This window comes from Streptomyces similanensis, assembly GCF_039543625.1.
Taxonomy (GTDB): domain Bacteria; phylum Actinomycetota; class Actinomycetes; order Streptomycetales; family Streptomycetaceae; genus Streptomyces; species Streptomyces similanensis.
In genome coordinates this window covers 1-50,283 of sequence record NZ_BAABKC010000054.1, presented here as the reverse complement: position 1 = coordinate 50,283, position 50,283 = coordinate 1, and the positions used below count along the sequence as shown (strand labels likewise).

General features: G+C 74.2%; 47 protein-coding genes and 1 pseudogene. 27 read left to right on the top strand and 21 right to left on the bottom strand.

Translation table 11 applies throughout. The features are described 5' to 3' along the window. A partial coding sequence (locus ABEB07_RS19490; RefSeq protein ID WP_345669496.1) for an FUSC family protein occupies nt 1–1,025 on the top strand: 1,025 nt, incomplete at its 5' end. After that, nucleotides 1,022–1,660, top strand: coding sequence for a MarR family winged helix-turn-helix transcriptional regulator (locus tag ABEB07_RS19485; RefSeq protein WP_176148029.1), 639 nt, complete (start codon nt 1,022–1,024; stop codon nt 1,658–1,660). The genes ABEB07_RS19490 and ABEB07_RS19485, both read left to right, overlap by 4 nt. 41 nt (nt 1,661–1,701) lie before the next feature. Here the strand turns inward: ABEB07_RS19485 and ABEB07_RS19480 are convergent, their stop codons facing one another. Together ABEB07_RS19480 and ABEB07_RS19475 are read right to left on the bottom strand one after the other, a co-directional pair. Then, nucleotides 1,702–2,538 carry a VOC family protein gene (locus ABEB07_RS19480; protein ID WP_345669495.1) on the bottom strand — a complete coding sequence of 279 codons (837 nt, stop codon included), beginning with the start codon at nt 2,536–2,538 and terminating at the stop codon, nt 1,702–1,704. A gap of 121 nt (nt 2,539–2,659) precedes the next feature. Then, complete coding sequence (locus ABEB07_RS19475) at nt 2,660–3,052, bottom strand: VOC family protein (RefSeq protein WP_176148027.1); 393 nt, start codon at nt 3,050–3,052, stop codon at nt 2,660–2,662. Between the two features lie 231 nt (nt 3,053–3,283). Between ABEB07_RS19475 and ABEB07_RS19470 the strand changes: the two genes are divergently transcribed. Then, entirely contained in the window at nt 3,284–3,823 is a 540-nt protein-coding gene (locus tag ABEB07_RS19470; protein ID WP_164587891.1) for a GNAT family N-acetyltransferase, read from the top strand. 16 nt (nt 3,824–3,839) lie between these two features. On the opposite strand, the gene ABEB07_RS19465 is transcribed toward ABEB07_RS19470, so the two are convergent. Beyond that, nucleotides 3,840–4,523 (bottom strand): glycerophosphodiester phosphodiesterase, encoded by a 684-nt coding sequence (locus tag ABEB07_RS19465; protein ID WP_345669494.1) that lies wholly within the window; start codon nt 4,521–4,523, stop codon nt 3,840–3,842. A 442-nt stretch (nt 4,524–4,965) separates the two neighbouring features. On the opposite strand from ABEB07_RS19465, the gene ABEB07_RS19460 reads away from it, so the two are divergent. The 5 genes and pseudogenes from ABEB07_RS19460 (at nt 4,966) to ABEB07_RS19440 (ending at nt 9,684) form a co-directional block, all read left to right on the top strand. After that, the gene (locus ABEB07_RS19460) at nt 4,966–6,363 is read left to right on the top strand and encodes a DUF6421 family protein (protein ID WP_176148025.1); all 1,398 of its coding nucleotides are present in this window, start codon (nt 4,966–4,968) and stop codon (nt 6,361–6,363) included. Between the two features lie 41 nt (nt 6,364–6,404). Then, nucleotides 6,405–7,160: an SDR family oxidoreductase gene (locus ABEB07_RS19455; RefSeq protein ID WP_345669493.1), complete on the top strand. Its 756-nt coding sequence runs from the start codon at nt 6,405–6,407 to the stop codon at nt 7,158–7,160. Then, the gene (locus tag ABEB07_RS19450) at nt 7,157–8,227 is read left to right on the top strand and encodes a threonine aldolase family protein (RefSeq protein WP_176151859.1); all 1,071 of its coding nucleotides are present in this window, start codon (nt 7,157–7,159) and stop codon (nt 8,225–8,227) included. Before ABEB07_RS19455 ends, ABEB07_RS19450 begins: the two co-directional genes overlap by 4 nt. Before the next feature lie 129 nt (nt 8,228–8,356). After that, nucleotides 8,357–8,953, top strand: coding sequence for a transglutaminase family protein (locus ABEB07_RS19445; protein WP_345669492.1), 597 nt, complete (start codon nt 8,357–8,359; stop codon nt 8,951–8,953). Nucleotides 8,954–8,982: 29 nt separating this feature from the next. Then, a pseudogene (locus ABEB07_RS19440) lies at nt 8,983–9,684 on the top strand (B3/B4 domain-containing protein). 108 nt (nt 9,685–9,792) lie between these two features. On the opposite strand, the gene ABEB07_RS19435 reads toward ABEB07_RS19440, so the two are convergent. Further along, nucleotides 9,793–10,521 carry a lysophospholipid acyltransferase family protein gene (locus ABEB07_RS19435; protein ID WP_345669491.1) on the bottom strand — a complete coding sequence of 243 codons (729 nt, stop codon included), beginning with the start codon at nt 10,519–10,521 and terminating at the stop codon, nt 9,793–9,795. Nucleotides 10,522–10,868: 347 nt separating this feature from the next. Here ABEB07_RS19435 and ABEB07_RS19430 point away from each other — a divergent pair, with 347 nt between their 5' ends. The 5 genes from ABEB07_RS19430 (at nt 10,869) to ABEB07_RS19410 (ending at nt 15,522) form a co-directional block, all read left to right on the top strand. Continuing rightward, nucleotides 10,869–11,195 carry a TlpA family protein disulfide reductase gene (locus ABEB07_RS19430; RefSeq protein WP_343235900.1) on the top strand — a complete coding sequence of 109 codons (327 nt, stop codon included), beginning with the start codon at nt 10,869–10,871 and terminating at the stop codon, nt 11,193–11,195. A gap of 207 nt (nt 11,196–11,402) precedes the next feature. Next, nucleotides 11,403–11,921, top strand: a complete 519-nt coding sequence (locus tag ABEB07_RS19425; RefSeq protein WP_164587884.1) for a flavin reductase family protein — start codon at nt 11,403–11,405, stop codon at nt 11,919–11,921. Nucleotides 11,922–12,220: 299 nt separating this feature from the next. After that, entirely contained in the window at nt 12,221–13,006 is a 786-nt protein-coding gene (locus ABEB07_RS19420) for an electron transfer flavoprotein subunit beta/FixA family protein (protein WP_164587883.1), read from the top strand. Between the two features lie 54 nt (nt 13,007–13,060). Then, the gene (locus ABEB07_RS19415) at nt 13,061–14,023 is read left to right on the top strand and encodes an electron transfer flavoprotein subunit alpha/FixB family protein (protein WP_176148020.1); all 963 of its coding nucleotides are present in this window, start codon (nt 13,061–13,063) and stop codon (nt 14,021–14,023) included. A 194-nt stretch (nt 14,024–14,217) separates the two neighbouring features. Next, nucleotides 14,218–15,522: a DUF6986 family protein gene (locus ABEB07_RS19410; RefSeq protein WP_345669489.1), complete on the top strand. Its 1,305-nt coding sequence runs from the start codon at nt 14,218–14,220 to the stop codon at nt 15,520–15,522. 67 nt (nt 15,523–15,589) lie between these two features. Here ABEB07_RS19410 and ABEB07_RS19405 read toward each other — a convergent pair whose 3' ends face one another. Next, complete coding sequence (locus ABEB07_RS19405; protein WP_164587880.1) at nt 15,590–16,651, bottom strand: LacI family DNA-binding transcriptional regulator; 1,062 nt, start codon at nt 16,649–16,651, stop codon at nt 15,590–15,592. 206 nt (nt 16,652–16,857) lie between these two features. On the opposite strand from ABEB07_RS19405, the gene ABEB07_RS19400 reads away from it, so the two are divergent. The 3 genes from ABEB07_RS19400 (at nt 16,858) to ABEB07_RS19390 (ending at nt 19,352) form a co-directional block, all read left to right on the top strand. Then, nucleotides 16,858–17,811 (top strand): ROK family protein, encoded by a 954-nt coding sequence (locus ABEB07_RS19400; protein WP_176148018.1) that lies wholly within the window; start codon nt 16,858–16,860, stop codon nt 17,809–17,811. A gap of 155 nt (nt 17,812–17,966) precedes the next feature. Then, entirely contained in the window at nt 17,967–18,161 is a 195-nt protein-coding gene (locus ABEB07_RS19395; protein WP_345669488.1) for a hypothetical protein, read from the top strand. Between the two features lie 147 nt (nt 18,162–18,308). Continuing rightward, nucleotides 18,309–19,352, top strand: coding sequence for an NUDIX hydrolase (locus tag ABEB07_RS19390; RefSeq protein WP_345669487.1), 1,044 nt, complete (start codon nt 18,309–18,311; stop codon nt 19,350–19,352). Nucleotides 19,353–20,013: 661 nt separating this feature from the next. On the opposite strand, the gene ABEB07_RS19385 is transcribed toward ABEB07_RS19390, so the two are convergent. Further along, on the bottom strand, nt 20,014–21,369 hold the full coding sequence (locus ABEB07_RS19385) for a dipeptidase (protein WP_345669486.1): 1,356 nt from the start codon (nt 21,367–21,369) through the stop codon (nt 20,014–20,016). A 215-nt stretch (nt 21,370–21,584) separates the two neighbouring features. Between ABEB07_RS19385 and ABEB07_RS19380 the strand changes: the two genes are divergently transcribed. Continuing rightward, nucleotides 21,585–22,853 carry a geranylgeranyl reductase family protein gene (locus ABEB07_RS19380; protein ID WP_345669485.1) on the top strand — a complete coding sequence of 423 codons (1,269 nt, stop codon included), beginning with the start codon at nt 21,585–21,587 and terminating at the stop codon, nt 22,851–22,853. Nucleotides 22,854–22,908: 55 nt separating this feature from the next. On the opposite strand, the gene ABEB07_RS19375 is transcribed toward ABEB07_RS19380, so the two are convergent. Then, on the bottom strand, nt 22,909–23,361 hold the full coding sequence (locus ABEB07_RS19375; protein WP_176148014.1) for a nitroreductase family deazaflavin-dependent oxidoreductase: 453 nt from the start codon (nt 23,359–23,361) through the stop codon (nt 22,909–22,911). A 168-nt stretch (nt 23,362–23,529) separates the two neighbouring features. Here ABEB07_RS19375 and ABEB07_RS19370 point away from each other — a divergent pair, with 168 nt between their 5' ends. Continuing rightward, the gene (locus tag ABEB07_RS19370; RefSeq protein ID WP_345669483.1) at nt 23,530–24,219 is read left to right on the top strand and encodes a TetR/AcrR family transcriptional regulator; all 690 of its coding nucleotides are present in this window, start codon (nt 23,530–23,532) and stop codon (nt 24,217–24,219) included. A 58-nt stretch (nt 24,220–24,277) separates the two neighbouring features. Here ABEB07_RS19370 and ABEB07_RS19365 read toward each other — a convergent pair whose 3' ends face one another. Beyond that, on the bottom strand, nt 24,278–25,033 hold the full coding sequence (locus ABEB07_RS19365) for a maleylpyruvate isomerase family mycothiol-dependent enzyme (RefSeq protein WP_345669482.1): 756 nt from the start codon (nt 25,031–25,033) through the stop codon (nt 24,278–24,280). A 394-nt stretch (nt 25,034–25,427) separates the two neighbouring features. Between ABEB07_RS19365 and ABEB07_RS19360 the strand changes: the two genes are divergently transcribed. After that, nucleotides 25,428–27,974: an ATP-dependent Clp protease ATP-binding subunit gene (locus ABEB07_RS19360; protein WP_176148011.1), complete on the top strand. Its 2,547-nt coding sequence runs from the start codon at nt 25,428–25,430 to the stop codon at nt 27,972–27,974. 51 nt (nt 27,975–28,025) lie between these two features. On the opposite strand, the gene ABEB07_RS19355 is transcribed toward ABEB07_RS19360, so the two are convergent. Both ABEB07_RS19355 and ABEB07_RS19350 read right to left on the bottom strand, forming a co-directional pair. Beyond that, nucleotides 28,026–29,222 carry an MFS transporter gene (locus tag ABEB07_RS19355; protein ID WP_345669481.1) on the bottom strand — a complete coding sequence of 399 codons (1,197 nt, stop codon included), beginning with the start codon at nt 29,220–29,222 and terminating at the stop codon, nt 28,026–28,028. Nucleotides 29,223–29,727: 505 nt separating this feature from the next. Next, nucleotides 29,728–30,300: an Rv1733c family protein gene (locus ABEB07_RS19350; RefSeq protein ID WP_345669479.1), complete on the bottom strand. Its 573-nt coding sequence runs from the start codon at nt 30,298–30,300 to the stop codon at nt 29,728–29,730. 170 nt (nt 30,301–30,470) lie between these two features. On the opposite strand from ABEB07_RS19350, the gene ABEB07_RS19345 reads away from it, so the two are divergent. After that, nucleotides 30,471–30,854, top strand: coding sequence for a luciferase domain-containing protein (locus tag ABEB07_RS19345; protein WP_176148009.1), 384 nt, complete (start codon nt 30,471–30,473; stop codon nt 30,852–30,854). Between the two features lie 110 nt (nt 30,855–30,964). Here ABEB07_RS19345 and ABEB07_RS19340 read toward each other — a convergent pair whose 3' ends face one another. Further along, nucleotides 30,965–31,744: a DeoR/GlpR family DNA-binding transcription regulator gene (locus ABEB07_RS19340; RefSeq protein ID WP_164583708.1), complete on the bottom strand. Its 780-nt coding sequence runs from the start codon at nt 31,742–31,744 to the stop codon at nt 30,965–30,967. 123 nt (nt 31,745–31,867) lie between these two features. On the opposite strand from ABEB07_RS19340, the gene ABEB07_RS19335 reads away from it, so the two are divergent. Next, nucleotides 31,868–32,749, top strand: coding sequence for an SIS domain-containing protein (locus ABEB07_RS19335; RefSeq protein WP_164583707.1), 882 nt, complete (start codon nt 31,868–31,870; stop codon nt 32,747–32,749). 32 nt (nt 32,750–32,781) lie between these two features. Beyond that, nucleotides 32,782–33,654, top strand: a complete 873-nt coding sequence (locus ABEB07_RS19330; RefSeq protein WP_345669478.1) for a ketose-bisphosphate aldolase — start codon at nt 32,782–32,784, stop codon at nt 33,652–33,654. On the opposite strand, the gene ABEB07_RS19325 is transcribed toward ABEB07_RS19330, so the two are convergent. Then, on the bottom strand, nt 33,644–34,777 hold the full coding sequence (locus ABEB07_RS19325; RefSeq protein ID WP_176151857.1) for a methyltransferase: 1,134 nt from the start codon (nt 34,775–34,777) through the stop codon (nt 33,644–33,646). The genes ABEB07_RS19330 and ABEB07_RS19325 overlap by 11 nt on opposite strands. Nucleotides 34,778–34,875: 98 nt before the next feature. Between ABEB07_RS19325 and ABEB07_RS19320 the strand changes: the two genes are divergently transcribed. Both ABEB07_RS19320 and ABEB07_RS19315 read left to right on the top strand, forming a co-directional pair. Continuing rightward, nucleotides 34,876–35,568, top strand: coding sequence for an alpha-ketoglutarate-dependent dioxygenase AlkB family protein (locus ABEB07_RS19320; RefSeq protein WP_345669477.1), 693 nt, complete (start codon nt 34,876–34,878; stop codon nt 35,566–35,568). 55 nt (nt 35,569–35,623) lie between these two features. After that, nucleotides 35,624–36,862: an ROK family protein gene (locus tag ABEB07_RS19315; RefSeq protein ID WP_345669476.1), complete on the top strand. Its 1,239-nt coding sequence runs from the start codon at nt 35,624–35,626 to the stop codon at nt 36,860–36,862. Between the two features lie 93 nt (nt 36,863–36,955). On the opposite strand, the gene ABEB07_RS19310 is transcribed toward ABEB07_RS19315, so the two are convergent. The 5 genes from ABEB07_RS19310 to ABEB07_RS19290 all read right to left on the bottom strand — a co-directional run bounded on the left by ABEB07_RS19310 (nt 36,956) and on the right by ABEB07_RS19290 (nt 40,274). After that, nucleotides 36,956–37,864, bottom strand: a complete 909-nt coding sequence (locus ABEB07_RS19310) for a phosphotriesterase family protein (RefSeq protein ID WP_345669475.1) — start codon at nt 37,862–37,864, stop codon at nt 36,956–36,958. Further along, complete coding sequence (locus ABEB07_RS19305) at nt 37,861–38,445, bottom strand: DUF4865 family protein (protein ID WP_345669473.1); 585 nt, start codon at nt 38,443–38,445, stop codon at nt 37,861–37,863. Before ABEB07_RS19305 ends, ABEB07_RS19310 begins: the two co-directional genes overlap by 4 nt. Nucleotides 38,446–38,467: 22 nt before the next feature. Continuing rightward, nucleotides 38,468–39,040 (bottom strand): TetR/AcrR family transcriptional regulator, encoded by a 573-nt coding sequence (locus ABEB07_RS19300; RefSeq protein WP_345669472.1) that lies wholly within the window; start codon nt 39,038–39,040, stop codon nt 38,468–38,470. Nucleotides 39,041–39,199: 159 nt separating this feature from the next. Further along, entirely contained in the window at nt 39,200–39,751 is a 552-nt protein-coding gene (locus ABEB07_RS19295; protein ID WP_164587248.1) for an ATP-binding protein, read from the bottom strand. 199 nt (nt 39,752–39,950) lie between these two features. After that, complete coding sequence (locus ABEB07_RS19290) at nt 39,951–40,274, bottom strand: hypothetical protein (RefSeq protein WP_345669471.1); 324 nt, start codon at nt 40,272–40,274, stop codon at nt 39,951–39,953. 369 nt (nt 40,275–40,643) lie between these two features. Here ABEB07_RS19290 and cds1 point away from each other — a divergent pair, with 369 nt between their 5' ends. Continuing rightward, nucleotides 40,644–41,768 carry an L-cysteine desulfhydrase Cds1 gene (gene cds1 / locus ABEB07_RS19285; RefSeq protein ID WP_345669470.1) on the top strand — a complete coding sequence of 375 codons (1,125 nt, stop codon included), beginning with the start codon at nt 40,644–40,646 and terminating at the stop codon, nt 41,766–41,768. Between the two features lie 71 nt (nt 41,769–41,839). Here the strand turns inward: cds1 and ABEB07_RS19280 are convergent, their stop codons facing one another. After that, on the bottom strand, nt 41,840–42,667 hold the full coding sequence (locus tag ABEB07_RS19280) for a DeoR/GlpR family DNA-binding transcription regulator (protein ID WP_164587251.1): 828 nt from the start codon (nt 42,665–42,667) through the stop codon (nt 41,840–41,842). A 303-nt stretch (nt 42,668–42,970) separates the two neighbouring features. Here ABEB07_RS19280 and ABEB07_RS19275 point away from each other — a divergent pair, with 303 nt between their 5' ends. Next, entirely contained in the window at nt 42,971–45,439 is a 2,469-nt protein-coding gene (locus ABEB07_RS19275; RefSeq protein WP_425589040.1) for a hypothetical protein, read from the top strand. Here ABEB07_RS19275 and ABEB07_RS19270 read toward each other — a convergent pair. From ABEB07_RS19270 to ABEB07_RS19260, 3 genes are all read right to left on the bottom strand, one after another. Beyond that, complete coding sequence (locus tag ABEB07_RS19270) at nt 45,409–47,850, bottom strand: right-handed parallel beta-helix repeat-containing protein (RefSeq protein WP_345669469.1); 2,442 nt, start codon at nt 47,848–47,850, stop codon at nt 45,409–45,411. The two genes, ABEB07_RS19275 and ABEB07_RS19270, sit on opposite strands and share 31 nt — an antisense overlap. A gap of 150 nt (nt 47,851–48,000) precedes the next feature. After that, nucleotides 48,001–48,606, bottom strand: coding sequence for an Rv1733c family protein (locus tag ABEB07_RS19265; protein ID WP_345669468.1), 606 nt, complete (start codon nt 48,604–48,606; stop codon nt 48,001–48,003). 297 nt (nt 48,607–48,903) lie between these two features. Next, complete coding sequence (locus ABEB07_RS19260) at nt 48,904–49,341, bottom strand: DUF6643 family protein (protein ID WP_164584905.1); 438 nt, start codon at nt 49,339–49,341, stop codon at nt 48,904–48,906. Nucleotides 49,342–49,660: 319 nt separating this feature from the next. Between ABEB07_RS19260 and ABEB07_RS19255 the strand changes: the two genes are divergently transcribed. Then, on the top strand, nt 49,661–50,283 hold a 623-nt coding region (locus tag ABEB07_RS19255; protein WP_345669497.1), incomplete at its 3' end, for a TerD family protein.

Below are 50,283 nucleotides of genomic sequence, written 5' to 3'. Positions count from 1 at the left end.
TGCAGGCCGCCTGGCAGGCGCTGCTGGCCACCGTCGCCCGCACCGGGCCCCGGCGCGCCCTGGAACGCCTCGTCGTGCGCGCCGAGGTCGCGCTCGCCGCCCCGGCCGACGCCGACCCGCACCTGCTGCGGACCTGGGCGCGCGGGCTGTGCGGCAGCGGACCGGTCCCGAGCGTGGGCGAGACGGCCGCGGCCACCGACGAACTGCTCGGCGTGGCGGCGGAGAGCGCCGCCCCGCACCGCCCCTGGTGGAGCCGGCTCGGCCCGCTCACCCCGATCGCGCTGCGCACCGCCCTCGGCTGCGCGCTCGCCGGATACGCCTCCCTCGCGCTCGGCATCGGCCGCCCCTACTGGGCCCTGGTCACCGCCGCCGCCCTCTACCAGGCCAACCTGACCCTCACCTGGAGCCGGAGCGTCCAGCGGGTCGTCGGCAACCTCGCCGGCGTCCTCGTCTTCGCGGCCATCGCCCCGCTCGCGCACACCAGCGGCGTGGCCCTCGTCCTGTGCTGCCTGGTCCTCAACTTCGGCGCCGAGGCGCTGATGGGCCGCAACTACTGGCTCGGCTCTCTCTGCGTGACCCCGATGGCCCTGCTCATCACCGAGTTCGCCCGGCGGCAGGCGATGGGCGAGCTGATCACCGAGCGCGCGGTGGACACCGTGGTCGGCGCACTGGTCGGCTTCGCGGCCGCCGTGGCCGTCACCAACCGGCGGGCCGGCGACCGCATCGAGGACGTCCTGAGCGCCGTCGACCGGGCACGCGAGCGAGCCGCGCGGCTGCTCGCCGAGGAGCGGGCCGAGCCCGCCGCGCTGGAGTCCGCCCGCCGGGGCCTGGCCGCCGCGCTGGTCGAGCTGCGCGCCACCGCCGACGCCGCCTCCGGCGAGTGGTGGCAGCGCGCCCTGCCCCAGGAGCGGGTCGTGCTCACCGAGCGGTCCGCACACCGTACGCTCGCCGCGACGATACGTCGCCTGGGCCTGCACACCCCGGCGACCAGCACGGACGGCACGACGGAGGACCCACGGCCATGACGGCGGACAACGGACGGCCGGCACCCGGCGACGCGACCGGCGAGGGTGACGCCACCGACGGCGGCGCCACCGGCCGGGCGACCACCGGTGACGCCGACGGCGCCACGGCGGCCCGGGAGGCCGCCGGCGGCCGCGAGGACACCGTCGCCGCGGTCGTACGCCAGTGGCGGTCCGTCCATCCCGAGCTGGACACGGCGCCGATGGAGATCATCGGCCGCATCAACCGCTGCGCCGCCCTCCTCCAGCAGGCCGAGGACGCGCCGCTGCGCCGGGCCGGGCTCAGCCGGCCCGAGTTCGACCTGCTCGGCGCGCTGCGGCGCACCGGGCACGAACTCACCCCCAGCGAGCTGGCCCGCGAGACGTTCTCCTCGGGCGCCGCCGTCACCAAGCGCCTCAAGCAGCTGACCGAGCGCGCTCTGGTCGAGCGGCGCGGCGACACCCGGGACCGCAGGGTCGCCCACGTCCGCCTCACCGACGCCGGACGGGACCTGGTCGACGGCATCCTGCCCGAACAGCTCGCCTACGAGCGAAGCGTCCTCGCCGGTCTCGACGGCGACGGTCGCGGCGAGCTGGCCGTACTCCTGTGCGAGCTGCTGGGCAGGCTGGAGGGCCGCCCCGGACTGCCCCGGACCTGACGCCGTCCTCTCGGGAGCCCGCCCGTTCCTGTCCGGTGTCCTCAGCCCGCCGCCGGCCCCGTCCCGCCGTCCCGTCCCGTGTCCTGTCCGGTGTCGGACGCGCCGGACTGCCCGGCGTCCTCGTCACCGGCCTGGTAGACGCCGTAGGCCGCGCCCTGCGGGTCGCGGAGCACCGCGATGCGGGGGCCGTCCGGGACGGAGGTGGGCTCCTGGAGGGCCTTGCCGCCCGCCCGCAGCGCGACCTCGGTGGTGCCGTCCACGTCCTCGACCGCGAAGTACGGCAGCCAGTGCGGCGGCACGTCGACCGGGAAGCGGCCGTGCAGCGCCGTCACGCCGCCGAAGTCCATGCCGTGCGTGCCCCACTGCGTGTACCACTCGGAGGCGTTGACGCTCCAGCCGAACACGGTCGTGTAGAAGTCCCTGGCCCGCTTGACGTCGCGGGTCGCGAGTTCCACCCAGCCGAGGGCGCCGGGCCGGTTGAAGACGCCGGCGCCGGGGAAGTCGCGCGCCTGCCACATCTGGAAGGCCGCGCCGGACGGGTCGAGCGCCACCGTGCGGCGGCCCTCGTCGAAGATGTCCATCGGGCCCCGGATCACCGTTCCGCCGGCCGCCACCACCTTGTGCGTGGCCGCGTCGACGTCGGCGACGGCGAACGAGACGTTCCAGGCGATCGGCTGCGTGGGCCGGTACAGGGGGCCGAGTCCGGCGACCGCCGCGCCGCCCAGCCGGGCGACGGTGTACCCGCGCAGCTCCGGGCGGGAGTCGGTGTCGCACCGCCAGGCGAAGACCTCACCGTAGAACTGCTTGGCCGCCGCCAGATCGCTGGTGCCCAGCTCCGCCCAGCAGGGGCCGCCGATCACCGGCTTGTCGAACTCCATGGCACTCCTCCGGGAAGGCTCGCCCCCACCAGCAGCACGCTATCCCCGGTCACCGACGGTGGCCAGCCGGAGCGGTACGCACGGGAACGCCCCTGCGGCGCCCTATCCGCGCGGGAAGACGCTAGATCCCGGCCCGGTGGCGCAGCGGGTGGTCCGCGGGCACCTCGACGAGGACGACGGGGGTGCCGTCGGGGTCGGCGATCCACATCTCGATCAGCCCCCACGGTTCGCGGACCGGCGCCCGCGCGATCTCGACGCCCGCCGCCCGCAGTTCCGCGTGGGCGGCAGCCACGTCCGCCACCTGGAGCCAGAGCCGCACGGCGGGGGAGCGCGGGGCGTCGGAGCGGCCCGACAGCTCCAGGAAGCCGCCGCCCAGGAAGTAGACGGTGCCCCGCTCCGGCCCCGTGCCGAACTCGCGGTAGACGGGCAGGCCCAGCTGTTCGCCGTAGAAGCGGCGGGAGCGCTCGGGGTCGGTGGGCTGGAGCAGTGTCCTGCTGCTGAGTACGTGCACCATGCGCCGGAGCTTAGGCCCTGGAGCCGGATCCGCGCCCGCCCCGCCCCGCGACGCGAGCCGCACCCGGGGCCGAGGCGCCCGCCCCGCGTTCCCGCGCAGCCGGGTCACCGCGCCCAGTCGCAGGCCCTTCGCCGAGGTCCGCGGCCGGACGCGGCAGACGCGACGGCGGGATCTGGTGGCAGGATGGCGTCCTGCCCCACCTGCCGCACGCGTACGAAAGGCACCGCCCCCATGGAGACCGCCGCCACCCCACTGACCTTCCGGGACGCCACCGAGGCCGACGCCGACACGCTGGTGGCGCTGATCGAGTCGGCGTACCGCGGCGACGCCAGCCGGGGCGGCTGGACCACCGAGGCGGACATCCTCGACGGGCGGCGGACGGACGCCGAAGGCGTGCTGGCCGTGATCACCTCGCCCGACAGCAGGCTGCTGGCGGTCGAGCGGGACGGCCGCGTGGTGGCCTGCTGCCAGCTGGAGCACCGCGGCACGCACGCCTACTTCGGGATGTTCGCCGTCAGCCCGGCCCTCCAGGGCGCCGGCCTCGGCAAGGCGATCATCGCGGAGGCGGAGCGCCGGGTCCGGGAGAGCTGGGGCGCGACGGAGATGCACATGACCGTGATCTCCGTGCGCGAGGAGCTGATCGCCTGGTACGAGCGCCGCGGCTACCGCCGTACGGGGCGCACGAGCCCCTTCCCGTACGGCGACGAGCGCTTCGGCGTCCCGCTCCGCGACGACCTGGTCTTCGAGCTGCTGGTCAAGGAGCTGGGCTGATCCGGGCCGCGCGCCCTCACGCGGTGAAGCGGCCGGTGCGCTTGATCTCCGGGTAGTCGGTGGTGGCCCCGTCCAGTTCCAGGGCGCGGACGAGCCGCAGCTGGTCGAGGGTGTTCACCACCCAGCCGATGATCCTCAGGTTCGCGGCGCGGGCGTGTTCGACGGTCTCCAGGGTGAGCCGGCGGATGTTCAGCACGAGGGTGGCGGCGCCGGCGGCGGTGGCGCGCCCGACGACCTCCGGGCCGTAGTGGTCGGCGACGAGCGCCGTGCGGACGCCGGGCACCAGGCGGGCGACCTCGGTGAGCGCCTCGTCGTGGAACGAGAGCACCTCCACCCGGGAGAGCAGGTCGCGCCGGTGCATGACCTCGGCCAGCGTCCGCGCCGCGGCCGCGTCCTTGATCTCCGCCTGCAACGGTGCGTCGACGGCGTCCAGGACCTCCTCGAACAGCGGGATCCGCTCGCCGTGCCCGGCGTCGAGCGTCCGCAGCTCGGCGAGGGTCTTGTCGGCGATGGCGCCGCTGCCGTCGGTCGTGCGGTCCACCTCCGCGTCGTGCATGACGACGAGCGCGCCGTCCTTGCTGAGGTGCAGATCGAGTTCGATGACGTCGAGGCCGGCCTGCTGGGCGGCCACGAAGGAACGGAGGGTGTTCTCGGGCTCGACACCCATGACTCCGCGGTGACCGATGGTAAGGAAGTTCAAGGTTCAACTCGCTTCCGTCGACGGCGGCTCGGCGCGCACGCGGACCTACGGGGACCTCGTCGTCCACGCGGCAGGCCCGCAGCCTAACGGCCCGCACCCCCGTTGAACCCCCGCGTACACGGCGCACTGGGGTGACGGCCGGGCGCCGCCCGGGTTCGGCGCGCGGGGACGATCACTCGGGCGTGGGCGCGTCGCGCGGGGGTTGACCGGCGGCCGCGAGCGGTCGTCCGGCGGGCGCCGCAGGCCGGAAATCGCCTGGGTGGCACGGCGGTTCACATCACCCGAACGGGTGAGCACATGTAGCCGCCATCCGGGTATTCGGCAGGAAAATGACCGGTGGACGTGGCCGTGCGCAGAATAATTTCCTGAGGGTGCCCTTGATGGGAGAAACGCTGTATGTATACGGTCTCCTTACGCGAGCTTCTCCCGTGGAGGATGGGTCATGACGGAAATTCTTGTGCAGGTGGGTGCCGAGGGGGAGGTTCCTCCGGCGACCAGGGTGGTTGAGCACCCGGCGTGGCCCGTGCTCAAGGATGCCGTGGAGCAGATCCGGCCATGGCAGTCGAAGGACGGCTCGATCGACTTCCAGGCCGAGGGCGCGCCGTCCCGGACCGACGCAGAGGACGCCGTACGCCGGGTGACGGACGCCGTGGAGCGCCTGTCCCCGCTGCTGCCGCACGACGCCGCCTACCACCGCGCGCTCGTCGCGGACCTGCGCCGCTGGGCCGACGACGGCTTCCAGGTGCCGGACTTCCTCGACTCGCTGCTGGCCTTCCAGCCCGCCGCCGAGCGCGCGGACGGCCTCCAGCACCTGGTCGTCTTCCCGATGTACACGCAGAACGGCAACCCGGACCGCAACCTGGAGGCGGTCGTGCTGCGCATGGTCTGGCCCGACTGGCTGGCCGAGCTGGAGCGCACCCGCTACGACAACCCGCTGTTCTGCGGCATCACCTTCGAGGACTTCACGGCCGGCTACGACACCAACTCCGCCGTCCTCTTCCCCGAGACCATCGCCGTGCGCGAGGCGCCGGAGCGCTTCTCCTGGGGCGGCATCTTCTGCGACCGCGAGGCCGCCCGCTTCCGCCGGGTCACCGCCGCCGCCGTCGACCTGCTGGGCCTGGAGCTGCCCGAGGACATCGCCGCCCTGGTCCACGACCAGAAGCGCTGCGAGGAGGCCTTCGTCCTGTGGGACATGGTCCACGACCGCACCCACAGCCACGGCGACCTGCCGTTCGACCCGTTCATGATCAAGCAGCGCCAGCCGTTCTGGATGTACGGCCTGGAGGAGCTGCGCTGCGACCTCACGGCGTTCAAGGAGGCCGTCAAGCTCCAGGCGGACGGCGTCCCGCAGGCCCGCGACGTGCAGTACGCGGTCCTCTTCGACCGCATGTTCCGCTTCCCGGTCACCGGCGAGCGGGTGCGCAACTACGACGGCCTCGGCGGCCAGCTGCTCTTCGCCTACCTGCACAAGCACGACGTGGTGCGCTGGACCGACAACCGGCTCTCCATAGACTGGGAGCGCGCCCCGCAGGTCACCAACGAGCTGTGCGCCGAGATCGAGAACCTCTACCGCGACGGCATCGACCGCCCCAAGCTGGTGCACTGGTTCGCCGGCTACGAGCTGGTCTCCGCCTACCTCGCCCCGCACCCCGGCTCCAAGTGGGCCAAGGGCCCCGACGCGCTGGACCTGAGCCTGCCGCCGCGCAAGCTCGTCGACGACGTGCTCGCGGACGAGTTTCCGCTCAGCATGTTCTACGAGGCACTGTCCAAGAAGCTGAAGAACGTGATCGCCTCCACCAAGGGCATCACGGCGAACGGCGCCGAGCGGGTCGCCGCGTGAGCGACCACGGCGAGAACACTGCTGCTACGGAGGCGAAGAACATGGGGAACGGGGCTCTCAGCGGTGCGGTGATCGCGGTGGCCGGCGCGGGCGGCCCCGCCGGCCGGGCGGCGCTGCTCAGGCTCGCCGAGGCGGGCGCGACCGTCGTCGGCGCGGACAACGACCCCGAGCGGCTCTCCGAAGCCGTGGACGCGGCCCGCTACGCCTCCGGCGGCGCCACCGTCACCGGCGACACGGTCGACCTGCTGGACCTGAAGTCCACCCGCGAGTGGGCCGCCCACGTCGAGAAGGACTTCGGCCGCGTCGACGGCCTGGTCCACCTCGTCGGCGGCTGGCGCGGCAGCGAGACCTTCACCAAGACCAGCCTGGACGACTGGGACTTCCTGGAGCTGCTGCTCGTCAAGACCGTGCAGCACACCTCGCTGGCCTTCCACGAGGCGCTGCAGCGCAGCGAGCGCGGCCGGTACCTGCTGATCAGCGCCGCCGGCGCGACCAGGCCCACCGCGGGCAACGCCGCCTACTCCGCGGCCAAGGCCGCCGCCGAGGCGTGGACGCTCGCCATGGCCGACTACTTCCGCAAGGCCGGGAAGGCCGAGGGCGCCGACGGACCGACATCGGCGGCTGCGATCCTGGTGGTGAAGGCGTTGGTGCACGACGCGATGCGCGCCGAGCGACCCAACGCGAAGTTCGCGGGCTTCACGGACGTCAAGGACCTGGCCGAGGCCATCGTCGACGTCTGGGCCGAGCCCGCCGCGGAAGTGAACGGAAAACGTCTGTGGCTGACCGAGCAGCCGTGAACCCCGCCAAGACCGACGCGCGTCGCCACCACGACCCGGAGGTCCGCGGTTTCGCCAGCGACAACTACGCCGGGGTCCACCCGGAGGTGCTCGCCGCCCTGGCCCTGGCCAACGGCGGCCACCAGGTCGCGTACGGCGAGGACGACTACACCGAGGGCCTCCAGCGCGTCGTGCGCAGCCACTTCGGCGCCGGCGCCGAGGCGTTCCCGGTCTTCAACGGCACCGGCGCCAACGTCGTCGCGCTCCAGGCGGTCACCGACCGCTGGGGCGCGGTGATCTGCGCCGAGAGCGCGCACATCAACGTGGACGAGGGCGGCGCCCCCGAGCGCATGGGCGGCCTCAAGCTGCTCACCGTGCCCACCCCGGACGGCAAGCTCACTCCCGAGCTGATCGACCGGCAGGCGTACGGCTGGGAGGACGAGCACCGGGCCATGCCGCAGGTGGTGTCGATCACCCAGAGCACCGAGCTGGGCACGCTCTACACGCCCGAGGAGATCCGCGCGATCTGCGAGCACGCCCACGCGCACGGCATGCGGGTGCACCTGGACGGCTCCCGGATAGCCAACGCGGCGGCCTCGCTGGACGTGCCGATGCGCACGTTCACCAACGCGGTGGGCGTCGACATCCTCTCCCTGGGCGGGACGAAGAACGGCGCGATGTTCGGCGAGGCGGTCGTCGTCCTCGACCAGGACGCCGTCCGCAAGATGAAGCACATCCGCAAGATGAGCATGCAGCTCGCCTCCAAGATGCGCTTCGTCTCGGTCCAGTTGGAGGCCCTGCTCGCCAAGGACCTGTGGCTGCGCAACGCCCGGCACGCCAACGCGATGGCCCAGCGGCTCGCGGAGGGCGTGCGCGCCGTGCACGGGGCGGAGATCCTCTACCCGGTGCAGGCCAACGGCGTCTTCGCCAAGCTGCCGCACGACGTGAGTGAGCGGCTGCAGAAGCGGTTCCGGTTCTACTTCTGGGACGAGACCGAGGGCGTCGTGCGCTGGATGTGCTCCTTCGACACCACCGAGGACGACGTGGACGCGTTCCTGGCGGCGCTGAAGGAGGAGATGGCGCGCTGAGGCGCGCCGTGTCCGCCCCGTGGACACCGGCCGGGGCGAGCGCCGGACCGGTGGGACGATCTGCATAGTTATGCGATCACATGGAAAGTCATTGACTGACGGGTGATCGCATTCCTATGCTCTGCGGACATGGAGCTGATCCAGCACACCCCCGACCTGTCCCGCTATCTGGCCGCTGACGAGGCGATCGATCATGAACACCCGGTGGTCCGTGAAACGGCGGCCCGCCTTGCCGAGGGGGTCGCCGACTCGTATGCCTATGCGCGAGCCGCCTACGAGTTCGTGCGCGACACCATCCCGCACTCCCAGGACTCGGGCGATCCGCGCGTCACCTGGCGGGCCTCCGACGTCCTGCGGCTGCGCACCGGCGTCTGCCACGCCAAGGCGCACGCCCTGGCCGCGCTGCTGCGGGCCGAGGACATCCCGGCCGCCCTGTGCTACCAGCGCCTCACGCACGACGAGGAGATCGGCGGACATGTCGTGCACGGACTGGTCGCGGTGCGCTTCAACGGTGCCTGGCACCGGCAGGACGCGCGCGGCGGCGTACCGGGCTCCGGTGCGCGGTTCTCCCTCGCCGGTGAGCGGCTGGCCTTCCCGGTCGATCCGGAGGCGAATGAAATGGACTACCCGGTACTGTACGCTGAACCACATCCGGTCGTGCTGAACGCGCTCAAAGCTGCCCCCGACCGGCCGCGGCTGTGGAAGACGCTGCCCACCGCACTCTGATCCCGAGGCGACAGAACGGCGACAGAACGATGACACTCCAGCTCAGCGTGTCCGACGAGGTGCGCGCACTCGCGCCCGGCTTCACCCATGTGGCGGTGGAGGCGTACGAACTGACCAACGGGCCCAGCACCGAGGCCAGTTCGGCGCTGCTCGACGACGCGGCCGGCCGGCTGGCCGCACGGCTGGAGGGCCGCGCGCCGCACGAGGACGCCCACATGGCCGCCTGGCGCGAGGTCTACACGGCGTTCGGCTCCAAGCCCTCCCGCACCCGCAACTCGGCCGAGGCGCTGGCGAAGCGGGCGCTCTCGGACGCCGGACTGCCGCGGATCAACGTCCTGGTCGACGTCTACAACGCCGTCAGCGTCGCCCGGCTCATCCCGGTCGGCGGCGAGGACCTCGCTCTCATCCAGGGCGGCATGCGCCTGGTGCGCGCCAACGGCCAGGAGGACTTCGCGACCGTCGCGGGCGGTGAGGAGACCGTCGAGCACCCCGACGCGGGCGAAGTGGTGTGGTGCGACGAGGCCGGCGTCACCTGCCGCCGCTGGAACTGGCGCTAGGGACCGCGCACCCGGCTGACCGAGCGGACCGTCTCCGGCCTGTTCCTGCTGGAGAGCATGGCCCCGATGCCGGTCGCCGAGGCCGAGGCGGCGGCCGCCGAACTGGCGGAACTGCTGGAGAAGTTCAGCCCGGGAGCGCGCATCACCGTGCACACACCGCGGTCCGCCGCCTGACCGGGCCCGCCGCCTGACCGGGCCGGAGCGCCCGATGTCTCCGGGGCGCCCGGAGGCGACGGGAGAAGCGGGTCGTGCCGTCGTGCGACCGGACCCGCCCGGCCGCGGTCAGTGGGCCTCGGCCAGCCGGAGCTGCTCCGGGGTCGGGGCGGTGCCGCCGAGGTGGGCGGGCATCCACCAGGTGTCCTCCGCGCCCCTGGGGCGCACCGGGTAGGCGCGCTGCGCGGCCTCCAGCAGCTCCTGGACGCGCTCGCGCAGCCGGCGGGTGATGGCGCCGGCGTACTGGTCGCGGGGCGCCTCGACCGCTTCGCCCACCCGGATGGTGACGGGCGTGTGGCTGCGCCGGAAGTTGCGCGGGTGCCCCTTGGTCCACAGCCGCTGGGTGCCCCAGACCGCCATCGGGATCAGCGGGACGCCCGCCTCCTGGGCCAGCCGGGCCGCGCCCGACTTGAAGCTCTTGAGCGTGAACGACTCGGAGATGGTCGCCTCGGGGAAGACCCCGATCACCTCGCCCGAGCGCAGCGAGTCCAGCGCGTGCTCGTAGGCCGCCTCGCCCCGCGCGCGGTCCACCGGGATGTGCTTCATGCCGCGCATCAGCGGACCGGAGACGCGGTGCCGGAAGACCGACTCCTTCGCCATGAAGCGCACCAGGCGGTTCTGGGGGAGGGCCGCCAGGCCGTTGAAGATGAAGTCCAGGTAGCTGATGTGATTGCTCACCAGCACGGCACCGCCCGAGCGCGGAATGTTCTCCGACCCCCGGCAATCGATCTTGAGGTCCCACACCTTGAACATGGTGCGGGCGAAACCGATGACGGGACGGTAGACAAGCTCGGCCATGGGCGGGGTGGACCCTTCTGTCTGCCAGGGAAGGGGGGACTCCCTGCAAGAAGTTACGCTGCCGTAGGTTTACGGCATGTCGCAGATCGTGCCCGAAGAACGGCCGGGTAGCCAGTCCGCGTGCCCGTACACGGCGAGATCCTCGTCACGTCGGCCCAACGGCACGGCGCGCCCGTCGCCGCGGCGGCCGGGAATCAACCGCGGCCGCCAAGACGCTGAGGACTGAAGAGGAAAACCGAGGGCCGAAAGGCCGTGCGCCGCCGGCGCCCGGTCCGGTGCCCGCGGCGGCCACGGGCCGGATGAAGCCGGACGAAGCCGGATGAAGCCTGATGGAGAGGGAGAGTGCGGTGCGCGCAGGCGAGGACGAAGGGCGGCTCGACGCCGCCCGGTTGGGCGCGGAGCTGGGCGAGCGCGCCACGCTGGTGCAGTTCTCCTCCGCCTTCTGCGCCCCCTGCCGGGCCACCCGCCGGATCCTCGGCGAGGTCGCCGCGATGGTGCCCGGCGTCGCCCACGTCGAGATCGACGCCGAGGACCGCCTCGGTCTCGTGCGCGAACTCGGCGTCCTCAAGACCCCCACCGTGCTGGTCCTCGACGCGGCCGGCCGGGTCGTACGGCGCGCTGCCGGGCAGCCGCGCAGGGCGGACGTCATCGCGGCGCTGGGGGAGGCGGTCTGACGCCGTGTCCGCCACCGTGAGGCACGTCCCATGTGTCCGACGCCACTTGACTGTGCCCGCCATCCATCGTCAGCCTGGCTGCATGGACCGGGAACTCCTTCTCTTCGGGCGGGCGCACGTCGACCTCGTCCGTACCGCGAGCGCGCGCTGTCCGGGCTGTTGAGCAGCCACGGTTCCCGCTCGTCCCACCACCAGAAGGACAACTCCATGACGGCCACCCCCGCCCTCGGCACTCCCGGTGACCTCCAGCCCGCCTCGCCCGACCTGCTGCGCTCCGTCTTCCGGCGGCACGCCGCCGGTGTGGCCGTGATCACCGCCCGCGGCCCGGCGGGCCCGGTCGGCTTCACCGCGACCTCGCTCACCTCCGTCTCCGCCGAGCCGCCGCTGATCTCCTTCGGCATCGGCGCCGGCGCCTCCAGCTGGCCGGCGGTGTCCGCCACCGACCACATCGGCGTGCACATACTCGGCGAGCACCAGGAGGAACTGGCGGCCACCTTCGCGCGCAGCGGCGCCGACCGCTTCGGCGCGCCCACCGCCTGGCGCGAGGGCCCCGAGAGCGTCCCGGTGCTGGACGGCGTGCTGGCCTGGCTGGTCTGCCGGATCGTCGCCCGGGTCCCGGCCGGGGACCACCGCATCGTCATCGCCGAGGTGCTCCTCGGCGACCCGGCCGGCGCCGGCCGGCCCCTGCTGTACCACCAGGGCCGCTTCAGCGGCCTGCGCGACTGAGTCCGCCTCCCCGGCCCCGCGTCCGCCTCCCCGGCCCCGCGTCCGTCTCCCCGCCCGAGGCCGCCGTCGCCCGAGCCCGCCGCCGGGCCCCGGACCTGCGGTCCGGTCGAGTTCCGGTTACGCTGCGTTGCGAAGGTCACAGTTCAAAGCGCTTGCTTAGCGGGAATGAACTGGGTGTACTGACGAGTAATATTCCGCTCGGAGCGCGGGGTCGCCCCGACCGGGATCGGCCGCTTCAGGCACCTATGCTGCCTGCAAGAAGGCAGCCCTGGAAATGACGATGCAGTAGGAGAGCCGGCGTGAGCTTGAGGATCGTTGTCACTGTGAAGTACGTGCCCGACGCCACTGGCGACCGGCACTTCGCCGATGACCTGACCGTCGACCGGGACGACGTGGACGGTCTGCTCTCCGAGCTCGACGAATACGCCGTCGAGCAGGCGCTGCAGATCGCCGACGACGCCGACGACGCCGAGGTCACCGTGCTGACGGTGGGCCCGGACGACGCCAAGGACGCGCTGCGCAAGGCGCTGTCGATGGGCGCCGACAAGGCGATCCACGTCGAGGACGAGGACCTGCACGGCACGGACGCCATCGGCACCTCGCTGGTGCTGGCCAAGGCGATCGAGAAGGCCGGCTACGACCTGGTGATCTCCGGCATGGCCTCCACCGACGGCACCATGGGCGTCGTGCCGGCCCTGCTGGCCGAGCGCCTGGGCGTCCCGCAGGTCACCCTGCTCTCCGAGGTGTCGGTCGAGGACGGCACGGTCAAGGGCCGCCGCGACGGCGACGCCGCCTCCGAGCAGCTCGAGGCCTCCCTGCCGGCCGTCGTGTCGGTGACCGACCAGTCCGGCGAGGCCCGCTACCCGTCCTTCAAGGGCATCATGGCGGCCAAGAAGAAGCCGGTGGAGTCCTGGGACCTGTCCGACCTGGACATCGACGCGGACGAGGTCGGCCTGGAGAACGCGTACACCGCGGTCGAGTCGGCCACCGAGCGCCCGGCCCGCACCGCGGGCACGATCGTCAAGGACGAGGGCGAGGGCGGCAAGCAGCTCGCCGAGTTCCTCGCGGGCCAGAAGTTCATCTAGAGCCCGCTCGCCGACCGCCCCCGCACACCTCGCAAGCAGGAGAGAAGAAGTCCCATGGCTGAAGTTCTCGTCTACGTCGACCACGTGGACGGCGCCGTCCGCAAGCCCACCCTGGAGCTGCTGACCCTGGCCCGCCGCGTCGGCGAGCCGGTCGCCGTCGCGCTGGGCAACGGCGCCGGCGACACCGCCGCCGCGCTCGCCGAGCACGGCGCGGTGAAGGTCCTCACCCACGAGGCCGCCGAGTACGCCGACTACCTGGTGGTGCCGAAGGTGGACGCGCTCCAGGCCGCCGTCGAGGCCGTCTCCCCGGCCGCCGTCCTGGTGCCGTCCTCCGCCGAGGGCAAGGAGATCGCCGCCCGGCTCGCGCTGCGCCTCGGCTCGGGCGTCATCACCGACGCCGTCGACCTGGAGGCCGGCGACGAGGGCCCGGTGGCCACCCAGTCGGTGTTCGCCGCCTCCTTCACCACCAAGTCCCGTGTCTCCAAGGGCACCCCGGTCATCACGGTCAAGCCGAACAGCGCCGCCGTGGAGGCCGCCCCGGCCGCCGGCGCGGTCGAGGCCCTGAGCGTGTCCTTCTCCGCCCAGGCCACCGGCACGAAGATCACCGGCCGTACGCCGCGTGAGTCGACCGGCCGCCCGGAGCTGACCGAGGCCGCGATCGTGGTCTCCGGCGGCCGCGGTGTCAACGGCGCGGAGAACTTCGCGATCATCGAGGCGCTGGCCGACTCGCTCGGCGCCGCCGTGGGCGCCTCGCGCGCCGCGGTGGACGCGGGCTGGTACCCGCACACCAACCAGGTCGGCCAGACCGGCAAGTCCGTCTCGCCGCAGCTCTACGTCGCCAACGGCATCTCCGGCGCGATCCAGCACCGCGCCGGCATGCAGACGTCGAAGACGATCGTGGCCGTGAACAAGGACCCCGAGGCCCCGATCTTCGACCTGGTCGACTACGGCGTCGTCGGCGACCTGTTCGAGGTCGTCCCGCAGCTCACCGAGGAGATCAAGACCCGCAAGGGCTGACCTCCCCGGCCGGCGACTCCGGTCTCCCCAGGCCCCCGTGACCCGCGTGGTCACGGGGGCCTGAGTATTCCCAGGTTGTCCCGGGCCGGTCGATGGCTCAGGCTGCGGACAGGTGTTGACCGGCGGGAAGATCCACGGATAACTTCATTCTACGGATTGTTGATTCCGTAGAGCGGAAAATTGGAGGGTGTGGGATGGGTCAGGGCCAGCAGGAGAAGGTGTCGACGAGCCTCGCGGGCGCCGTCAGCGAGGAGATCAGCGCCTCCCTCGCGCCGGTCGACGCCGAGCTGGAGCGGCGCTACCCGGGCGACCCGGGAACCCGCCAGCCCGTCCACACCGTCTACGTCCCCGGTGACGTCTTCGCCGCCGACACCCTCCGCTCCTGGGGCGACCGGGCGCTCGCCACGCTGGACGAGCACGCCCCCGACGCCGCCGCCTTCGCGGCCGTCCTCGGCCTGAGCGACGAACTCGCCGAACCGGTCCACTCCCGCGTCCGCGCCAAGCTGGAGCGCGAGCCGATCGAGGACCTGCGCATCGACTTCGAGGACGGCTACGGCCCCCGCCCGGACGCCGAGGAGGACGAGGCGGCCGCCCGCGCCGCCCGCCTGGTCGCCGAGGCGTACGCGAACGGCACGGCCGCCCCCTACATGGGCATCCGCATGAAGTGCATGGAGGCGCCGGTACGCGACCGGGGCATCCGCACCCTCGACATCTTCCTCAGCGGCCTGATCGCGGCCGGCGGCCTGCCCGAGGGACTGGTGCTGACCCTGCCCAAGGTGACCTACCCCGAGCAGGTCACCGCGATGGTCCGGCTCCTGGAGGCGTTCGAGAAGGCGCACGCCCTGGAGCCCGGCCGGCTCGGCTTCGAGATCCAGATCGAGACCAGCCAGTCCATCCTCGCCGCCGACGGCACCGCCGCCGTCGCCCGGATGATCCAGGCCGCCGAGGGCCGGGCCACCGGACTGCACTACGGCACCTTCGACTACAGCGCCTGCCTCGGCGTCTCCGCCGCCTACCAGGCCAGCGACCACCCGGCCGCCGACCATGCCAAGGCCGTCATGCAGGTCGCCGCGGCCGGCACCGGCGTCCGCGTGTCGGACGGCTCCACCAACGTCCTGCCCGTCGGCCCGACCGAGAAGGTGCACGACGCCTGGCGGCTGCACTACGGCCTCACCCGCCGCGCCCTGGCCCGCGCCTACTACCAGGGCTGGGACATGCACCCCGGCCACATCCCCACCCGGTACGCGGCCGTGTTCGCCTTCTACCGCGAGGGCTTCGAGCAGGCCGCCGCCCGCCTGTCCCGCTACGCCAACCGCACCGAGGGCGACGTGATGGACGAGCCCGCCACCGCCAAGGCGCTCAGCGGCTACCTGCTGCGCGGCCTGGACTGCGGCGCCCTCGACATAGCCGAGGTGGCCCGCCTGACCGGTCTCACCCGGGCCGACCTGGAGGGCTTCGCCGCCCCGCGCCGCGGCGACCTGACGGCGTCCGCGCAGTAGCCACACCCGCCGGGACGGGCGTGACCGCGCGCGGTCACGCCCGGCACGCTTCGGGCCGTGGGGCCGCTCAGCCCGACGGCGGGATCTCGCCCGAGCCGCGCTCCACCAGCCGGGTCGGCAGCTCGATGCGCTCGGGAGCGAGCAGGGTGCCGTCCAACTGGCGGAAGAGACGCTCGGCGGCGGTGCGGCCGAGTGCCGCCGCGTCCTGGGCGACGACGGTCACGCCCGGCTGGAGCAGATCGGCGAGTTCCAGGTCGTCGAAGCCGACGAGGGCCACCGGCCGGGACAGCGCGGCCAGCACACGGATCACGGTGACGGTCACCCGGTTGTTGCCCGTGAAGACGGCGGTCACCGCGTCCGGTCCGGACAGCATCTCCTCCGCCGCCCGGCGCACCCGCTCCGGATCGGTGCCGCCCAGCGACATCCACCCGTCCGCGACGGCTGTCCCGGCGTCCTCCATCGCCGCCCGGTAGCCGCGCAGCCGCTCGGCGGCCGTGTGGATGCGCGGCATGTCGCCGATGAAGCCGATCCGGCGGTGGCCGTGCGCGATCAGGTGCGCGACGCCGTCCCGGGCACCGCCGAAGTTGTCCGACAGCACCACGTCCGCGTCGATCCGCCCCGCCGGACGGTCCACGAACACGGTCGCGACGCCCGCCCTGATCTCCGGCTCCAGATACCGGTGGTCGTCGCCGGCCGGAATGATCACCAGGCCGTCCACCCGGCGCGCGCACAGCGCCAGCGCCAGTTCCTGCTCGCGGTCGGGGTCCTCGGCGCTGGAGCCGTTGATGAGCAGCGCGCCGTGCGCGCGGGCCACCTCCTCGACCGCGCGGCTCAGCGGCCCGTAGAACGGGTCGGCAAGATCCTCCAGCACCAGTCCGATGCTCGCCGTGCGGCCCTTGCGCAGCACCCGGGCGCTGTCGTTGCGGCGGAAGCCCAGCGCCTCGATGGCCTCCTGGACCCGCCGCTCGGTGTCGGGGGTGACGCCGGGCTCGCCGTTGACCACCCGGGAGACGGTCTTGAGGCCCACGCCGGCCCGGGCCGCCACGTCCTTCATGGTCGGACGGTTGCCGTAGCGGTTCCCTGGGCGGTGGTCGCCGGGGCGGTCGGCACGGCGGGCGGTCTCTGGCACGATGGGGCGTCCTGTCCTGTCGTTCCCGCGGGGAGGGCGGGTCCCCGGAAGCGTTTCACGGATGTGGCGTCGAGCATAGAGCCTGGACAACGTTGTCAAAGGCGCGAGAGACTGTCCCCCGCACACTCGGCCCGCCGCCCCACCGCGCGACCGGGACTGCGCCCACCTCTTGGTTTTTTCATGGTTGACGGGGAGATCCGACTCTGATGCACACCGACCTCGTGGCCGCGCTCGACATCGGCGGCACCAAGATCGCCGCAGCCCTGGTGGACGGCCGCGGCGGCATCCTGGTGCGCGCCCAGCGCGCGACGCCCGCGCAGGAGGACGGCGACACCGTGATGCGGGCGGTGACCGACGTCCTCGGTGATCTGACGGCGTCCCCGCTGTGGGGGCGGGTCGCGGCCCTGGGGATCGGCAGCGCCGGGCCCGTGGACGCCTCCGCCGGCACGGTCAGCCCGGTCAACGTGCCCGGCTGGCGCGGCTACCCGCTGGTGGAGCGGGTCCGCTCCGCGGTGGGCGGGCTGCCCGTGGAGCTGATCGGCGACGGGGTGGCCATCACGGCGGCCGAGCACTGGCAGGGCGCCGCACGCGGCCACGACAACGCGCTGTGCATGGTGGTCTCCACCGGCGTCGGCGGCGGCCTGGTGCTGGGCGGCCGGCTGCACCCGGGCCCGACGGGCAACGCCGGGCACATCGGGCACATCAGCGTCGACCTGGACGGCGACCCGTGCCCGTGCGGCTCGCGCGGCTGCGTGGAGCGGATCGCCAGCGGCCCGAACATCGCCCGCCGGGCGCTGGCCAACGGCTGGCGGCCCGGCCCCGACGGCGACGCCTCGGCCGCCGCGGTGGCCGCCGCGGCGCGTGCCGGGGACCCGGTCGCGGTGGCCTCCTTCGAACGCGCCGCGCGGGCCCTGGCGGCGGGTATCGCCGCGACCGCCACCCTGGTCGAGATCGACATCGCGGTCGTCGGCGGCGGCGTGGGCAAGGCGGGGGAGGTCCTGTTCGGCCCGCTGCGCAAGGCCCTGACCGACTACGCCACTCTCTCCTTCGTGCGACGCCTGGAGGTCGTCCCGGCCGAGATGGGCACGGACGCGGGCCTGGTGGGCGCGGCGGCCGCGGCGCTGACCGGACCGGTGAAGGCGGCTGCCGCCGGGGTCTGAGCGGGTCGGTCGGCGCCACGGCCGCCCGGGTCCGGGCCGGGTCGGTGCGGGCGGCGGGCGGCGGGCGTCCGGGGTCGGGCCCGCCCGGCCGGTCACCGCCGGGTCTCCTCCTCGCGACGCCGTGACCGATCGCCGGCCGTGGCGTTGAGCAGGGTATGAAGAAGCGCAGCATGCTCGCCCTCGCCTCCCTCGCCACCGGGTTCGTGGTCGCCGCCGTCTCCCCGTCGCACGCCACCGGGCACCCGGCGGGCGGCGACGCGCAGGCCAAGGACACCGCGAGCGCCCCGGACCACTCCGTGGCCGACGAAGGCCCCGCCGCGGACGGCGCGGGGTCGGCGCGGGAGAGCTGAGCCCCCGGCCGGTCCTTCGCCGACACGGCGCCGGCGCCCTTCCACGGGGGTGCCGGCGCCGTGTCGTGCGCGTCCTCAACTGGGGCTGGTTTCCGTGGCAGGGTGGAGCGGGCAAGCCACAGGGGGCCAAACAGAAGAGGGGGACCAGTGACCGTCGTCTGGATCAACGGCACGTTCGGTGCGGGAAAGACCACCACCGCACGGGAACTGATCGAGCTGATCCCGAACAGCACGCTCTTCGACCCCGAGGTCATCGGCGGCGCACTCGCACACCTGCTGCCGCCCAAGCACCTCGCCGAGGTCGGTGACTTCCAGGACCTGCCGATCTGGCGGCGGCTGGTGATCGACACCGCGGCGGCCATGCTGGCCGAGCTGGGCGGCACCCTCGTGGTGCCCATGACCCTGCTGCGCCAGGAGTACCGTGACGAGATATTCGGCGGCCTCGCCGCCCGCCGCATCGCTGTCCGGCACATTCTCCTCGCCCCGGCCGAAACGATCCTGCGGGAGCGAATAGCCGGCCGTGAGGTCCCGCCCGACCTGCCCGACGGCGAACTGCGCGTACGCCAGTGGTCCTACGACCACATCGAGCCCTACCGCAGCGCCCTCGCCGCCTGGCTCACCGCCGACGCCCACGTCGTCGACACCAGCGCCCTGACCCCGTACGAGACGGCCGTCCGCATCGCCGAGGCGGTCGGCGGCGGGACCGTGCCCGCCTGCGACATCGTGCAGACGCCGGAGCCCACCGCGGAGACCGTCGCCTCCGGCGTGCTGCTCTTCGACGAGCGGGACCGGGTGCTGCTCGTCGACCCCACCTACAAGCCCGGCTGGGAGTTCCCCGGCGGGGTCGTGGAGCCGGGCGAGGCGCCCGCCCGCGCCGGGATCCGCGAGGTCGCCGAGGAGACCGGGATACGCCTCGCCGAGGCGCCGCGACTGCTCGTCGTGGACTGGGAGGCCCCGAGACCTCCCGGCTACGGCGGGCTGCGGCTGCTGTTCGACGGCGGCCGGCTCGACTCCGAGGCGGCAGGCCGGCTGCTGCTGCCCGGCCCCGAGCTGCGCGGCTGCCGCTTCGTCACCGAGCGGGAGGCCGCGACCCTGCTGCCGCCCGTCCGCTACGAGCGCCTGCGCTGGGCGCTGCGGGCCCGGGAACGCGGCGCGGTGATGTACCTGGAGGCGGGGGTGCCGGTCGGCTGACGGGCGTCCTGAGCCCGTGCGGGGGCGGCCTGCGGGCGTTCCGCCCAGTCCCGCACGGGACGCACGCCTCTCCACCGCCTCGCGGGAGAAGGCCCCGGCCCGCCCTGGCCGGACGACCTCGACTCGACGCCGGGCGCGGCAAACCGAGACGGTGCCCGCCCGGCATGACTGGGCCGTGCCCCGGCTGGGCCGGCGTTGTGCCCCTGGCGGGACTGGGGCCGTGCCCGTCTGGCAGGAGTGGGCCGTGCCCGCCCTGTGGGACTGGGGCGTGCCCTGATGGGGCCAGCGTTGTGCCCTGGCGGGACTGGGCCGTGCCCCCGGCGGGACCAGGCCGTGCTCGCCTGGCAAGAGTGGGCTGTGCCCGCCCTGTGGGACTGGGCTGGGCCCCGGCGGGGCCAGCGCTGTGTCCTGGCGGGACTGGGGCTGTGCCGCATGGCGGCACTAGGCCGTACCCCCGGCGGACTGGACCGTGCCCCGGCAGGGCCAGCGTTGTGCCCCTGGCGGGATCGGGCCGTGCCCCCGGCGGGACCGGGCCGTGCTCGTCTGGCAGGAGTGGGCCGTGTCCGCTCGGCAGGGCCGCGTCATCCGCCCCGAGGACCCTCACCCCGGGCGGGGCGGTCCTCAGGGCGGGCGTGGGACCGCGGCGGAGCGGGCGGCGGGCTCAGCTCGCGGCGTAGTTGCGCAGGAACAGCGCCTCCGCGACCGACAGGCGCTCCAGTTCCTCGGGGGAGACGCTCTCGTTCACGGCGTGGATCTGCGCCTCGGGCTCGCTCAGGCCGATGAGCAGGATCTCGGCCCGCGGGTAGAGCGAGGCGAGGGTGTTGCACAGCGGGATGGAGCCGCCCTGGCCGGCGTACTGCATCTCCTTGCCGGGGTAGGCGACTCCCATCGCGTCGGCCATCGCCTGGTAGGCCGGGCTGGTGGTGTCCGCGCGGAAGGGCTGGCCCTGGCCGACCACCTCGGTGCGCACCCGGGCGCCCCACGGCGTGTGCGCCTCCAGATGGGCCTGGAGCAGCTTGGCGGCCTCGCCGGCGTCGATGCCCGGCGGCACCCGCAGGCTCACCAGGGCGCGCGCGCCGGCCTGCACGGACGGGGTGGCGCCGACGACCGGCGGGCAGTCGATGCCGAGGACGGTGACGGCCGGGCGGGCCCAGATGCGGTCGGCGACCGTGCCGGAGCCGATCAGCTCGGCCCCGTCGAGCACCTTGGCGTCCGCGCGGAACTGCTCCTCGTCGTACTGGAGTCCGTCCCAGGCGAAGTCGCCGGCCAGACCGTCCACGGTCGTGGAGCCGTCCTCGGCGCGCAGTGAGTCCAGGGCGCGGATCAGCGCGGCGAGCGCGTCGGGGGCGGCGCCGCCGAACTGCCCGGAGTGCAGGTTGCCCGCCAGGGTGTCGACCTGGACCCGGACCATGGCCATGCCGCGCAGGGTGGAGGTGACGGTGGGCAGGCCGACGCGGAAGTTGCCGGCGTCGCCGATCACGATGGTGTCGGCCGTGAGCAGCTCGGGGTGCTCCTCGGCGTAGCGCTCCAGACCGCCGGTGCCCTGCTCCTCCGAGCCCTCCGCGATGATCTTGACGGAGACCGGTATGCCGCCGTCGGCCTTCAGCGCGCGCAGCGCGAGCAGGTGCATGATGACCCCGCCCTTGCAGTCGGCGGCGCCGCGCCCGTACCAGCGGCCGTCGCGCTCGGTCAGCTCGAACGGCGGGCTGATCCAGGCGGCCTCGTCCAGCGGCGGCTGCACGTCGTAGTGGGCGTACAGGAGCACCGTCTTCGCGCCCTCGGGCCCGGGCAGGTAGCCGTACACCGACTGGGTGCCGTCCGGGGTGTCGAGCAGGGCGACGTCGGTGAATCCCTCGGCGCGCAGCGCGTCGGCGATCCAGTTCGCCGCGCCCTCGCTCTCGCCGCGCGGATACTGCTCGAAGTCCGCGACCGACTTGAAGGCCACCAGTTCGGCGAGTTCCGCCCGGGCCCTGGGCAGCAGGGCGGCGACGGTCTCGGCGACCGGATTCGACGACATGGGCACGCTCCTTGTGGGTGCGACGTTGCACTCGTGAGTACCTTCGTCGGTACTTCGGGTACGTCCGTTTTCCGGGTGATCGGATGGGTGTGGGCGCCGTGCGGCGGGCGGGTCGCCCACACCGCTGATCCTCCCACAGAGGACCTGGCCGCAGACCGCCGTAGGATGCGGGAGACAGCAGCGGCAGTCGGCTTGATCTGGAGCGGTAGACCATCGTGAGCAGCGACAACTCTTCGGCAGACGACGTGCGGCAGGTGTGGGACGTCGTCGTGGTGGGCGCGGGACCGGCGGGGGCCTCGGCCGCCTACGCGGCGGCGGTCGCGGGACGGCGCGTGCTGCTGCTGGAGAAGGCGGAACTGCCGCGCTACAAGACGTGCGGCGGCGGCATCATCGGCCCCTCGCGCGACTCGCTGCCGCCCGGCTTCGAACTGCCGTTCAAGGACCGTGTGCACGCGGTGACCTTCTCCAACAACGGGCGCTTCACCCGCACCCGCCGCTCCCGGCAGATGATGTTCGGCCTGATCAACCGGCCCGAGTTCGACCAGCAGCTGGTCGAGCACGCGCAGAAGGCCGGCGCCGAACTGCGTACCGGCGCCACCGTGTCCCGGGTCGAGCAGCACGGCTCCGCGGTGCCGGACCGGCGCACGGTCGCCGTGGTGCTCCAGGGCGGCGAGACGGTGCTGGCCCGTGCGGTGGTCGGCGCCGACGGCAGCGCCAGCCGCATAGGCGCGCACGTCGGCGTGAAACTGGACCAGGTGGACCTCGGTCTGGAGGCGGAGATCCCGGTGCCCGAGACCGTCGCCGAGGACTGGCGCGGGCGGGTGCTGATCGACTGGGGGCCGATTCCCGGCAGTTACGGCTGGGTGTTCCCCAAGGGCGACACCCTCACGGTCGGCGTGATCTCCGCCCGCGGTGAAGGCGCCGCCACCAAGCGGTACTTGGAGGACTTCATCGCCCGCCTGGGCCTGGCCGGCTTCGAGCCGAGCATCTCCTCCGGACATCTGACCCGCTGCCGCGCCGAAGACTCACCGCTGTCGCGCGGGCGGGTGCTGGTGTGCGGGGACGCCGCCGGGATGCTGGAGCCGTGGACGCGCGAGGGCATCTCGTTCGCGCTGCGCTCGGGCCGGCTCGCGGGGGAGTGGGCGGTGCGGATCGCCGAGGCGCACGACGCGGTCGACGCCCGGCGTCAGGCGCTGAACTACGCGTTCGCGATCAAGGCGGGGCTCGGCGTCGAGATGGCCGTCGGCAAGCGGATGCTGGGGATCTTCGAGCGCCGTCCCGGCCTCTTCCACGCCGCCCTGACCGGTTTCCGCCCCGCCTGGAAGGCGTTCAAGGACATCACCCAGGGCTCGACCTCGCTCGGTGAGCTGGTCCGCAGCCACCCGATGGCCCAGCGGGCGCTGTCCGTGATGGACCGCAGGCCCGTCGAACCGGTCGCGCCGCCCGCCGAGGACGAGCCGGCGGAGGACGAGCCCGCTTCCTGACCGCGGCCGGCCCCCGCCGCGACCGGCCCCTGTCGCGGCCGGCCCCTGAGGGCGGTCAGTTCCCGACCGTGATGCGGAAGACCGGGTGGTCGGCGGCCGCCGCGGTGATCTCCTCGTCCGAGGAGGCGGCCGTGACCCCCTGGAAGTACTCGTTGACCTGCCAGCCCCACCGTTCCAGATAGGTCCGCAGGATCGGGAGCTTCTCCGCGTCGGGAAGCTCCACCGCGGTGAACTCCCGCACCTTGCGCCCCACCCGCAGCTCCCCGCCGCCGGCGGCGCGCATGTTGCGCACCCACTGGGAGTGGCCGCGCGCCGAGACGAGGTACTGCGCCCCACCGTGGGTGTGCGGGTTGACCGGGACGCGCTGGAGCCGGCCGCTCTTGCGGCCCCGCACGGACAGCTCGGCCGAGCCGGCGAGGCTCAGTCCGTGCCGGGCCAGCCACCCGACGACGCCGTTCAGACGGACGTTCAGCGCGCTGCCCTTGAGGTAGTACGGCGACGACGACATGGCGACCCCCACAGATTCGGGAGAGCAGTGCTCTCGCTTCCGGTCATCAGTGTGCCCGGATCGCCGCTCCGAAGCAAGAGCAGTGCTCTCTTTTGAGTTCGCCGCTCTCCTCTGTGTTCACCGTTCTCTTTTGTGTGCGGTGCTCCGGATCCGTGGAACACTTCTCCCATGAACACCGCCAAGGGAGCCCGCGCACGGGCCAGGACGGAGATCACCGCGGCCATCAAGGAGGCGGCGCGCGGTCAACTGGCCGCCGAGGGCGCCGCCAAGCTCTCGCTGCGCGCCGTGGCCCGTGAACTGGGCATGGTCTCCTCCGCGCTGTACCGGTACTTCCCCAGCCGCGACGACCTGCTCACCGCGCTCATCATCGACGCCTACGACTCCCTGGGCGCCGCCGCAGAGAAGGCCCACCACGCGGTCGCGGACGCCGCCCCCCTCGAACGCTGGACCGCCGTCTGCGTCGCGGTGCGCGCCTGGGCCCTCGCCCACCCGCACGAGTACGCCCTGATCTACGGCTCGCCCGTGCCCGGCTACACCGCGCCGCAGACGACCGTGCCGGCCGCGGCCCGCGTCGGCCTCCTCCTCATCGGCATCGTCCGCGACGCCCACGAGGAAGGCCGCCTGACCGGTCCCGCGCTCCCCGCCGAACTGGGCCGGGAGGCCGAGCGGATGACCGCCGACCTCGCTCCCGGCCTGCCCCCCGAGGCCGTGACGGCGCTCGTCGCGGCCTGGGCGCAGCTGTACGGCCTGGTCGGGTTCGAGCTGTTCGGACAGTTCCACCGCGTGGTGGAGGACCGCGAGCCGTTCTTCCGGCACGCGGCGGTCCGGCTGGCGCGGGGCGTGGGCCTGGAGCCCTGACCCCCGCCGCCGGAGCGCCGTACGACCGGCCTGCCCGGCCGCCGGATCCCCCGGCGGCTCAGCCGATCGCCGAGGTCTCCCGCCACAGCGCGGCCAGCGACGCGTCGCCCGCCGCCTCTGGCATCGGCGCCCGGTTCCACAGCGCCAGATACAACTGGTCGGCGGGTCCGGAGAGTTCGGCGTCGGCCGTGCCCCGCGCGCCTCGGTCCGTGACCGGCGGCCCGTCCGACAGCCGTACGGTCCACACCGCCTCGTCGGCCTCGGCGGCGTCCGTGGCGCGCACCCGCAGGACGCGCGGTTCGGGGGAGCGGACGCGGCTCCTGGGGAGGGCGTGGAAGCCGCGCAGCAGCTCGTCGATGCCGTCCACGGCGAAGCCGGCGCCGATCGCCGTGGGGTCGCCGCCGCGCGCCGACTCGGCATCGACGCGGTGCACGGCCGTCTCGTGCGCCTGCCGCCGGGTCCAGAAGGCCAGCGCCGAGGGCGGCGACTGGGGCGCGGGAAGGAACGTCCAGCACTCCACGTCGGCGGGCGCCTCGGCCAGGGTCCGCACCAGCCGGCGGTGCGCGTCGCGGTACCAGGCCACCAGTTCGGCGCCGTCGAGCTTCGGCGGATCGCCCAGGGGGCGCGGGGAGGTGAGCGCGTCCGCGACGAACGCGGCGGCCCACTCGTGCACCAGGCCCGTGTGCTCCAGCAGGTCCCGCACCCGCCACCCCGGGCAGGTCGGCACCTCGGCGTCGGTGCCCGCCTCGTCGGCCGCCGCGGCCAGCAGCCGCCCCTCCCGGTCGAGCGCGTCAAGGAATTCGGCAGTCTTCATTCGCGGCAGTCTGCCCGAGACGGCGGCATCCGCGACAGAGGGATCTTGACCTGCGGGACGCGAACGGCCCGCCTTGCGGATCCCGGCCGCCCGGCGGAGCCCGACTGCCAGGTGGCGCTCGGCTGTCCGTCGGAGCCCGGCTGCCAGGTGGCGCTCGGCCTGCCGGGGTAACCCCGGGGCGCCCGGCGGAGTTCGGCTCGCCAGGGGGAACCCGGGTCGCCAGGCGGGGACCGGACCATCCGGTGGAGTCCGGCCCGTCCGGGAGGAAGGTGGGCTCCGGTGGACAAGCCGGGCCGGCACCGGGTCGGCGTACGCCGCGTTGCGGCGGCGCACGGGACGGGGTGGGCTGGGGGGTGACTCCTTTCCCACGTTCCCCACGCTGCGGACGGCGACCATGACGATGTCTCCCTTCGGCGCCTCATTCGGCGGCCAGGACCCGTTCTCCGAGATCCTCAACCGCTTCTTCGGCATGACGCCGGCCGCCTCGCCGCCCCAGGTGCAGCGGGTGCCGATCGGGCGGCTGCTGACCGAGTCCGCCCGCGAGCTGATCAACACCGCCACCCGGCGGGCGGCCGAGGACGGCAGCTCCGACCTGGACACCGAGCACCTGCTGTGGGCGTGCACCCAGGTGGACCCCACCCGCGGTCTGCTCAGCCAGGCCGGCGCCGACCCCGAGCGGCTCGGCGCAGATCTGGCCGCCGCGCTGCCGGGCGAGAGCGGCACCCCCTCCGCCGAGCCCGGCCTCACCCCGGCCGCCAAGCGGGTGCTGCTGCGCGCCTACGAACGCTCCCGGGCCGCCGGAGTCTCCTACATCGGCCCCGAGCACCTGCTCGGCGCCCTCCTGGACACGCCGGGCACCGCGGCGGGCCGCGTCCTGGCCTCGCACGGCCTGGAGACGGAGCGGCTGCGCCGCAGCGCCGAGGAGGCGGTCCGCGGTGAGGCCGCGGCGGGCGGCGGCGAGAAGCCGAGCGACACGCCCACCCTCGACCAGTACGGCCGCGACCTCACCGAGGAGGCGCGCGACGGAAAGCTGGACCCGGTGGTCGGCCGCGCCCTGGAGATCGAGCAGACCGTGGAGATCCTGTCCCGCCGCTCCAAGAACAACCCCGTCCTGATCGGCGAGCCGGGCGTCGGCAAGACCGCCATCGTCGAGGGGCTCGCCCAGCGGATCGTCGCCGGGGACGTGCCCAAGACGCTGGAGAACAAGCGGGTCGTCGCCCTCGACCTGACCGGGCTGGTGGCCGGCGCCCAGTACCGCGGCCAGTTCGAGGAGCGGTTGAAGAATGTCATCGACGAGGTGAAGGCCGCCTCCGAGTCCACGATCCTCTTCCTCGACGAACTGCACACCGTCGTCGGCGCCGGCGCCACCGGCGAGGGTTCCATGGACGCGGGCAACATCCTCAAGCCGGCCCTGGCCCGCGGCGAGCTGCACGTCGTCGGCGCCACCACGCTGGACGAGTACCGGCGCTACGTCGAGAAGGACGCCGCCCTGGAGCGCCGCTTCCAGCCCGTCATGGTGCCCGAACCGAGCGTCGAGGAGACCGTGCAGATCCTGGAGGGCCTGCGCGACTCCTACGAGGCCCACCACCAGGTCCGCTACAGCGACGACGCCCTCGCCGCGGCGGCCGAGCTGTCCGACCGCTACGTCTCCGACCGCTTCCTGCCCGACAAGGCCATCGACCTGCTCGACCAGGCCGGCGCCCGGGTACGGCTGCGTTCCCTGGGCCGCTCCACCGAGGTCGCCGACGGCGAGGACCGGCTCGCCAAGCTGCGCCGCGAGAAGGACCAGGCCGTCGGCGCCGAGGACTTCGAGCGGGCCAGCGACCTGAAGGACCGCATCGCGGAGGTGGAGGCCGAGCTGGCGGGCCTGGCCGAGCGGCGCGAGGGCGTGCTGGAGGTGACCGTGGACGACATCGCCGACGTGCTTTCCCGGCGCACCGGCATCCCCGTCTCCCAGCTGACCGAGAGCGAGAAGGAACGGCTGCTGAAGCTGGAGGAGGCGCTGCACGACCGGGTGGTCGGACAGGACGAGGCCGTCACCGCCATCGCGCAGGCGGTGCGCCGCAGCCGGGCCGGCATGGGCGACCCGAACCGCCCCGTCGGCTCCTTCCTGTTCCTCGGCCCGACCGGCGTCGGCAAGACCGAGCTGGCCAAGGCGCTCGCCGAACTCCTCTTCGGCGACGAGAACCGGCTCGTCCGCTTCGACATGAGCGAGTTCCAGGAGAAGCACACCGTCTCCCGCCTGGTCGGCGCCCCGCCCGGATACGTCGGCCACGAGGAGGCCGGCCAGCTCACCGAGAAGGTCCGCCGCCAGCCCTACAGTGTGCTGCTGTTCGACGAGGTGGAGAAGGCGCACCCGGACGTCTTCAACGCCCTGCTCCAGGTTCTGGACGACGGACGGCTCACCGACGCGCAGGGCCGTACCGTCGACTTCCGCAACACCGTGGTCGTGATGACCTCCAACATCGGCGCGCAGCGCATCCTCGCCCACCACGGCGACGTCGCCGACATCAAGGACCAGCTGATGGAGGACCTGCGCGGCAGGTTCCTGCCCGAGTTCCTCAACCGGATCGACGACATCATCATCTTCCACGGGCTCGGCGAGGGGGAGCTGAACCGGATCGTGGACCTGCTCCTGGACAACAGCCGTCGGCGGGTGCGCGCCCAGGGCCTGGAGCTGGAGGTCACCGACGCGGCGAAGAAACTCCTCGTCGCCCACGGCCACCAGCCCGAGTTCGGCGCCCGCCCGCTGCGCCGCACGATCCAGACGGAGCTGGACAACCGTATCGCGTCGCTGCTGCTGGCCGACGAGGCCGACCCCGGGGACACCATCGTGGCCGACGTCGTCGACGACTCCCTGGTCTGCCGCGTCGAACGCCCGGCGCCCTCCGACGCCAAGGTCTACGAGGAGGGCGGCGAGAGCGCGGCTCCGGCGCGGTGACCCGAGCCGGTCAGGCGTACGGGTGACCCGCGCGGCTCACTCGTACGCCGCTCACTGCTCGTACGACCGCCGTTCAGCGAAGCCGATCACGGCGGCGACGGCGGCCAGGACGGCGACGCTGGTGAGCGCGGCCGGCAGCGAGAACCAGTCGGCCATGAACCCGATGGCCGGAGGACCGAGCAGCATGCCGCCGTAGCCGAGCGTGGAGGCGACCGCGACTCCGCCGGGGCCGGCCAGGGCGCCGGCGCGTTCCACGGTGACCGGGAAGACGTTGGCGAGTCCGAGCCCGGTCACGGCGAAGCCGAGCAGCGCCGCCCACACGGACGGCGCCAGCGAGCCGAGCAGCATCCCGGCCGCCGCGGTGGCGCCGCCGGCCACGATGGTCCGGGACCGGCCGAGGCGTTCCAGGAGCGTGGTCCCGGTCAGCCGTCCCGCGGTCATCGCCAGGGCGAAACAGGAGTAGCCGGCGGCCGCCACCCCCGCCGAGGCGTCCAGGTCCTGCTGGAAGTGCAGGGCGCCCCAGTCGGCCATCGCGCCCTCGCCGTAGGAGGTGCACAGGGCGATGAGGCCGAGGATCACGACGAGGCCGCGGGTGCGGCGGGCGTCGGGGCGGCGCGGGTCCGCGGCCCGGGACGGACCCGCCGACCGGTCTGCGCCCGTCGGCCCGCCGTCGTCCGGCCGCGCCGGGGCGGGGTGGCGCAGCAGGGTGGGGCCGGCGGCGGCGGTGACGAGCAGGCCGATCAGCGTCAGGCCCAGCAGATGGCGGGTGGGGGACACGGAACCGGCCACGAGGCCGCCGAGCCCCGCGCCCAGCATGCCGCCCAGACTGAAGGCGGCGTGGAAGGTCGGCATCACCGGCCGGCGCAGCGCGGCCACCAGATCGACGGCCGCGCTGTTGAAGGCGACGTTGATGCCGCCGTACGAGGCGCCGAAGGCCAGCAGCACCGCGCCCAGTGCCCAGGCCGAGTGGGTGAGCGGGGGCAGGGCGACGCTGAGGGAGAGCAGGACGGCGCAGACGACGGTGACCGGATGGCTGCCGTAGCGGCGGCACAGGCGTCCGGTGAGGGTCATCGTGACCACGGCGCCGGCCGACACGCCGAGGAGGGCGAGACCGAGGTCGCCGGCGGAGGCGTGGGTCTGTTGTTTGACGGCCGGGATGCGCACCACCCAGCCCGCGAAGACGAAGCCGTCGAGGGCGAAGAAGGCGGTCAGGGCGACCCGGAGCCGGGTGAGGGAGTGGTCCGGCACGGCACTGTGCGGACGGACTTTGTTTATGAGCGGCACAAACTCAGGCTAGAAGTGCGCGCACCTCACGGGCAAGGGGCGGTTGGCGACGAGCGGAGGGAGGCGGGGGAAGGGACGGTGCGGCGACGGCGGGGGATACGCCGGTCCGGTCCGGGGGCGGCGGGCGGCCGGTCGCTCGGCGCGGCGCCGCCCGGTCCGGTACAGGGGCGGCGGGCAGCCCGTCATTCGGCGCGGCGCTGTCTGGTCCAGTCCGGTCCGGCCGGTGTCCAGTCCGGTCCGGCGGGCGCAGAACCTTCGGCGGGGCGCTGCCCGCTCCGGTGCGGGGCGGCGGGCAGTCGGTCGTTCGGCGCGGCGGCCGTCCGGTTCGGTCCGGATCTGGCGGGGTTCAGTCCGGGTCCGGCGGCATCCAGTCCGGGTCTGGCGGGGGCCGAACATTCGGCGGGCGTCCGCCCGGTCTCGATCCGGGTCCGGGCGGGCGGCCGGTCGTTCGGCGCGGCGTCGGGGCCGGTCAGCCCGTCTTGCGGCCCCAGGTGTCGACCCGGGCCCATTCCTCGGCCCACTGGTCGAAGCGGCGGCGGTCGAGGCGGGTGCGGGCCAGTCTGGCGCCGCCGAGGACGAGGCCCGCGGCGGCCGTGCCGGCCCACAGGCCGCCCAGCACCGTCTGGAAGGCGGTGTCGGCGGCGGACGGCGGCGGGGCCGTCAGGGCGCCGCGTGCGTTCGTCCATACCGTGACGCGGGCGCCGGGCGCGGCGGTGGCCGGCACCCTGGTCCGGTCGGTGTGCGTCACGCCGGCGGCGTCCGTCCAGCGCACGGCACCCCACACCAGTGCCCCGCCGGCCGGCCGCGCGGCGGCGCCCGCCGCCGGTTCCCCGGCCAGCACGGCCGACACGGCGTGGGTCTGCTCCCGGACGCGGTCCGCGGTCCGCTGCACGGCGCCCGCCGTCAGCAGCCCCGCCACCAGCGCGCCCGCCAGCGCGAGCACCCAGGCGGAGATCAGGATCCACGCCTCCACGACATCACTGGTCCGCCGGAGCGGATTGCGCCGCAACCGCCACAGCCGCACTCCCGCACGACGTGTCACTTTCGACACCCCCTCGTGCACCGACGGGCTCCTACTGCCAGTGTGCCCCCTGTGGCGATCGGAAGCCCCGGCGCGGGACGGAAAAGGCGGTCCGGCCGGATTCGGACACGGATCGGTTAAGGCTCGCTCACGTCCCGGTTGCCGTGCGGTGAGCGCGTCATGATGGTGCCATGACGCTCGCCGCGCATGCCTTCGCCCAACTGGCCACCTGGCCCGACCTGATGGAAGCGGTGCCGAGCTGTGGCGCCGGGCAGGCGCTCAGCTCGCCGTACGGGGAGATCGCCCACTTCCACTCCGAACGCGATGTCGACCTCAAGCTGACCGACCGGGCCATACGCCGGCTGGCGGGCGACCTGAGACGCTTCGCCGCCCTGCGGATCGTGCCCGGCTCGTCGTGGGTGACGATCCGCCTCGACGCCTCCGCCGACGTCGATCTGCTGCTGTCCCTGATGAGCGTGGCCCTCAAGGCCCACCAGAGCGGTCCGGCCGCCGACGACCGCCCGGTGCCCGCCGGCTGCAACGACGGCCGCGGCGTCGGCTTCCTGCGCACCTGACCACGCGACCCGCACCTGACCACCCGGCCCGCCCGCGACTGGCGGACCTGCCCCGGCCGGCGGGCCTGCCCCGGCCGGCGGACACGCCCCGGCCACGCGACCCGCCCGGCTCACACCGTGACGACCCGGACCCCCGCCTCCTCGAACCTGCGCACCGCGTCCTGGTCCGCCGCCGAGTCCGTGACCAGCGTGTCGACCGACTCCACCGGGCAGATCCGGGCGAAGGCGCGCCGCCCCAGCTTGCTGGAGTCCGCGGCCACCACCACCCGCTCGGCGCGCTCGCACAGCAGCCGGTTGATGGCGGCCTCCGCCTCGTCGTGCGCCGCCGCGCCGTGCGTGACGTCCAGGGCGACCACGCCGAGCACCGCCACGTCCAGCGTGATCTGGCTCAGCACCCCGTCCGCCAGCGGTCCGATCAGCTCGTACGACTGCGGGCGCGCCACCCCGCCGGTCAGCACGATCTTGAACTGGGGCCGTACCGCCAGCTCGTTGGCGATGTTGAGCGCGTTGGTGACCACGGTCAGGGCGGGCGAGCCGGCGGTGAGGTCGGCGCGCACCGCCAGGGCGCGGGCCACCTCCGTGGTGGTGGTGCCGCCGGTCAGGCCCACCGCCTCGCCCGGCGCGACGAGCTCCGCCACCGCCTCGGCGATCCGCTGCTTCTCGCCCGCGCGCCGGGCCGTCTTGTAGCGCAGCGGCAGTTCGTAGGAGACGCCGTGCACGACCGCGCCGCCCCGGGTGCGCACCAGCATCTGCTGCTCGGCGAGCTGGTCGAAGTCCCGCCGGATCGTCGCGGCCGACACCTCGAGGCGCGCCGCGGCCTCCTCGACGTCCAGCCGGCCGCGCTCGACGAGCAGTTCCAGCAGCGTCTTCCAGCGGGCGTCGCGCGACATCGGCGGCCTCCGTTCCTCGGTCCTCCGTGACCCTAACGCACCCCCTACGAGGCGAAATGCTTGATCGTGCTTGAAACTCGGCGCTATCTTGCAAGAACGATCAGTGGACCGGGAGGGTGTGCCATGAGCCATGTCGAGGACGAGCTGACCAGTCAGCCCGAGTGCTGGGCCCGCGTCGCCGCCGACGCCGCCGGACACGGCCGGGCGCTGCCCGCGCCGGGGGAGCGGGTCGCGATCGTCGGCTGCGGCACGTCGTACTTCATGGCCCAGGCCGCCGCCGCCCTGCGCGAGAACGCGGGCCAGGGCGAGACCGACGCCTTCGCCGCCTCGGAGTTCCCCCACGGCCGCTCCTACGACCGCGTCCTCGCCCTCACCCGCTCCGGCACCACCACCGAGGTGCTCGACCTGCTCGCACGGTCGAAGGGGCGTACCCGCACCACGGCCGTCACCGCCGACCCGGACACGCCGGTGATGGCGGCCGCGGACGACGTGGTCGTCCTGGACTACGCCGACGAACGCTCCGTCGTGCAGACCCGGTTCGCCACCACCGCGCTCACCCTGCTGCGCGCCCACCTCGGTCTGCACACCGACGCCGTCGTCGAGGACGCCCGCACCGCGCTGACCGCGCCGCTGCCCGAAGGGCTCGTGGAGTGCGGGCAGTTCACCTTCCTGGGCCGCGGCTGGACGGTGGGGCTCGCCAACGAGGCCGGGCTGAAGATGCGCGAGGCGTCGCTGTCCTGGACCGAGGCGTACCCGGCGATGGAGTACCGGCACGGCCCCATCAGCATCACCACCGAAGGCACCGCCGCCTGGATGCTCGGTCCGGCGCCCGAGGGACTGGCCGGACAGGTGCGCGCCACGGGCGGGCTGTGGGTCGAGAGCGGACTCGACCCGCTCGCCGAACTCGTCCGCGCCCAGCGGCTCGCCGTCGCCGTCGCCGCCGCCCGCGGTCTCGACCCGGACCGGCCGCGCCATCTCACCCGCTCGGTGATCCTCGCCTCCTGACGCCCCGTCACCCTCAACGGAAAGGACAGGCCGTGCCACTCGCAGCCACCGGCGACCTGGTCGCCGGCGCCGCCACCGCGCGCTCCGCCGTCGTCGCCTTCAACGTCATCACGCTGGAACACGTCGAGGCCGTCGTCGCCGGCGCCGAGGCGGCCGGCACGCCCGTCCTCCTCCAGATCAGCGAGAACGCGGTGCGGTTCCGCTACGGACGGCTGCTGCCGCTGGCCCGGGCGGCCGTCGCCGCCGCCCGCGCCGCCGCCGTGCCCGTCGCGCTCCACCTCGACCACGTGCAGAGCGACGAACTGCTGCGCCAGGCGCCCGAGGCCGGCTTCAGCTCCGTGATGTACGACGCCTCCCGGCTGCCCTACGCGGACAACCTCGCCGCGACCCGGGCCGCCGCCGAATGGGCGCACGCGCAAGGGCTGTGGATCGAGGCCGAGTTGGGCCAGGTCGGCGGCAAGGACGGCCGGCCGCCGCTGGACGCCCACGCCCCCGGCGCCCGCACCGACCCCGGCGAGGCGCACGCCTTCGTCACCGGCTCCGGGGTGGACGCCCTGGCCGTGGCCGTCGGCAACGCGCACGCCATGACCGAGCGCACCGCCGCCCTCGACCACGACCTGCTGAAACGCCTCGCCGGCGCCCTGGACGTGCCGCTGGTCCTGCACGGCTCCTCCGGCCTGGCCGACGCCGAGCTGACCGAGGCGGTCGCCGGCGGCATCGCCAAGGTCAACGTCGGCACCGCCCTCAACATCGCCATGACCGGCGCCATCCGCGACTTCCTCGCCGCCCGTCCCGAGGCGGTCGACTCCCGCAAGTACCTCGGGGTGGGCCGGGAGGCGATGGTGGAGGAGGTGACCCGCCTGCTCGGGGTGATCGGCACGCCCCGCGCGACGCCTACCGCTTGACCGCCCGCAACAGCACGAACTTCGGGTCGCTCGCCACCAGTTCGCTGTCGCCGAACAGCCGGCGCAGCTTCACGTGGTAGCCCAGGTGCCGGTTGCCGATCACCCACAGCGAGCCGCCGGGGCGCAGCGCGCGCCGCGCCCCGGTGAACATGCGCCACGCCGTGTCGTCCGTCGTCGCCTGGTGGGAGTGGAACGGCGGATTGTTGAGCACCAGGTCCACACTGCCGTCCGGCACCCCGTTCAGCCCGTCGCCGACCCGGAACTCGGCGTGCCCCGGCACCCCGTTCGCCTTGTACGTCGCCTCGGCCGAGGCCACCGCCTGGAACGACTCGTCGGTGAACAGCACCTCGGCCTCCGGGTGCGCCAGGCCCATCGCGGTGCCCACCACACCGTTGCCGCAGCCCAGGTCCACGATCCGGCGGGCGCCCTCGCCGTCGGGCAGGTGCTGGAGGAGGAAGCGGGTGCCGATGTCGAGCCGGTCCGCGCAGAACACCCCGGCGTGGTTGACGACCGTCCGGCCGGAGACCGCGCCGATGCCGTCGGGCAGCGTGTAGGTGTACGGCCACGGGTTGGCGGGCCGTGCGAGGGACGGGTCGGGGGCGCACAGGATCAGCCGGGCCTTGCGCTCGGCGAGCGTGGTCCGGGTCGGGCCGAGGATCCGCTCGAACAGCTCCAGCGTGGAGGTGTGGATCTCCTTCACCATGCCCGTGCCCACGACGACCGTGCCCGCGTGCACGGCGGGCGCCAGCCGCAGCAGCTGGTCCTCCAGCAGCGCGAGGCTCTTGGGCACCCGCACCAGGAGGACGTCGATCCGCTCCGGCGGCGGGTCCTGCGTGGTGAGCAGGCGCACCGCGCCGGGTTCGGCGCCGTTGCGGGCGAGGTTGCGGCGGGTCGCCTCCTGCCCGAGGTGGGAGTCGGTGATCTGCGTCGGCCGGTGCCCGGCCAGCGCCGTGACCAGCGCGCCCCACCGGTCGCCGACGACCACGACCGTCCCGGACAGGTCGATGGCCTCGTCGGCCAGGTGCCGCAGGAGATAGGCGTCGGAGGCGTCCCAGGCGCGCAGCCGGTCGCGCGGGTCCACGGGGAAGCGGGACAGGGCCGGCTCGCCCCAGGGAGTCGTCATACGGTCGTTCATCGTCCGTCCAGGCTAGCCGAGCCGCAGCTCAGGATGGCGTCGGCCGACGGCGGCCGCGGGAGGATCCCGTGCGGGAGGATGGGGGCATGGACGCCGAGCTGTTCCCGCGCCGCCGGGCCGAGATCGCGCCGGGCGCGGTGCACGTCCCCGACTGGCTGGACCCGGCGCGCCAGCGCGAGCTGCTGGACGCCTGCCGGGGCTGGGCCCGCCCGCCGGCCGGTCTGCGCACGGTGCGCACCCCCGGCGGCGGCGCGATGACCGCCCGCCAGGTCTGCCTGGGCTGGCACTGGTATCCCTACGCCTACGCCCGCACCGTCGCCGACGGGGACGGCGCGCCGGTGAAGCCGTTCCCGGCCTGGCTGGGCGAACTGGGCCGGCGCGCGGTGCGCGACGCCCTGGGGCCGCAGGCGGCGCGGCAGGCGACGTACGACATCGCGCTGATCAACTTCTACGACGCCGACGCCCGGATGGGCATGCACCGCGACGCCGACGAGAAGTCCGCCGCGCCGGTGGTGTCGCTGAGCCTCGGCGACACCTGCGTCTTCCGCTTCGGCAACTCCGACACCCGTACCCGGCCGTGGACGGACGTGGAGCTGCGCAGCGGCGACCTGTTCGTGTTCGGCGGCCCCGCCCGGTTCGCGTACCACGGCGTGCCGCGGGTGCACGCGGGCACCGCCCCGGGCGAGTTGGGGCTGACCGGGCGGCTGAACGTCACGCTGCGGGTGAGCGGCCTGGAGAGCGTCCCGCCCGGACCGGGACGGGGCGGACGGCGGAGCTGAGCCGGGCCCCGGACCCCGGGCGGCCGGGACGGCGGATCATGACAGACTCGCCCTCATGAGCGGCAAGGCTGACCCCCGGGCGGCGGGGGAAGGGACCACCTCGAGGACGCGGCTTGACCGGGGGCGCGGCGCGCTCGGGCCCGCGCTGGAGCTGGTGCACACCGGGCGTGCCCCGACCCGTGCCGTGCTCACCGCCGAGCTGGGGGTGACCCGGGCGACGGCCGGCGCGGTCGCCGCCGAACTGGAGGCCCTCGGCCTGATCAGGGTGGACGCCCGCCCGGCCGCGGCGGCCGGTTCGCAGGGCCGGCCCTCGCACCGTCTCTCGGTCGCCGAGGACGGGCCCGTCGCCCTCGCCGCGCAGGTGCACGCCGACGGGTTCCGGGCCGCCCTGGTGGGCCTCGGCGGCCGGATCGTGGCCACCGCGCCCGGCTGCGAGACCGTGGACGCCGACCCGGCCAAGGTGCTCGGCTCGGTCGTCGAGGCCGGCGCGGAGCTGCTGTGCGCCACCGGCCGGCGCTGCGTCGGCGCCGGACTCGCGGTGCCGTCCGCGGTCGCCGAACCGGACGGCACGGCCCTCAACCCGCTCCACCTGGCCTGGCCGGTGGGCGCGCCGGTGCGGCGGATCTTCACCGAGTGCGTGCGCGCCGCCGGGATCACCGGACCGGCGTTCGCCGCCAACGACGTCAACCTCGCCGCGCTCGCCGAGCACCGGCACGGCGCCGGGCGGGGCGCCCGCGACCTGCTGTGCGTGGCCACCGGGCACCGCGGGGTGGGCGGCGCGCTGGTGCTGGACGGGCGGCTGCACACGGGCAGTTCGGGCCTGGCGCTGGAGGTCGGGCACCTCACCGTCAACCCCGAGGGCCGCCCCTGCCACTGCGGCAGCCGCGGCTGCCTGGACGTGGAGGCCGATCCGCTGGCCCTGCTCACCGCCGCCGGCCGCGCGCCCGGCCCCGAGGTGTCGCTGCTCAAGCAGGCCGACGACCTGATCCGCGGCCACCACGACGACCCGGCCGTCCGGACGGCCGTGCAGATGCTCGTGGACCGCCTCGGGCTGGGCCTGGCCGGACTGGTCAACATCCTCAACCCCGACCGGATCATCCTCGGCGGACTGCACCGCACCCTGCTGGAGGCCGCCCCGGACCGGCTGCGCGCGGTCGTCGCCGACCGCAGCCTGTGGGGCCAGAGCGGCGGAGTGCCCATCCTGCCCTGCACCCTGGACCACAACAGCCTGGTCGGCGCGGCGGAACTGGCCTGGCAGCCGGTCCTGGACGACCCCCTGACGGCGCCGGCCTGACCTCACGCGTGCGCCGGCCCCGCGCCCGACGGAACCCCCGGGGGACGGTCGGGCACGGGGCCGGTGCGATCCGTCCGGATGAGGCCCCGGTGCTCAGCGCCAGTCGACGGCGAAGGCCCGGCCCGGGTTCTCGGTGAGGACCTGCTCCACCAGGTCCGCGCCCAGTTCGGCCGCCAGCCGCGGGCGGACGCGGCGCAGCAGATACGGCATCCCGGGGCCGCCGTCGACCGAGCGGGCGGCGGCGACCACCGTGTCACCGCCGAGCAGCAGCCGGTCGCCGAAACCTCCCTCGGCCAACGCCCGCACGGCGTCGGGCATCCGCCAGTCGGTGGCGTGATGGGTGCGGGAGGGGCCGTCGAACGCCAGGTAGCAGCCCGACTCGGCCGCCTGCCGGTGCAGCACGGAATCGGGGAAGCGGTTCAGATGGCCGAGGATCACCCGGTGCGGCGGCACCTCCAGTTCGCCGCAGAGCAGGTCCAGCACGTCGAGCGCGGCCGTGCCCATCTCCAGGTGCACGGCGACGGGCGCGCCGGTGGCGTGATGGGCCTCGGCCGCGGCGGTCATGGTCCAGCGGGCGTGCGCGTCGAGGCCGTGGAAGCCGCCGGCGACCTTGACGAGCCCGGCCCGGACCCCGGTGTCGCCGATGCCCTCGGTGAGTTCGGCGACGAACACGTCCGCGAGGCGGCCGCGCAGCGCGGCCGGCGTGTCCTCGGCGTAGTGGACGTCCTGGTGCAGGCCCGTCGCGCACACCACGTGCACCCCGGTGGCCCGGGACAGCGGCGGCAGGTCGGCGGCCCGGCGGCCCAGCCCGTACGGCGTCCACTGGACGACGGCCGACCCGCCCGCCGCGCGGAACGCGGCCAGTTCCGCGCGCGCGGCCGGCGCGTCGTCCAGTTCCTGGCCGGGCAGCCGGGGGCTGCGGAAGAAGAGGTGGTCGTGGGAGTCGGTGACGCCCAGCTCGGCGGGCGGGAGGTCGCCGAGCACCGTGCGGACGGCGCTCACCACTGCCGGCTCCGGGGCAGCGTCTCGCGTCCGGGCGCCGACAGGTGCAGGACCCGGAAGACCTCGCCCTCGGCGTCCGGCGCCTCGTGCGACCAGAGCGAGAAGCGCACCAGCTCCCAGCGGCCGGTGTCCACCGCGGTCGCCGCGAGCACCGCGCCGTCCCGTGCGGCCAGCCGCCCGGTCTCGCGCACCGCCTCCGCCATGAACTCGGAGAGCACCACCCCCTCAGGCACGGGCACCCGCTGCCGCACCGCGAGGACGGCGGCCGAGTCGGCGCGACCGCCGTCCTCGCAGGCCACCCCCGACCACTGCCGCACCACGGGCTGGCCGAAGTCGTCCACCAGCCCCTGGAACGGACCGCCCCACAGGAAGGAGTTCATGCCCTCCATCGTGTTCCACAGGTAGAAGGGCGCGTACTGGTTGACCGGCGAGCCGTGCACCCCGCGCTCGCGCATCAGGTAGGCCTTGACGCCGAGTCCGTCCCAGTCGTCCAGGAAGTGCCCGAGCCGCTCGACGCGGTCGCGGACGATCCGCATGTCGTAGTCGGCGGGCAAGGTCATCTCGTACTGCATCGCGTGCATGGCGCGGCTTCCCCCCTGGCCCTCAGGCCACTTGATCCGTGTCGGAGCGCAGCAGCGACAGCAGTCCCCGCACGCCGGTGTCGAAGGCGGCCGGGGAGCCGGAGGCCCGGGCCAGCACATAGCCGCCCTGCACGGTGGCGAGGACCGTCGCCGCGATCTCCTCACCGTCCAGATGGGGCGGGAACTGACCCCGTTCCTTGCCCTCCTCGACCGTCCCGGCGAGGCGTTCGCGGAGCCGGTCGAGCGTCTCGTCGACCGGTGCGCGCAGTTCGGCGCTGGCGATGATCTCCGGGTCCATCGTGAGCCGCCCGACCGGACAGCCGCGCAGCACGTCGCGCTCGCGCAGCAGGTACGCCTCGATGCGCTCGTAAGGCGTGCCCGGACCGCACAGCAGTGCCTCGGCGGTGCCCAGCAGTTCGGCGCAGGTGCGCCGGATGGCCGTCAGCGCCAGGTCGGACTTCCCCTTGAAGTGGTGGTACATGCTGCCCTGTCCGGCGCCCGCGTGCTCCAGGATCGCCTTGGGGCTGGTGCCCACGTAACCGCGCTCCCACAGCAGTGCGCGGGCGGACTCGATCAGTCGCTCCTGCGTCCTCATGGCGATCACTGTACATACTAGTAGTTACAGACGTCGAGTCCTTGTGGGCGGGGAGTGCGGCGTCCTGTGGCGGTCATGGCATGGGACGGGCGCGGGCGCGGAACGGCGCCGCCACCGGCCGGAATCCGGCGGTGGCGGCGTCACTCGGGCTCGTCCCGGTCAGCCGGGAACGGGCGAGCGGACGGGAACGGGCGCGGCCCGCGCGCCATCGAGCGCGGGTTCCACCTCGGTGAACCGGCGTACGGGCTGCTGCTCCCCGGCCGCCAGCCGCGGTACCCGGGCCGGCGCCGTGACGGCGACCGGGGCGGCGGAGGCGGGCAGCGTGAACCAGACCACCTTGCCCTCCTCGCCGTCCGGGCGCGCGCCCCAGCTCTCGCTCATCGCGGCCACCATCGCCAGTCCCCGGCCCTCGGTGGCCAGCGGCGCGATGTCGCCCATGTCCTCCACCACGGGAAGACGCGGATCGTGGTCGCGTACCGAGACGGTGAGCCGGTCGAGCAGGAACTCGAGCTCGACGGTGCACGACTTGTCGGGCCGGGCGTGCTGGTGGACGTTGGTCAACAACTCCGTCACACCGAGCGCGGCCCGGTCTATCAGAGGATCCAGATGCCAGTAGCGCAAGTGCGCCGATACGATTCTGCGGACCTGGCCGATCCGCGACGGCAGGGCTTGGAGCTCCACCGTGCAGTGCCTGATGGGGTGACTGATCACGGCTGCGACTCCCCGACGTTGAGGTCCGGAAGAACACGACGTTTCGGATGCAGCAGAGCGCCTGCGTGACATGGCCGCCTGCTGTCGTGGCCGGCGGGCTGGTTCGCAGCGTTATCGCCGGTAAACCCAGAGTGACGTGAGACCAGCGTGACGCAAGGGGTTCGGCACCGCAACTTCGCGTCATCTTCGCGACGACGGCTCAGCCGCCGCGCCCCGCCGCCTCGCGGACGATCTCGATGAACCGGCGCGCCGCGGGCGGACCCGGCTCGCCGGGCGCCGGGTCGCGGTCGCTCAGGGTCAGCAGGTACCGGGTGCCGCCGAGGTCGGCGCGCGCCCGGTCGCCCGGGCCGAGCCACGGCCTGGACGCGCGCACCGCGCTCACCGGCGCGCTGTCGATCACACAGCCCTGACTGGTGAGCAGTTCGAGCCTGCCGTCGCCGATCCGGACCCGTCCGGCCCGGGTGAGGGAGCGCAGTCGCCTGTCGATCCGCACGCCCGTGGCCGTGAACTCCGGTTCCGCCATTCCTCGCCCGCCCCCTCGCACGTGCCGCCGGCTCCCTGCCCGGCCCGGTCCACGGGCCACACCGCCCGCACGGCACCTTTGGCGCCCCGTACGGCTCTGCGTCCCGCGCCGTGCAGTCTGCCCCCCTTCCGCGCGCAGCACCAGTACACGTCGGGGGCTCCCGGCCGGCGCCCGGAGCACTCCGGCGAACGCGCCCCCGACGATGCGGCGAATGCGCCCCGTACGCGCTCTGGCGAGTCCCGCCCCAGGTCTGCCTTTGGGCCGCTCAAAGTGACGTCTATGCAGGTGAGAAGCGTGCGGAAGGTGTCTATCATCGGTGGCGTCCGGCCGTGCGACACGCCGTCGGCGCCCAGCGTAAGGAGTCCCGCCGTGAGCACCACCGAGCAGCGCCGGACCGGCGACACCCTCGACGTCGACCGCAGCGACACCGGCTACCGCGACTGGCTCAAAGAGGCCGTCCGCAAGGTCCAGGCCGACGCCAACCGCTCGGCCGACACCCACCTGCTGCGCTTCCCGCTGCCCGAGCGGTGGGGCATCGACCTCTATCTGAAGGACGAGTCGACCCACCCGACCGGCAGCCTCAAGCACCGGCTGGCGCGCTCGCTGTTCCTGTACGGCCTGTGCAACGGCTGGATCCGGCCGGGCCGCCCGGTGATCGAGGCGTCCAGCGGCTCGACGGCGGTCTCCGAGGCGTACTTCGCCAAGCTGATCGGGGTGCCGTTCATCGCGGTGATGCCGCGCACGACCAGCGCCGAGAAGTGCCGTCTGATCGAGTTCCACGGCGGCCGCTGCCACTTCGTGGACGACCCGCGCACCATGTACGAGGCCTCCGCGCGGCTCGCGGTGGAGACCGGCGGCCACTACATGGACCAGTTCACCTATGCCGAGCGGGCCACCGACTGGCGCGGCAACAACAACATCGCCGAGTCCATTTTCCGCCAGCTGGAACTGGAGCGCTTCCCCGAACCGGCGTGGATCGTCGCCACCGCGGGCACCGGAGGCACCTCGGCGACCCTCGCGCGCTACGTCCACTACATGCAGTACGACACCCGCGTCTGCGTCGCCGACCCGGACAACTCCTGTTTCTTCGACGGCTGGACCACCGGCGACCCCGATGTCACCTGCGACAGCGGCTCGCGCATCGAGGGCATCGGCCGGCCGCGCATGGAACCGAGCTTCGTGCCCGGTGCGATCGACCGGATGATGAAGGTGCCCGACGCGGCCGCCGTCGCCGCCGTCCGCGCCCTGGAGCGGGCCATCGGCCGCAAGGCGGGCGGCTCCACCGGCACCGGTCTGTGGAGCGCGCTGAAGATTGTCGCTGAGATGGTGGCGCAGGGCCGCCGGGGCAGCGTGGTGACCCTGCTGTGCGACCCCGGGGACCGCTACCTCGACAAGTACTACTCCGACGCGTGGCTGGCCGAACAGGGCCTGGACAGCGCGCCGTACACGGCGACGATCGACGCCTTCCTGGCGACCGGCGCCTGGCCGTCCTGAACCCCGCGCCGCACCGCTCGCCGTCGGGCGCCCGCGGGCCGCGGGACACCGCGACCGCGGCCGACGGCCGCTCAGATGTCGGCGATCTCCGCCGGCTCCCCGGCCACCACGAGCCGCAGGTGCTCGGAGATCTCGGCGCGTGCCTCCGGCGGCAGTCCCGCGTCCGTGACCAGGGTGTCGATCCGCTCCAGCGCGGCGAAGGAACTCAGGCCCACCACACCCCACTTGGTGTGGTCGGCGACCACCACGACCCGCCGCGCGGACTGCACGAGGCGCCGGTTGGTCTCGGCCTCCGCCAGGTTCGGCGTCGAGAGACCTGCCTCGGCCGATATCCCGTGCACGCCCAGGAACAGCACGTCGAAGTGGAGCGCGGCGATCGCCTGGTCCGCCACCGGGCCCACCAGCGAGTCGGACGGGGTGCGCACCCCGCCGGTCAGCACCACCGTCGCCGAGCCCTGCCGCTGACCGGAGGCGCGCTGCGCCGTGTGGAAGACGTCCGCCACCCGCACCGAGTTGGTGACCACCGTCAGATCCGGCACGTCCACCAGGTGATGGGCCAGCGCGTACGTCGTCGTACCGCCCGACAGCGCGATCGCCGAGCCCGGCGCGACCAACTGCGCTGCCGCCCGCGCGATGTCCTCCTTGGCCGACAGTTCGAGGCCCGACTTGGCCTCGAAGCCCGGCTCGTGCGTGCTGGCCTCCACGACCGGGACCGCGCCGCCGTGCACCTTCTCCAGCATGCCCTGACGGGCCAGCGCGTCCAGGTCGCGGCGGACGGTCATGTCCGACACGCCGAGCTTGCGCGTCAGCTCGTTGACCCGGACGCCGCCGCGGCGCCGGACCTCGTCCAGGATCAGGGAGCGGCGCTGCTCCGCGAGGAGGTTCTGATTCTCACTCACGTGTGCTCCGGTTCCTCTCGCCTCAAGCCGTCCGACACGCCCGGCGCGACCGCTGCGACGAAGGGCTCGTCACGCGTGCCGTCATGCGGGCGGCCCATCCTTTCACGGGGCGTCGCACGCCGCGCCATCGCCCGCCCCGACACGCACCCGCCGACCGTCGCGCCGCCCCGCGACACGCCCGGCACGCGGCGGCCGTCACCGGATCGGGCGCAAACCCGGGACGGCGTGTGTGGCGCGCGCCGCCACCGGACATCCTGTCCCCGCGAGAACACTGGCGACGGCACGGCCAGGGGGGTGCGGGCGGTGGAAAGCGCACAGCGGCGTCCGACGGCGGACCGGTCGGCAGAACGACACACGGCACAGTCGACGGCGCCCGGACCGCGGACACCGGCCCCGGCGGCCGGGCGGCCCGCCCTGGAACTCCTGGTGCACGGAGTCGGCGGCACCACACCCCAGGAGATGCTGGACGATCCGCACACGGTCCGGGTCTCCGGGGACGACACCGCGGCCCTCTACCGGCGCGCCGCCGACGTGCACGCCGAGTCCCGCCCCGAGCGCGACGGGCCGGTGCCCGAGGCCTACGTCTGGTGCAACCTCACCTCCGGCGACGGCAGTCGGGCCCTGTGGCTGTTGCTGCTGCCGTTCATGGTCGTCAACCTCGCCCACTGGATGCGCCCCGCCGCGCACGGCCGGACCCGCACCGTGCGGCTGTACGGACTGCTGGTCAGACTGACCGGCCTGACCCTCACGGTGCTGTTCGTCGCCGCCGCCTGCGAGGTCGCGCTGGACCTCGCCGCCTGGCAGTGCGCGGGCACCCGCGCGTGCGCCGCCCGCCACTCCTGGCTGGGCTTCCTGGCGCCCGGCGCCGGCTGGTGGAGTCCGCCCGGCCGCCGGCTCGCCCTCGCCGCCGTGATCCCCGCCGCCCTCACCGGCCTGCTGTGGTACCTCTCCCACCGCACCTGGAGCGCCTACGAGTCCCAGCAGCCCCTGCGCCGCGACCCGGAGACGGAGCCCGCGGGGGAGGGCGGCGGCTCCGACGGCGCCCTGAGCCGGCCCGGCTTCTGGTACGGCCGCCGTCTGGTGGCCCGGCTGCGCGCCGCGCACACCGCCGTCGGCCTGCTCACCGTGGCCGCCGCGCTCGCCGCCCCGGCCGCCCGCTTCGACCGCCGGCCCGGCGGCCCCGCGCTGCTCGACCTCCTCGGCTGGCTGCTCAACGCCGCGCTGATCGCCGCCGCGGCCGCCGTGGTGGGCGTGGTCGCCGGCCGGGGCCGCAGCGAGCAACGCGTCGACCGGCGGCTGGACCGCCACCTCGTGCGCGGGCTGCCGCTCGGCGCGCTCCTGCTGCTCGTGTGCGCCGCCCTGTACGCCGGCTGGTCGCGCCCCGCCTGGCACTCCACGGGCCGGCTCGCCGGCGACGCCGCCTTCGGCGGGGTCACCCTGGCCCAGGGCCTCCTGGTGATCGTCCTGAGCTGCGTGGCCCTGGCCCTGTACCGCACCCGGCCCGACCCCCGGGCCGTTCTGCGCGGCCTCGGCGGCCCGGCGGTCGCCCTGCTGGCCTGCGCCCTCGGCGGGGTGATGACCGGCGGAGTCGCCCAGCGGGTCGCCGACTGGCTGGACGGCGACGGGACGTCGATGCCGGGCCCGCCGGTCCTGCTCACCTGGCAGGCGTCCGTGATCCCGCCGCTGCTCGTCGTCCTGCTCGTGCTCGGCGTCCGGCTCGCCCTGCGCGCCCGCCGGCTGGCCCGCGCCGGGGAACCCGCCGTGGCGCGGGACTACCCGCACGACCCGCCGGACCCCGCGCGCACCCACCGCATCGCCCGCGTCCGCGCCCTGGCGACCCTCACCGACCAGGCGCCCCGCGTGGTCGGTCTCACCTGCGCCGTCACCCTGCTGCTGGGCGCCGTCGCCCTCGTCGGCGGCCTCGGCCTCCACACCACCCCCGCGCGGGCCGCCGAGGGGACGCCGCCCTTCGTGGCCGGCGCGGCCGACACCGCGCAGGCGCTGGGCTCCTGGCTGGTCGGCCTCGGCTTCATACTGTTCGTCACCTGGGGCAGGCGCGCCTACAAGGACGCCTCGGCCCGGCGCACCATCGGCATCCTGTGGGACGTCGGCACCTTCTGGCCGCGCGCCGCCCACCCCTTCGCCCCGCCCTGCTACGCCGAACGCGCGGTGCCCGACCTCACCTGGCGGATGGCCACCTGGACCGGCGCGACCGGCGGCCGGCTCGTCCTGTCCGGCCACTCCCAGGGCAGCGTGCTGGCCGCCGCGGCGGTCTGGCAGCTGCCCGCCGAGGTGCGCCGGCGCGTCGCGCTGCTGACCTACGGCTGCCCGCTCGAACGCCTCTACGGCCGCTGGTTCCCGGCCCACTTCGGACCCGCGGCCCTGACCGCCCTGCACCGCGACGCGGACTGCTGGCGCAACCTGTACCGGCTCACCGACCCCATCGGCGGCCCGGTCCGCGTCCCCGCCGCCCGCACCCCCGGCGCGCCGCCCGAGACGGACCACGCGCCGCCCGAGGCGGACCACGACGACGAAGTGGACCGCGCCCCGCTGAAGGACCCGCTCGCCTACGGCCGCGACGCGGCGCACCCGCTGCCCGCCCCGATCCTCGGCCACTCCGACTACCGGGCCGACCCGGCCTTCGCCGAGGAACGCGGGCGGCTCCTGGCCCGGCTGCGCCCGGACCTGCCGGCGCCCCGCCACGCGGCCGGCGAGGGCGCCGAACCCGACGGCTCCGGCGCTCAGGGCAACGCCGGCAGGTCCTCCGGGTAGAGCAGGGTCAGATCGTCGGTGCTGGGATCGGCGAACTGGGCGACCCGGCCCGCGTGCCGCTCCACCATCGCCTCGAACGTCTGCCGCGCGCTGCGGCCGTTGCCGAACGCGGCGCCCTTCGGCAGCGCCGCGAAATACCCGAGCAGCGCCTGCTCGGCGCCCGGGGCGAGCCGGTACTCGTGCTCCTCGGCCTGCTGCTCCACGATCCGCAGCAACTCCTCGGGGCCGTAGTCGCGGAAGGTGATGGTGCGGGAGAAACGCGAGGCCACACCCGGGTTGACGGACAGGAAGCGCTCCATCTCGGCGGTGTAGCCGGCCACGATCACCACCACCGCGTCGCGGTGGTCCTCCATCAGCTTCACCAGCGTGTCGATGGCCTCCTTGCCGAAGTCGCGCCCGGCGTCCTCGGGCGAGAGCGCGTACGCCTCGTCGACGAACAGCACGCCGCCGCGCGCCCGTTCGAACGCCTCCTGGGTGCGGATCGCGGTGGAGCCGATGTGCTCGCCGACCAGGTCGACCCGGGACACCTCCACGAGATGGCCCTTCTCCAGCACCCCGAGCGAGGCCAGGATCTCGCCGTACAGGCGGGCGACGGTCGTCTTGCCGGTGCCCGGTGAGCCGGTGAAGACCAGGTGCCGCTTGACCGAGGCGGCCTTGAGCCCCGCCCGCTGCCGCCGCCGGCCCACCTCGATCATGTCGGTGAGGGCGCGCACCTCCCGTTTCACGCTGTCCAGGCCCACCAGGGCGTCCAGTTCGCCCAGCACGTCCTTCGCGCTGCGCTCGGTCCGCTCCGGCTCGGGCGCCGGCGCGTCGCGCACGGGGTCCGGCTCGGTGGCGCGCTGTCCGGGGACCGCGCCCAGCAGCCCGGGCGACGGACTCGCCGTCTGCACGGCCGTCTCCGGGGCCGCCGGCGGGCGTACGCCCCCGCTCCCGTCGCTCACGCAGTCCTCGACCACGGGGCCCGAACCGGCCGTCTGCGCACCGCCGTCGGCGAACTCGAAGCCGCCGCGCGCGCACCGCTCGGTGCGGCACTTGCGCAGCGTGGTGCGGCACCCGTCGATCACATGGAAGCCGTAGCCGCCGCTGTCCGTGACCCGGCAGCCCAGGAAGCTGCCGCGGCCCCCGGCGGAGACGTAGAACCCGGCCTCGGCGGGGGAGACGACCGTGCAGCGCTCGATGGTCGGGTCGGCGCCCTTGGTGACGATCACGCCGGTCTGGGCGCCGTCCACGGTGCAGTTGGCGAGCGTGCCGCCGCTGCCGTGGTCGCGGAACCAGGCGCCGGTGGCCGCCTCCTTGATCCGGCAGTCGTCGAGCTGCGCGGTGGCCCCGTCGCTCACCGAGACCGCCGTGTTGCGCACCTGGGACAGATCGCTGTCGACGACGTCCGCGCGCGATCCGCGGTCCAGCACGAACAGCGCGTCCGGCACGTCGTGCACCCGGCAGGAGTCGAGGACGGCGGTGGCTCCGTCGCTGACCCACACGGCCGGGTAGTCGCCCGTGCTGTCGGAGATCTCGCACTGGTTGGCGTCCACGCGGGTGCCCGGGTCCCACACCGACAGGCCGTTGCGCCCGAACCGCTGCACGGTGCTCCGGGTCAGGGTCAGCACCGAACGCGAGCGGAGGTCCACCGCGTTCTCCGGGATGTCGTGGATGCGGCAGTCGGCGAGGGTCAGGACGGCGTCCGTGTCGAGGGTGACGCCGTCGGCGGTGGTGCGGTGCACCTCGCAGTCGGTGAGGTGGGCGGTGCCCCGCCCGGTGATCTGCAGACCGCTGCCCCGCACCTCGTAGACCTCGCACCCGACCGCCTCCAGGGCGGAGTTGTCGCCGGTCACGGTGATGCCGGCGCCCGAGGCGTGGTGCACCCGGCAGCGTTCGAGGCGGGGGTGGGCGCCGCCGCGTACGGCCACGCCCGACTGCCCGGCCGCCACGATCTCGCACTCCTCGAACACCCCGCCGCCGCCGTCGAGCACCGCGATGCCGACGCCGGCCGGATTGTCCACCGTGCAGCGCCGCACGGTGGGCCGGGCGCCGGTGCGCACCTCGATGCCGGACGCGGAGCGGGTCACGATCCGCACGTCCCGCAGCTCCGGCGCGCCCTCCTCCACCAGCAGCGCGGGCGCGGTGGCGTCCTGGCCCTCCACGTGCAGGTCCTGCACCACCGCCGAGGCGCGCACGGTCAGGGGCACCCCGTCCGCGGGCGCGATCCGCACCGAACCGGAGGAGCCCTCCGGGCCGCGCAGGGTCACCGCCCGCTGGACGACGAGGTTCTCGCGGTAGGTGCCGGGGGCGACGGTGAGGACGTCGCCGTCCGCCGCGGCCTCCAGGGCGGCGGCGAGCGATGCGTACTCACCCGTGCGGCGCCGCCACCGCGATGTGCCGGTGTGCGTCACCTGGACCGTGCCCTGTGCCATGGCGTTGCTGTGCCCCCACCTCGTGCTGATGGCTCGTTCGCCGTCGCGGCGCGCCGCCGCGGTGCGCTCGTGCGCCTGTCGTGCCCGACGCGCCGGCCGGTCCACCGTAGCGTGAGCGCGGTCGATCGGTTGACCGGAGCCGCAAGGCGGTCAGCTGTCGGCGCCGGCGCGGCCCCAGTCCGGTCCGGCGCGGTCCCAGGCCTGGCCCCAGCGCGCGTAGCGGCGGCGGACCAGTCGCCAGAGGATCAGTCTGCGTACGCTCTCCACCGCCGCGGCGGCCACCATGGCCGTGCCGAGGCCGGCCAGGACGGCGTGCGCGGTGGCCGTGCCGGAGTCCAGCGGCCGGCCCACCGTCCGGCCGTGCCCGTCGGTCCACAGCGCGAAGCGGTCGCCGGGGTGCGGTTTCCTCAGGTTCGTCGCCACCGGGCCGTGCCGCCTGGTGCCGTCCGGGGCGGTCCAGTCGGCGACGACCCGGATGCGCACCGTCCGTCCCGAGGTGATCTCCGGGTCCGGCCGCGGCACTTCGCCGGTCGTCCTCGCCACCACGGTGGCCCGCACCAGGTGCCGGGTCCGGTGCTGCTCGCGCACCGACCGCTGGAGGGCGTCCTGGGCGGCGGCGCCGGCGAGGGACCCGGCCACCGGGGCGGCGACCAGGATCAGCAGCAGGGCGGTCAACGCCACCCAGCACTCGACCAGATCGGTCGTCCGGCGCAGCGGGTTGTGCCGCCAGCGCCACAGTCCGCCGATGACGCGCACCCTCCACCACCGCCTTCCCGCTCCGTCGTCCCGCGCGGCGCGGCCGGTGCGCCGCGAGCCGGGCCGAAGGGAGAGCGACTGAGAGCGACGTCCCCTTCGGCCGCGACCCGCACCGGCCTCTCACGCACCCCAACGACCGGACCCCGCCCCGGGGTTCCCGGTGGACGACGGACGGACGAAGGCCGCCGCCGGGCTACTGCCCGGCGGCGGCCTGCGCGAAGGTGCGGCTCCCGGCGTCGGGCGACGGCCCTTCCCCCGTGTCCCCCGTGGTCGATCGGCGCCCGGCCGGGAAGCCGATCAGTAGCCGCGGTACTGCTGGTTGTTGTACGGGTCCTGGTACGGCGCCGCGGCGGGCCGGGGAGCGGCGGGGCGCATGGCCTCGTAGCCGGTGCCGTTGGCCATCGGGCGCGGCGGCATCGGCTGCTGCGGGCCGGGGTAGCCGCGCGGGACCGAGGCCTGCTGCGGGATGTAGGCCGTGGGCGCCTGGTGCAGCGGAGCGGGCTGCTGCGCCTGCGGGTAGCCGTAGTACGACTGGGGCTGGGACGGGGCCGCCGGGAGGGCGGGCAGTGCCGAGGGGAGCGCGGGAAGGTGACTTCCCGTGTCGTACGGCGCGGGGACCCGGATCGGGGCGATCTGCGGCGTGCCGCGCTCGGCGACGAGCGAGTCGTAGATCGGGGTGTCCGGGAAGGAGGCGGAATAGTAGCCGCCACCATAAGTGGAGCGGGGGGAGGTCATGGCACATAAGTTAAGCCCACGATGTGCTGGTTGGGGAGACCGATAAGAGGGTTGTTTTCCGTGTCCGTGGTGACGCGGGATCCCCAATGCGAGCGAACTTGACAAAAAGGGGCACCACGGAAGCCCTTCGGCTGGTAAAGGGCGGGTTTCTGGGGGGTTACCGGCGGTCCGACACACGTGTTCCACTGCTCCTCGCGGGGGGCGCGGCGCGTCGGGTCCGCCCGGGGAGCAGACTGGGCGCCGAGCGGGCCGACGGTCCGCCGGCGGCCGTACCGCCGGGACACGGCCCGGCGCCACACGTGAGGGGGCGGACATGTCGATGTCGAAGGGGTCCAACACGCAGGTGCCGGCCACGGCCCTGCGGGTCGAGGTGGGCCGGCGCTCCGGTCCGGGCGTCCCCGACGTGGACGCCTCCGCGCTGCTGCTGGCGGCGAGCGGCAAGGTGCGCTCCGACGCCGACTTCGTCTTCTACAACCAGCCCGCGCACACCTCCGGCGCCGTCCGGCACGAGGGCAAGCGGGAGGCCGGCGGCCTCGCGACCGACACCCTCCTCGTCGACCTCGCGCGCGTGGAGCCCGCCGTCGACCGCGTGGTGCTCGCCGCGTCGGCCGACGGCGGCGCCTTCGGCCAAGTGCCGGACCTGTACGTCGAGGTGCGCGACGCGGCCCGGGACACGGTGGCCGCCCGCTTCGACAGCGCCGGCGCGAGCGTGGAGACCGCCTTCGTCCTGGGCGAGTTCTACCGCCGCCAGGGCGGCTGGAAGTTCCGGGCCGTCGGCCAGGGCTACCGCAGCGGCCTGGCGGGCCTGGCCACCGACTACGGCATCACCGTCGACGAACCGCGGCACACGCCGCCGCCCGCCGGCCCCGCGCCGGACCCGGCCGGGCCCACGCCCCCCGAGCCCACCGCCGCCCGCACCCCGGCGCCGCCCGCCGCCCCGCC

Excerpts from the sequence above, each read along its gene's own strand:
- ABEB07_RS19460 (WP_176148025.1), top strand. The coding sequence starts at position 4,966 with ATGACGGAAATTCTTGTGCAGGTGGGTGCCGAGGGGGAGGTTCCTCCG.
- ABEB07_RS19325 (WP_176151857.1), bottom strand. The coding sequence starts at position 34,777 with ATGACGACTCCCTGGGGCGAGCCGGCCCTGTCCCGCTTCCCCGTGGAC.
- ABEB07_RS19335 (WP_164583707.1), top strand. The coding sequence starts at position 31,868 with ATGAGCCATGTCGAGGACGAGCTGACCAGTCAGCCCGAGTGCTGGGCC.
- ABEB07_RS19415 (WP_176148020.1), top strand. The coding sequence starts at position 13,061 with ATGGCTGAAGTTCTCGTCTACGTCGACCACGTGGACGGCGCCGTCCGC.
- ABEB07_RS19345 (WP_176148009.1), top strand. The coding sequence starts at position 30,471 with ATGACGCTCGCCGCGCATGCCTTCGCCCAACTGGCCACCTGGCCCGAC.
- ABEB07_RS19290 (WP_345669471.1), bottom strand. The coding sequence starts at position 40,274 with ATGGCGGAACCGGAGTTCACGGCCACGGGCGTGCGGATCGACAGGCGA.
- ABEB07_RS19385 (WP_345669486.1), bottom strand. The coding sequence starts at position 21,369 with ATGTCGTCGAATCCGGTCGCCGAGACCGTCGCCGCCCTGCTGCCCAGG.
- ABEB07_RS19485 (WP_176148029.1), top strand. The coding sequence starts at position 1,022 with ATGACGGCGGACAACGGACGGCCGGCACCCGGCGACGCGACCGGCGAG.
- ABEB07_RS19400 (WP_176148018.1), top strand. The coding sequence starts at position 16,858 with ATGCACACCGACCTCGTGGCCGCGCTCGACATCGGCGGCACCAAGATC.
- ABEB07_RS19445 (WP_345669492.1), top strand. The coding sequence starts at position 8,357 with ATGGAGCTGATCCAGCACACCCCCGACCTGTCCCGCTATCTGGCCGCT.
- ABEB07_RS19470 (WP_164587891.1), top strand. The coding sequence starts at position 3,284 with ATGGAGACCGCCGCCACCCCACTGACCTTCCGGGACGCCACCGAGGCC.
- ABEB07_RS19375 (WP_176148014.1), bottom strand. The coding sequence starts at position 23,361 with ATGTCGTCGTCGCCGTACTACCTCAAGGGCAGCGCGCTGAACGTCCGT.
- ABEB07_RS19305 (WP_345669473.1), bottom strand. The coding sequence starts at position 38,445 with ATGCACGCGATGCAGTACGAGATGACCTTGCCCGCCGACTACGACATG.
- ABEB07_RS19260 (WP_164584905.1), bottom strand. The coding sequence starts at position 49,341 with ATGACCTCCCCCCGCTCCACTTATGGTGGCGGCTACTATTCCGCCTCC.
- ABEB07_RS19480 (WP_345669495.1), bottom strand. The coding sequence starts at position 2,538 with ATGGAGTTCGACAAGCCGGTGATCGGCGGCCCCTGCTGGGCGGAGCTG.
- ABEB07_RS19435 (WP_345669491.1), bottom strand. The coding sequence starts at position 10,521 with ATGGCCGAGCTTGTCTACCGTCCCGTCATCGGTTTCGCCCGCACCATG.
- ABEB07_RS19300 (WP_345669472.1), bottom strand. The coding sequence starts at position 39,040 with ATGAGGACGCAGGAGCGACTGATCGAGTCCGCCCGCGCACTGCTGTGG.
- ABEB07_RS19270 (WP_345669469.1), bottom strand. The coding sequence starts at position 47,850 with ATGGCACAGGGCACGGTCCAGGTGACGCACACCGGCACATCGCGGTGG.
- ABEB07_RS19395 (WP_345669488.1), top strand. The coding sequence starts at position 17,967 with ATGAAGAAGCGCAGCATGCTCGCCCTCGCCTCCCTCGCCACCGGGTTC.
- ABEB07_RS19475 (WP_176148027.1), bottom strand. The coding sequence starts at position 3,052 with ATGGTGCACGTACTCAGCAGCAGGACACTGCTCCAGCCCACCGACCCC.
- ABEB07_RS19365 (WP_345669482.1), bottom strand. The coding sequence starts at position 25,033 with ATGAAGACTGCCGAATTCCTTGACGCGCTCGACCGGGAGGGGCGGCTG.
- ABEB07_RS19320 (WP_345669477.1), top strand. The coding sequence starts at position 34,876 with ATGGACGCCGAGCTGTTCCCGCGCCGCCGGGCCGAGATCGCGCCGGGC.
- ABEB07_RS19315 (WP_345669476.1), top strand. The coding sequence starts at position 35,624 with ATGAGCGGCAAGGCTGACCCCCGGGCGGCGGGGGAAGGGACCACCTCG.
- ABEB07_RS19370 (WP_345669483.1), top strand. The coding sequence starts at position 23,530 with ATGAACACCGCCAAGGGAGCCCGCGCACGGGCCAGGACGGAGATCACC.
- ABEB07_RS19425 (WP_164587884.1), top strand. The coding sequence starts at position 11,403 with ATGACGGCCACCCCCGCCCTCGGCACTCCCGGTGACCTCCAGCCCGCC.
- ABEB07_RS19340 (WP_164583708.1), bottom strand. The coding sequence starts at position 31,744 with ATGTCGCGCGACGCCCGCTGGAAGACGCTGCTGGAACTGCTCGTCGAG.
- ABEB07_RS19360 (WP_176148011.1), top strand. The coding sequence starts at position 25,428 with ATGACGATGTCTCCCTTCGGCGCCTCATTCGGCGGCCAGGACCCGTTC.
- ABEB07_RS19410 (WP_345669489.1), top strand. The coding sequence starts at position 14,218 with ATGGGTCAGGGCCAGCAGGAGAAGGTGTCGACGAGCCTCGCGGGCGCC.
- ABEB07_RS19455 (WP_345669493.1), top strand. The coding sequence starts at position 6,405 with ATGGGGAACGGGGCTCTCAGCGGTGCGGTGATCGCGGTGGCCGGCGCG.